This is a genomic window from Gilliamella sp. M0364 (genome assembly GCF_016100565.1).
Taxonomy (GTDB): domain Bacteria; phylum Pseudomonadota; class Gammaproteobacteria; order Enterobacterales; family Orbaceae; genus Gilliamella; species Gilliamella apis.
In genome coordinates this window covers 1-57,671 of the sequence record NZ_JACFSF010000008.1, presented here as the reverse complement: position 1 = coordinate 57,671, position 57,671 = coordinate 1, and the positions used below count along the sequence as shown (strand labels likewise).

The 57,671-nt window shown below is 35.7% G+C and carries 55 protein-coding genes, 1 tRNA gene and 1 pseudogene (1 of these 57 running past the window's edge); 26 read left to right on the top strand and 31 right to left on the bottom strand.

The window, feature by feature from the left end:
- A protein-coding gene (gene asd / locus H3U96_RS09380) for an aspartate-semialdehyde dehydrogenase (protein WP_065652024.1) crosses the window boundary here: on the top strand, nucleotides 1-147 show its 3' portion. The gene continues 957 nt to the left of window position 1, outside the view; only the last 147 of its 1,104 coding nucleotides appear in the window; its start codon lies off the left edge, out of view; its stop codon occupies nucleotides 145-147.
- 56 nt (nucleotides 148-203) lie between these two features.
- On the opposite strand, the gene H3U96_RS09375 is transcribed toward asd, so the two are convergent.
- From H3U96_RS09375 to nagB, 3 genes are read right to left on the bottom strand one after another with little or no spacing between them, the layout of a single operon-like run.
- Nucleotides 204-1,427: an ROK family protein gene (locus H3U96_RS09375; protein ID WP_086353963.1), complete on the bottom strand. Its 1,224-nt coding sequence runs from the start codon at nucleotides 1,425-1,427 to the stop codon at nucleotides 204-206.
- 36 nt (nucleotides 1,428-1,463) lie between these two features.
- Nucleotides 1,464-2,606, bottom strand: coding sequence for an N-acetylglucosamine-6-phosphate deacetylase (gene nagA / locus H3U96_RS09370; protein WP_034903256.1), 1,143 nt, complete (start codon nucleotides 2,604-2,606; stop codon nucleotides 1,464-1,466).
- An 11-nt stretch (nucleotides 2,607-2,617) separates the two neighbouring features.
- Nucleotides 2,618-3,424: a glucosamine-6-phosphate deaminase gene (gene nagB, locus H3U96_RS09365; RefSeq protein WP_065579093.1), complete on the bottom strand. Its 807-nt coding sequence runs from the start codon at nucleotides 3,422-3,424 to the stop codon at nucleotides 2,618-2,620.
- Nucleotides 3,425-3,670: 246 nt separating this feature from the next.
- Here nagB and nagE point away from each other — a divergent pair, with 246 nt between their 5' ends.
- Complete coding sequence (nagE, locus tag H3U96_RS09360) at nucleotides 3,671-5,176, top strand: N-acetylglucosamine-specific PTS transporter subunit IIBC (protein ID WP_086357100.1); 1,506 nt, start codon at nucleotides 3,671-3,673, stop codon at nucleotides 5,174-5,176.
- 170 nt (nucleotides 5,177-5,346) lie between these two features.
- Here nagE and tusC read toward each other — a convergent pair whose 3' ends face one another.
- The 3 genes from tusC to fkpA are packed head-to-tail and all read right to left on the bottom strand — an operon-like array spanning nucleotide 5,347 to nucleotide 7,006.
- The gene (gene tusC / locus H3U96_RS09355; RefSeq protein ID WP_198196412.1) at nucleotides 5,347-5,700 is read right to left on the bottom strand and encodes a sulfurtransferase complex subunit TusC; all 354 of its coding nucleotides are present in this window, start codon (nucleotides 5,698-5,700) and stop codon (nucleotides 5,347-5,349) included.
- Between the two features lie 15 nt (nucleotides 5,701-5,715).
- On the bottom strand, nucleotides 5,716-6,081 hold the full coding sequence (tusD, locus tag H3U96_RS09350) for a sulfurtransferase complex subunit TusD (protein ID WP_065613667.1): 366 nt from the start codon (nucleotides 6,079-6,081) through the stop codon (nucleotides 5,716-5,718).
- Between the two features lie 4 nt (nucleotides 6,082-6,085).
- On the bottom strand, nucleotides 6,086-7,006 hold the full coding sequence (gene fkpA, locus H3U96_RS09345) for an FKBP-type peptidyl-prolyl cis-trans isomerase (RefSeq protein WP_198196410.1): 921 nt from the start codon (nucleotides 7,004-7,006) through the stop codon (nucleotides 6,086-6,088).
- Between the two features lie 231 nt (nucleotides 7,007-7,237).
- Between fkpA and fabZ the strand changes: the two genes are divergently transcribed.
- From fabZ to rnhB, 4 genes are read left to right on the top strand one after another with little or no spacing between them, the layout of a single operon-like run.
- Nucleotides 7,238-7,684 (top strand): 3-hydroxyacyl-ACP dehydratase FabZ, encoded by a 447-nt coding sequence (gene fabZ, locus H3U96_RS09340; RefSeq protein WP_034903732.1) that lies wholly within the window; start codon nucleotides 7,238-7,240, stop codon nucleotides 7,682-7,684.
- Nucleotides 7,685-7,724: 40 nt separating this feature from the next.
- A complete protein-coding gene (gene lpxA / locus H3U96_RS09335; RefSeq protein ID WP_086361473.1) occupies nucleotides 7,725-8,504 on the top strand; it encodes an acyl-ACP--UDP-N-acetylglucosamine O-acyltransferase in 780 nt (259 codons plus the stop codon).
- Nucleotides 8,504-9,658: a lipid-A-disaccharide synthase gene (gene lpxB, locus H3U96_RS09330; protein ID WP_198196408.1), complete on the top strand. Its 1,155-nt coding sequence runs from the start codon at nucleotides 8,504-8,506 to the stop codon at nucleotides 9,656-9,658. Before lpxA ends, lpxB begins: the two co-directional genes overlap by 1 nt.
- Nucleotides 9,649-10,242, top strand: a complete 594-nt coding sequence (gene rnhB / locus H3U96_RS09325) for a ribonuclease HII (RefSeq protein ID WP_034903148.1) — start codon at nucleotides 9,649-9,651, stop codon at nucleotides 10,240-10,242. Before lpxB ends, rnhB begins: the two co-directional genes overlap by 10 nt.
- On the opposite strand, the gene H3U96_RS09320 is transcribed toward rnhB, so the two are convergent.
- Both H3U96_RS09320 and H3U96_RS09315 read right to left on the bottom strand, forming a co-directional pair.
- A complete protein-coding gene (locus H3U96_RS09320; RefSeq protein WP_370545647.1) occupies nucleotides 10,239-10,838 on the bottom strand; it encodes a YiiX family permuted papain-like enzyme in 600 nt (199 codons plus the stop codon). The two genes, rnhB and H3U96_RS09320, sit on opposite strands and share 4 nt — an antisense overlap.
- Before the next feature lie 95 nt (nucleotides 10,839-10,933).
- On the bottom strand, nucleotides 10,934-12,223 hold the full coding sequence (locus H3U96_RS09315; protein ID WP_198196406.1) for an NAD(P)/FAD-dependent oxidoreductase: 1,290 nt from the start codon (nucleotides 12,221-12,223) through the stop codon (nucleotides 10,934-10,936).
- 335 nt (nucleotides 12,224-12,558) lie between these two features.
- Between H3U96_RS09315 and H3U96_RS09310 the strand changes: the two genes are divergently transcribed.
- The 5 genes from H3U96_RS09310 (at nucleotide 12,559) to rraA (ending at nucleotide 17,408) form a co-directional block, all read left to right on the top strand.
- Complete coding sequence (locus tag H3U96_RS09310) at nucleotides 12,559-13,530, top strand: HlyD family secretion protein (protein ID WP_065652035.1); 972 nt, start codon at nucleotides 12,559-12,561, stop codon at nucleotides 13,528-13,530.
- Nucleotides 13,512-14,651: an ABC transporter permease gene (locus tag H3U96_RS09305; protein ID WP_065613679.1), complete on the top strand. Its 1,140-nt coding sequence runs from the start codon at nucleotides 13,512-13,514 to the stop codon at nucleotides 14,649-14,651. Before H3U96_RS09310 ends, H3U96_RS09305 begins: the two co-directional genes overlap by 19 nt.
- A gap of 14 nt (nucleotides 14,652-14,665) precedes the next feature.
- Nucleotides 14,666-15,853, top strand: a complete 1,188-nt coding sequence (locus H3U96_RS09300) for an ABC transporter permease (protein ID WP_086357105.1) — start codon at nucleotides 14,666-14,668, stop codon at nucleotides 15,851-15,853.
- Nucleotides 15,854-15,924: 71 nt separating this feature from the next.
- Nucleotides 15,925-16,827 (top strand): 1,4-dihydroxy-2-naphthoate polyprenyltransferase, encoded by a 903-nt coding sequence (locus H3U96_RS09295; protein WP_198196404.1) that lies wholly within the window; start codon nucleotides 15,925-15,927, stop codon nucleotides 16,825-16,827.
- 89 nt (nucleotides 16,828-16,916) lie between these two features.
- Entirely contained in the window at nucleotides 16,917-17,408 is a 492-nt protein-coding gene (gene rraA / locus H3U96_RS09290; RefSeq protein WP_065579104.1) for a ribonuclease E activity regulator RraA, read from the top strand.
- Between the two features lie 100 nt (nucleotides 17,409-17,508).
- Here rraA and dprA read toward each other — a convergent pair whose 3' ends face one another.
- Nucleotides 17,509-18,609, bottom strand: a complete 1,101-nt coding sequence (gene dprA, locus H3U96_RS09285) for a DNA-processing protein DprA (protein WP_165601699.1) — start codon at nucleotides 18,607-18,609, stop codon at nucleotides 17,509-17,511.
- Between the two features lie 158 nt (nucleotides 18,610-18,767).
- Here dprA and def point away from each other — a divergent pair, with 158 nt between their 5' ends.
- The gene (gene def / locus H3U96_RS09280; RefSeq protein ID WP_034903137.1) at nucleotides 18,768-19,280 is read left to right on the top strand and encodes a peptide deformylase; all 513 of its coding nucleotides are present in this window, start codon (nucleotides 18,768-18,770) and stop codon (nucleotides 19,278-19,280) included.
- Nucleotides 19,281-19,326: 46 nt separating this feature from the next.
- Here the strand turns inward: def and grpE are convergent, their stop codons facing one another.
- Nucleotides 19,327-19,911 (bottom strand): nucleotide exchange factor GrpE, encoded by a 585-nt coding sequence (gene grpE, locus H3U96_RS09275; RefSeq protein WP_086361480.1) that lies wholly within the window; start codon nucleotides 19,909-19,911, stop codon nucleotides 19,327-19,329.
- Nucleotides 19,912-20,065: 154 nt separating this feature from the next.
- Here grpE and nadK point away from each other — a divergent pair, with 154 nt between their 5' ends.
- A complete protein-coding gene (nadK, locus tag H3U96_RS09270) occupies nucleotides 20,066-20,944 on the top strand; it encodes an NAD(+) kinase (RefSeq protein WP_198196402.1) in 879 nt (292 codons plus the stop codon).
- 64 nt (nucleotides 20,945-21,008) lie between these two features.
- Here nadK and H3U96_RS09265 read toward each other — a convergent pair whose 3' ends face one another.
- A complete protein-coding gene (locus H3U96_RS09265; protein ID WP_034903130.1) occupies nucleotides 21,009-21,506 on the bottom strand; it encodes a phosphatidylglycerophosphatase A in 498 nt (165 codons plus the stop codon).
- A gap of 103 nt (nucleotides 21,507-21,609) precedes the next feature.
- Nucleotides 21,610-22,617, bottom strand: a complete 1,008-nt coding sequence (argF, locus tag H3U96_RS09260; RefSeq protein WP_198196400.1) for an ornithine carbamoyltransferase — start codon at nucleotides 22,615-22,617, stop codon at nucleotides 21,610-21,612.
- Nucleotides 22,618-22,886: 269 nt separating this feature from the next.
- Here argF and carA point away from each other — a divergent pair, with 269 nt between their 5' ends.
- A complete protein-coding gene (gene carA / locus H3U96_RS09255; RefSeq protein WP_034903504.1) occupies nucleotides 22,887-24,047 on the top strand; it encodes a glutamine-hydrolyzing carbamoyl-phosphate synthase small subunit in 1,161 nt (386 codons plus the stop codon).
- 1 nt (nucleotide 24,048) lies between these two features.
- Nucleotides 24,049-27,264, top strand: coding sequence for a carbamoyl-phosphate synthase large subunit (carB, locus tag H3U96_RS09250; RefSeq protein ID WP_198196398.1), 3,216 nt, complete (start codon nucleotides 24,049-24,051; stop codon nucleotides 27,262-27,264).
- A gap of 60 nt (nucleotides 27,265-27,324) precedes the next feature.
- On the opposite strand, the gene H3U96_RS09245 is transcribed toward carB, so the two are convergent.
- Entirely contained in the window at nucleotides 27,325-27,744 is a 420-nt protein-coding gene (locus H3U96_RS09245) for a GFA family protein (RefSeq protein WP_065579111.1), read from the bottom strand.
- A 219-nt stretch (nucleotides 27,745-27,963) separates the two neighbouring features.
- Between H3U96_RS09245 and H3U96_RS09240 the strand changes: the two genes are divergently transcribed.
- Nucleotides 27,964-28,040: transfer RNA gene (locus H3U96_RS09240), tRNA-Met, on the top strand.
- Nucleotides 28,041-28,083: 43 nt separating this feature from the next.
- On the opposite strand, the gene metF is transcribed toward H3U96_RS09240, so the two are convergent.
- The 3 genes from metF to H3U96_RS09225 form a co-directional block, all read right to left on the bottom strand.
- The gene (gene metF, locus H3U96_RS09235; protein WP_198196389.1) at nucleotides 28,084-28,959 is read right to left on the bottom strand and encodes a methylenetetrahydrofolate reductase [NAD(P)H]; all 876 of its coding nucleotides are present in this window, start codon (nucleotides 28,957-28,959) and stop codon (nucleotides 28,084-28,086) included.
- A 109-nt stretch (nucleotides 28,960-29,068) separates the two neighbouring features.
- Nucleotides 29,069-31,342 carry a 5-methyltetrahydropteroyltriglutamate--homocysteine S-methyltransferase gene (gene metE / locus H3U96_RS09230; protein ID WP_065652048.1) on the bottom strand — a complete coding sequence of 758 codons (2,274 nt, stop codon included), beginning with the start codon at nucleotides 31,340-31,342 and terminating at the stop codon, nucleotides 29,069-29,071.
- A 646-nt stretch (nucleotides 31,343-31,988) separates the two neighbouring features.
- On the bottom strand, nucleotides 31,989-32,540 hold the full coding sequence (locus H3U96_RS09225; protein ID WP_065579115.1) for a DUF1440 domain-containing protein: 552 nt from the start codon (nucleotides 32,538-32,540) through the stop codon (nucleotides 31,989-31,991).
- A gap of 366 nt (nucleotides 32,541-32,906) precedes the next feature.
- Between H3U96_RS09225 and H3U96_RS09220 the strand changes: the two genes are divergently transcribed.
- From H3U96_RS09220 to H3U96_RS09195, 6 genes are all read left to right on the top strand, one after another.
- The gene (locus H3U96_RS09220) at nucleotides 32,907-34,259 is read left to right on the top strand and encodes an Nramp family divalent metal transporter (RefSeq protein WP_086357116.1); all 1,353 of its coding nucleotides are present in this window, start codon (nucleotides 32,907-32,909) and stop codon (nucleotides 34,257-34,259) included.
- Between the two features lie 294 nt (nucleotides 34,260-34,553).
- Nucleotides 34,554-36,215 carry a DNA repair protein RecN gene (gene recN / locus H3U96_RS09215; RefSeq protein WP_198196387.1) on the top strand — a complete coding sequence of 554 codons (1,662 nt, stop codon included), beginning with the start codon at nucleotides 34,554-34,556 and terminating at the stop codon, nucleotides 36,213-36,215.
- Between the two features lie 50 nt (nucleotides 36,216-36,265).
- A complete protein-coding gene (gene coaBC, locus H3U96_RS09210; RefSeq protein ID WP_370545646.1) occupies nucleotides 36,266-37,495 on the top strand; it encodes a bifunctional phosphopantothenoylcysteine decarboxylase/phosphopantothenate--cysteine ligase CoaBC in 1,230 nt (409 codons plus the stop codon).
- On the top strand, nucleotides 37,479-37,937 hold the full coding sequence (gene dut / locus H3U96_RS09205) for a dUTP diphosphatase (RefSeq protein ID WP_065579119.1): 459 nt from the start codon (nucleotides 37,479-37,481) through the stop codon (nucleotides 37,935-37,937). Before coaBC ends, dut begins: the two co-directional genes overlap by 17 nt.
- A 2-nt stretch (nucleotides 37,938-37,939) precedes the next feature.
- Nucleotides 37,940-38,527: a nucleoid occlusion factor SlmA gene (gene slmA / locus H3U96_RS09200; RefSeq protein ID WP_242650638.1), complete on the top strand. Its 588-nt coding sequence runs from the start codon at nucleotides 37,940-37,942 to the stop codon at nucleotides 38,525-38,527.
- Between the two features lie 60 nt (nucleotides 38,528-38,587).
- Nucleotides 38,588-39,424 (top strand): mechanosensitive ion channel domain-containing protein, encoded by an 837-nt coding sequence (locus H3U96_RS09195; protein WP_198196383.1) that lies wholly within the window; start codon nucleotides 38,588-38,590, stop codon nucleotides 39,422-39,424.
- A gap of 59 nt (nucleotides 39,425-39,483) precedes the next feature.
- On the opposite strand, the gene cysE is transcribed toward H3U96_RS09195, so the two are convergent.
- Both cysE and H3U96_RS09185 read right to left on the bottom strand, forming a co-directional pair.
- Nucleotides 39,484-40,245, bottom strand: a complete 762-nt coding sequence (gene cysE / locus H3U96_RS09190; RefSeq protein ID WP_065579143.1) for a serine O-acetyltransferase — start codon at nucleotides 40,243-40,245, stop codon at nucleotides 39,484-39,486.
- 181 nt (nucleotides 40,246-40,426) lie between these two features.
- A complete protein-coding gene (locus H3U96_RS09185) occupies nucleotides 40,427-41,659 on the bottom strand; it encodes an oligosaccharide MFS transporter (protein WP_165755218.1) in 1,233 nt (410 codons plus the stop codon).
- Between the two features lie 204 nt (nucleotides 41,660-41,863).
- On the opposite strand from H3U96_RS09185, the gene H3U96_RS09180 reads away from it, so the two are divergent.
- On the top strand, nucleotides 41,864-42,868 hold the full coding sequence (locus H3U96_RS09180; RefSeq protein WP_086360769.1) for a LacI family DNA-binding transcriptional regulator: 1,005 nt from the start codon (nucleotides 41,864-41,866) through the stop codon (nucleotides 42,866-42,868).
- A gap of 40 nt (nucleotides 42,869-42,908) precedes the next feature.
- On the opposite strand, the gene H3U96_RS09175 is transcribed toward H3U96_RS09180, so the two are convergent.
- Nucleotides 42,909-44,378, bottom strand: a complete 1,470-nt coding sequence (locus H3U96_RS09175; RefSeq protein ID WP_086361491.1) for a glycoside hydrolase family 32 protein — start codon at nucleotides 44,376-44,378, stop codon at nucleotides 42,909-42,911.
- Between the two features lie 291 nt (nucleotides 44,379-44,669).
- Here H3U96_RS09175 and H3U96_RS09170 point away from each other — a divergent pair, with 291 nt between their 5' ends.
- Together H3U96_RS09170 and H3U96_RS09165 are read left to right on the top strand one after the other, a co-directional pair.
- Complete coding sequence (locus tag H3U96_RS09170; RefSeq protein WP_198196381.1) at nucleotides 44,670-45,629, top strand: aminoimidazole riboside kinase; 960 nt, start codon at nucleotides 44,670-44,672, stop codon at nucleotides 45,627-45,629.
- Nucleotides 45,630-46,193, top strand: a complete 564-nt coding sequence (locus H3U96_RS09165; RefSeq protein ID WP_370545645.1) for a sugar O-acetyltransferase — start codon at nucleotides 45,630-45,632, stop codon at nucleotides 46,191-46,193.
- Between the two features lie 21 nt (nucleotides 46,194-46,214).
- On the opposite strand, the gene ispC is transcribed toward H3U96_RS09165, so the two are convergent.
- The 10 genes from ispC to H3U96_RS09115 form a co-directional block, all read right to left on the bottom strand.
- On the bottom strand, nucleotides 46,215-47,393 hold the full coding sequence (gene ispC / locus H3U96_RS09160; RefSeq protein ID WP_065579127.1) for a 1-deoxy-D-xylulose-5-phosphate reductoisomerase: 1,179 nt from the start codon (nucleotides 47,391-47,393) through the stop codon (nucleotides 46,215-46,217).
- Between the two features lies 1 nt (nucleotide 47,394).
- Complete coding sequence (deoR, locus tag H3U96_RS09155; protein ID WP_198196377.1) at nucleotides 47,395-48,156, bottom strand: DNA-binding transcriptional repressor DeoR; 762 nt, start codon at nucleotides 48,154-48,156, stop codon at nucleotides 47,395-47,397.
- Between the two features lie 59 nt (nucleotides 48,157-48,215).
- The gene (gene deoC / locus H3U96_RS09150; protein ID WP_065579129.1) at nucleotides 48,216-48,881 is read right to left on the bottom strand and encodes a deoxyribose-phosphate aldolase; all 666 of its coding nucleotides are present in this window, start codon (nucleotides 48,879-48,881) and stop codon (nucleotides 48,216-48,218) included.
- Between the two features lie 238 nt (nucleotides 48,882-49,119).
- Complete coding sequence (gene frr / locus H3U96_RS09145; protein WP_065579130.1) at nucleotides 49,120-49,677, bottom strand: ribosome recycling factor; 558 nt, start codon at nucleotides 49,675-49,677, stop codon at nucleotides 49,120-49,122.
- Nucleotides 49,678-49,704: 27 nt separating this feature from the next.
- Entirely contained in the window at nucleotides 49,705-50,439 is a 735-nt protein-coding gene (pyrH, locus tag H3U96_RS09140; protein ID WP_065579131.1) for a UMP kinase, read from the bottom strand.
- 119 nt (nucleotides 50,440-50,558) lie between these two features.
- Nucleotides 50,559-51,419: a translation elongation factor Ts gene (gene tsf, locus H3U96_RS09135; protein ID WP_065579132.1), complete on the bottom strand. Its 861-nt coding sequence runs from the start codon at nucleotides 51,417-51,419 to the stop codon at nucleotides 50,559-50,561.
- 84 nt (nucleotides 51,420-51,503) lie between these two features.
- Nucleotides 51,504-52,241, bottom strand: a complete 738-nt coding sequence (rpsB, locus tag H3U96_RS09130; RefSeq protein ID WP_065579133.1) for a 30S ribosomal protein S2 — start codon at nucleotides 52,239-52,241, stop codon at nucleotides 51,504-51,506.
- 356 nt (nucleotides 52,242-52,597) lie between these two features.
- A complete protein-coding gene (locus H3U96_RS09125; RefSeq protein WP_065579134.1) occupies nucleotides 52,598-52,933 on the bottom strand; it encodes a zinc ribbon domain-containing protein YjdM in 336 nt (111 codons plus the stop codon).
- 95 nt (nucleotides 52,934-53,028) lie between these two features.
- On the bottom strand, nucleotides 53,029-53,799 hold the full coding sequence (locus H3U96_RS09120) for a class I SAM-dependent methyltransferase (protein WP_065613727.1): 771 nt from the start codon (nucleotides 53,797-53,799) through the stop codon (nucleotides 53,029-53,031).
- Nucleotides 53,800-53,813: 14 nt separating this feature from the next.
- Complete coding sequence (locus H3U96_RS09115) at nucleotides 53,814-54,161, bottom strand: cupin domain-containing protein (protein ID WP_065579136.1); 348 nt, start codon at nucleotides 54,159-54,161, stop codon at nucleotides 53,814-53,816.
- 215 nt (nucleotides 54,162-54,376) lie between these two features.
- On the opposite strand from H3U96_RS09115, the gene H3U96_RS09110 reads away from it, so the two are divergent.
- Nucleotides 54,377-55,090, top strand: a complete 714-nt coding sequence (locus tag H3U96_RS09110; RefSeq protein ID WP_086321046.1) for a Crp/Fnr family transcriptional regulator — start codon at nucleotides 54,377-54,379, stop codon at nucleotides 55,088-55,090.
- 39 nt (nucleotides 55,091-55,129) lie between these two features.
- Here the strand turns inward: H3U96_RS09110 and H3U96_RS09105 are convergent, their stop codons facing one another.
- The gene (locus H3U96_RS09105; protein ID WP_198196375.1) at nucleotides 55,130-57,193 is read right to left on the bottom strand and encodes a TonB-dependent receptor domain-containing protein; all 2,064 of its coding nucleotides are present in this window, start codon (nucleotides 57,191-57,193) and stop codon (nucleotides 55,130-55,132) included.
- 380 nt (nucleotides 57,194-57,573) lie between these two features.
- Nucleotides 57,574-57,671, bottom strand: a pseudogene (locus tag H3U96_RS09100) (elongation factor Tu); the annotation flags it as partial.

Here is a 57,671-nt window from a genome sequence, read left to right as displayed (position 1 = left end):
GCGGTTACAGGTACTTTAAGTACGCCTGTTGGACGGTTACGTAAATTGAATATGGGTAAAGAGTATCTATCAGCCTTTACAGTTGGCGATCAGTTATTATGGGGTGCTGCTGAACCATTACGAAGAATGCTACGCATCTTAGCTTAATGATGAATAACAAAAGCCCTATTTATGGGCTTTTATTTTTATTGTAAAGCAACTTATTAGATTGTTTCTAACAAGGTCATTAACAGTGAACCGTTAAATAACGCTTGTTGTACTAAGGCAAATGCACCAATTGCTGAACGGTCATTAAGTGTTGAACAATTGATAGTTAGATTGTTTCTTAACTCTTCTAAACTTTGAGCATTTAACGCACTAGTTACTGCATTTAATAATACATCGGGTGATTTTGTTAATTCGCCAGCTAATACAATCCGTTGTGGGTTAAAAATATTCACCATTATCGCGACAGCTCTACCCAGATTTTCACCGGCATCTTTAACTAACTTAAGTGCTAACTCATCTCCTTGATTGGCATATTTGCAAATATTGCTGATATTCATGTTATCTAAACTTAATTTAGTCGGATAACCTTGCTCTATCATCTGTTTTGCTCGTGCCTCGATGGCCTTGTGAACTACACGATTTTCTAAACAGCCAAAATTTCCACAATGGCAACGTTCACCTAATGCATCAATTTGGATGTGTCCAACTTCACAAGCTGTTTGGTTATGGTTAGTAAGTAATTGTTGATTAATAATTACTCCTGAACCAACACCACGATGTACACGAATTAAAATTGAATCATCAACATCTTGAGTTGAACCGAAATAGCTCTCAGCTAATGCCAAACTTTGAATATCATTACCAATAAAAATCGAAACATTAAACTGATCACGTAATACATCCGCTAAAGGCCATGCCTTAACTTGAATATGTGGCGTATAACGAATAATTCCGCGAACTGAGTCAATTAAGCCCGGTAGTACTACTGAGATGGCAACAAGGTGTTTAACTTTTTTATTATTTTTTTCGATGAACTGTTTAATTAGTGCAATTAAATATTCTTGTGCTAACTGTTCGGTAAAAGTAGTCAATGGATAAACTTCAGATATTAAGCAATTGGCTCCTAGATCATAAAGTTCAATTGTGACATGTGAACGACTCAACTGAATAGCAATTGTCTGGTAATAGCTAAATTTTGCTTGTATTGAAACCGCAGGTCTGCCCCCTGTTGATTGTTGGGCATCAACTTCTTTGATCATATTTTTTTTAAGAAGTTGGCGAGTTATTTTGGTGATACTAGCGGGTGCTAATTGACTAATTTCGGCGAGTTGAATACGTGAAATGGGCGCTTGCTGAACAATCAAACGATAAATCATTGCATAATTTAATTGCTTGATTAGTTCAGCATTGCCGACTAGATGTAGGTAATTAAAGGTCATATTTTATCTCAATATTTTCATTAACTATCCGACATTCTAACGGCTCATCTCTCCATTAACAATAGTTTTCACATTTGAAAAGTCACGATTAAAAATAACTAAGTTGGCAATTTTGCTTTCACTAATTGTACCTAGTTGTTTATCTACACCAATCGCTTTGGCTGGGTAGAGTGTTGCCATTCTTAATGCTTCATCTAAAGCAATACCAACATACTCTACTGCATTTTTTACTGCTTCAATCATGGTTAATGCTGATCCACCTAGCGTGCCATTTTCATCAACACAACGGCCATCTTTATAATAGATAGTTTTGTCAGCAAATACTCCTGAAGTTAAATTAGAACCAGCTAATAACATCGCATCAGTAATCAAAATTAAATGATCTTGTTTAATTTTGTGGCTATTACGGATATTCGCCCAACTTACATGCTGGCCATCAGCAATGATACCGACATACACTTCTGGTTCATCATAAATTGCGCCAACAACACCCGGTTCGCGACCAGTAATATAAGGCATAGCATTAAATAGATGCGTACCTAGGCGGATACCAGCATTGAAACCACGACGGCAATCATCATAGTGGCCGTTAGAATGTCCAACTGAAACATGAATTCCGGCATCACATAATTGTTTAATATGTTTAGCATCAACTTTTTCTGGGGCTAGAGTAATAATTTTAATTACATCGGCGTTTGCACAAAGAAAGTCGATCATCTCCTGTGAAGGTTGACGAATATAATTTATATTATGAATACCTTTCTTCTCAGGATTAATATAAGGTCCTTCAAGATGTAAACCTAATGCTTGGTTAGGGTGCTTAGCTAAATATTCACGCATCACGTTTACTGCTTTAATCATAAATTCGTCAGTTGAGGTGATTAAGGTTGGTAAATAGCTAGTACAACCATACACAAGGTTAGTTGCTTGCATAGCTTCTAAGGTTTCAATACTTAGTGCATCAAGTGTTTCATTAAATTGCACACCACCACAGCCATTGACTTGGATATCAATCAAGCCTGGTGCAACATTAGCACCTTGTAAATCTTTAATGGTGATGTCGGCTGGTAATTGTTCTTGTTTACAAATTTTTGCAATTTTATCACCGTCAATAATAACAGCGTGATTATCAAGAATTTCATAACCAGTGTAAATACGGCAATTGGTTAATGCGTACATTGAGTTATCCTTTATAAAATGGTTACTTGAAGATTATCTGCTTCCATTTGTTTAAAATATTTTAGTGTTTTTACTTTAAGATCATCAGTGCTTGTCTCATCACAAACAATAATTGATTTTGGATGCATTTGTAATGCGGAAACAGTCCATAAATGGTTAACACTTCCTTCTACCGCTGCTTGCAATGCCAAACTTTTGTTGTGTCCACAAACTAATAAAATTACCTCTTCGGCATCCATTAATGTTGCAACACCAATGGTTAATGCATGTTTTGGCACTTGTTTGATATCATTATCAAAAAAGCGTGAATTGGCAATAATGGTATCTTCAGTTAAGGTTTTGATACGAGTTCGTGAACAAAGTGAAGAACCTGGCTCATTAAATGCAATATGTCCATCTTGGCCCACGCCACCAAGGAAAATATTGATTTTGCCATAGGATTTGATTTTTTCTTCATATTCTTGGCATTCTTGTTCTATATCAGCTGCATTACCATTTAATATATGGATGTTGTTTTTATCAATATCAATATGGTTGAAGAAATTTTCATACATAAAAGTGTGATAACTTTGTGGATGATCTTCAGGAATACCGACATACTCGTCCATATTAAATGTCACGACATGTTTAAAACTTACTTTACCCGCTTGGTACTGTTTAATTAGTTGTTGATACATTACTAATGGTGAACTTCCCGTTGGTAAACCTAGTAAAAAAGGACGATCTGCAGTTGGATTAAATTGATTAATTTTGTTTACGATGCGCTGAGCAACCCACGCGCCAACTTCTTGCGCATTTTTTAAAGGAATAAGTCTCATAAAATATAATCTCTTCTGATATAATTGAATAAATCTTTTTTTTTAAAGTAAAAAATGTTGTAGTTATTTTACTATATTAAACTAATTAAGCAAAAAAAAAGCGTGATATAAATCACAAAAAGCAAACATTTAATTTGCGAAGTAAAATAATATAATGTCAAATATATTTGACTTACTTCTTTTACTTAACGATGTGAGATTTTATTATTTTTAAGTAACTCCCTAATGATAATATGAGGCAAAACTATGGGAATTTTAGCTTATTTACAACGAATTGGGCGCTCTTTAATGGTGCCCGTGGCAGTATTACCTGCTGCAGCAATACTTTTAGGTATTGGTTATTGGATTGATTCAGATGGTTGGGGTGCCAACAATATTGCTGCGGCATTTTTGATTAAATCCGGCAGTGCCATTATCGATAATATGCCAATTCTTTTCGCAATCGGTGTTGCGTATGGTATGTCTAAAGATAAAGATGGCGCAGCAGCATTATCTGGATTGGTAGGCTTTTTAATCATTACTACACTATTATCACCAAATACTATTGCCCTATTTGAAGGTGTTGATACCAGTGTAAAAGGTTGGGAGGCACAGATATCTCCCTCTTTTTTCAAGATAAATAACCAATTTATCGGTATTTTAGTTGGGATTATGTCTGCTGAACTATATAACCGCTTTAGTTCTGTTGAACTACATAAAACATTAGCTTTTTTCAGTGGTAAGCGTTTGGTCCCAATCATTGTATCTATTGTGATGTTACTTGTTTCTGTAGTGCTATATTTTATTTGGCCTATGGTCTTTAGCGCATTAGTATCTTTTGGTGAATGGATTAAGAATTTAGGTTCAGTGGGTGCAGGTATTTATGGCTTCTTTAACCGTTTATTAATTCCTGTTGGTCTACACCATGCGTTAAACTCAGTATTTTGGTTTGACGTTGCTGGTGTTAATGATATTCCTAACTTCTTAGGTGGACAAGGTTCTATTGATTCTGGTGAAGCGATTGTTGGTATAACTGGTCGTTATCAAGCAGGTTTCTTCCCTATTATGATGTTTGGTTTACCTGGCGCTGCACTGGCAATTTATCATACTGCTAAAAAAGGTAATAAAGATAAAACAGCTTCAATCATGTTAGCGGCATCTTTTGCGGCCTTCTTTACTGGTATTACTGAACCATTAGAGTTTGCGTTTATGTTTGTTGCGCCTGTGTTATATGTAATCCATGCTGTTTTAACGGGGATCTCTCTATTTATTGCTGCAACAATGCAATGGATATCTGGATTTGCATTCAGTGCAGGTCTAATCGATATGTTGTTACAATCTCGTAACCCATTAGCTGTACATTGGTATATGTTAATTCTACAAGGTATCGTATTCTTCTTTGTTTACTATATCGTATTCCGCTTTGTAATTGTGAAATTCAATCTTAAAACACCAGGTCGTGAAGATGATGTTGCTAATGCAACTGAAATTACTGAAGAAACATCAGCACAAGAAAATGCACCAGTTGGTGGTGATTTATCTAAACTTGCTGAACAATATTTAGTAGTTATTGGTGGTAAAGAAAACTTAACTAATATTGATTCATGTATTACTCGTTTACGTTTGAATGTTCATGATACCGATCTAATTGATGAACAAGCAGCTAAAGCACTAGGTGCAATGGCAGTTATAAAATTAGGTAAAACAGGCGTACAAATCGTAGTTGGTCAACAAGCTGAAAAGATTGCAGATCAAATGAAAAAACTTGTTTAATCGAAATTTTATCTAACAAATTTTAGTAAAATTATCCCTGTGACTTAATCAGTAATGATAAAAGTCATGGGGTTTTTATATTGTTTTAAAAACGATTGATCTATTTTTTGGTAACTAAAATCTTGATAAGATTATATAAAAATTTTGAGGAAACGGTTTTTTAGCAGGCTTTAGAAGCGTAAAATCACATCTTGATTGGCTAATAGTTGAGTTAACTGATTCTTATCAATTAGTTGGTTTGCAATATTGAGGGGAGTCTGGCTTAATTTACGTTCATCTAATGATGCTTTACAGACATAAACATCTTCAATGTCATAAAGTTCCAACATATTAAAAGTGGCAATGTAATCACGCATTAATATCAACTCTGGATGTTGATTAGCTAATAGATGAAATACACCATCGCCGATAAAAAAGACAGATATATGATTGAATGTTGAAAGGGCTAAAGCGGTATCTAATGCTTCTCGACCTTTGGCAGTGCTATGTGGTGCTGAGCTAATAATGATTGCTACTTTTTTCATGTTATCTGCCTATATTTAAAATTGTAGAACTCGATCTGAACTTGCTACTGCTTCACTCAACTCGCCAAGACCGGTTAGTTCAAAATATTCGGCAAGATTATTTTCACTGATACCACGTCTTTGCGCGGCTGCTACGCAAACAGTCAGTTTTAACGAATACTGTTTTGCTAAGCGTTGCCAAGCTTTGACTAGATCAAATTCATCATTGGCTGGATCACTATAACAATTAGCATTATAAACGCCGTCAGCATAGAAAAATATGTTAGCAATTGAATGGTTACTATTTGCAAGCAGTGTTTGAGCAAATTGATAGGCACAATAAGCAGATTGGGTCCCATAAGCGGGACCCATAATAACCAATGTATAACTTAATGGTTTCATCAAATTAGTTAGCTGCTGGTTGATTTTGCTCTTGCGTTTGTTCTGGCTCAGTTGATGATGCTGGATTATTTTCCTTATCATCATCAATACCAAGTAGTTCAACTTCAAAAACTAGCGTTGATGCTGGTGTAATACTTGCTTTGTCACCTTGACTCGGGAAGCTTTGGTCACCATATCCTAATTCAGGTGGCACAACTAATTTAATTTTACCACCAACACCAACTAATTGGATCCCTTCTGTCCAACCTTTAATTACTCCATTAAGTGGGAAAGTTGCAGGTTCGTTACGATCATAAGAACTATCAAATGTACGGCCATCTGTTAATGTACCAACATAATGAACAATAACGGTATCTTCTGCTGACGGATGACGACCGGTTCCTTCATTAAGAATTTTATACATTAAACCAGATTTAGTTTTAATTACACCTTCTTGCTTAGCAAAATCCTCGCGATATTTTTCACCAGCAGCAGTATTTTCAGTTTTTTGTTTTTCAAAACGAGCTTGGCTTTCTTCTTGAATTCGTTTACCAAATGCATCTAATACATTTTTAACTTCATCTTGGCTAAGTTGTGAGGCACCACGCATGGTTTCATTAAAGCCACTGATTAGGTATTCTTGATCGGCAGTTACTTCATTTTGTTCTAAATTTGATTTCATATAGTTAGCAAATGAAGAACCTAATGCGTAAGCTTCTTTTTGCGCATCAGTTGAAATTGTCACTTTATCCGCTGAGTTTTGCGCAGTCGTTGCTTCAGTTTTACTTTTTGTCGCATTGGTATTAGCATTTTCAGTGCTATTTGCCGGTGCAGTGGTTGTTGTTGCTGGTGCTTTGTTTTCTTCAGTGGTTTTTTTGTCATCACAGCCAGCCAATGCTAATACGATAGCACTACTTACTAATGTCATTTTTATAAATGATTTCATTCTACTCTCCAAGTTAAATATCTTTTTAGCTAAATATTGAACATATTATATATGATCTAATATAGTATAAAATAGTATTTACATATCATTTAGATAATTTATTGCATTTATTTGATTTTTTAGTCATTAGGAATTTTAAAATTTGTGGCTTAAATCACTCCTTGAGTGAAAGTGGTATCCTCAGTTATAATACAAATAATTTATAGCAAATAATGTATAAGGATAGCTATTTTGACTACCGAACTTAATACCCTTGATATTGAAGAAATTATTAGTTTACTTCCACACCGTTATCCGTTTTTGATGGTTGATCGTGTACTTAGTTATGAGAAAGGTAAAACATTAAAAGCCATTAAAAATGTAACTGTAAATGAACCATTCTTCCAAGGTCACTTCCCGAATAAACCGATTTTCCCAGGCGTTTTAATTTTAGAAGCGATGGCGCAAGCAACTGGAATTTTAGCCTTTAAAAGTATTGAAGAATTGTCACCAGGACAACTTTATTATTTTGCTTCAATAGATAAAGCTCGTTTTAAACGACCAGTGGTGCCAGGTGATCAAATTATGCTTGATGTTGAATATATTAAAGAGCGTCGAGGCATTGCATTGTTCCATGGTGTTGCAACTGTCGATGGCAAATTAGTTTGCGAAGCTGAAATGATGTGTGCTCGTAAATAAAGTTGATTTTGAAATATCCCAAATGTATTAAGGAATTGCTATGGCAACGGAAATACACCCAAGTTCAGTAATAGAAAAGGGGGCAAAGATTGGTGATAATGTCAAAATTGGGCCTTTTTGTTATATTGGTGAAAATGTTGAAATAGGTGATGGTACCTGTTTAAAATCTCATGTAGTGGTTAATGGACACACCAAAATTGGTCAAAATAATCAAATATATCAATTTGCTTCAATTGGTGAAGTTAACCAAGATCTGAAATATCGTGGTGAACCAACTCGCACCGAAATTGGTGATCGCAATCTGATTCGTGAAAGTGTGACGATTCATCGTGGCACTGTTCAAGGTGGTGAGTTAACCCGTATTGGTAGTGATAATTTATTGATGATTAATGCCCACGTTGCGCATGATTGTATTATTGGTGATCGTTGTATTTTGGCTAATAATGCCACGCTAGGTGGTCATGTTCAGTTAGATGATCATGTGATTATTGGCGGCATGACCGCAGTGCACCAATTTTGTGTAATCGGTTCTCACGTTATGGTTGGCGGTTGTTCTGGCGTTGCTCAAGATGTACCTCCTTATGTTATTGCTCAAGGTAATCACGCAACACCACATGGCGTCAATTATGAAGGCTTGAAACGTCGTGGCTTTAGTAAAGAAGCACTACAAGCCATCCGTAACACGTACAAAATTCTATATCGAAATGGATTAACGCTTGACGATGCAAAAGTTGAAATTGCAATGCTAGCTAAACAGTATCCAGAAGTACAGCTGTTTAACGACTTTTTTGCTCGTTCAACCCGAGGCATTATCCGTTAATGACAGATAAGCAGTTAACCATTGCTCTGGTCGCCGGTGAAACATCTGGCGATATTCTTGGTGCCGGTTTAATTCGCACTCTTAAAAAACACCATCCTAATATTAAATTTGTCGGTATTGCCGGTCCACTAATGCAAGCTGAAGGTTGCCAAGCTTGGTATGAAATGGACGAGCTATCAGTGATGGGGATTGTTGAGGTATTAGGTCGGCTACGGCGTATATTAGCAATTCGTCGAGATATCACTAAACGTCTTATTGATCTAAAACCTGATATTTTTATCGGTATTGATGCCCCGGATTTTAATCTTGCATTAGAAGGAAAACTTAAACAAGCTGGAATTAAAACCATCCATTACGTAAGTCCTTCGGTGTGGGCTTGGAAGCAAAAGCGGGTATTTAAAATTAAACGCAATACAAATTTAATTTTAGCTTTTCTGCCTTTCGAGAAAGCCTTTTATGATAAATTTGATGTACCTTGTCGATTTATTGGTCATAAAATGGCCGATGATATTCCCCTCGAACCCGATCAAACAGCTATGCGTCAACAGTTAGGTATTCCTGTTGATTGCCAATGCTTAGCCTTATTGCCCGGCAGTCGCCATGCCGAAGTGACATTATTATCTGAGCCTTTTTTAAAAGCAGCGCAATTGTTACGTGATAAACTCCCTGATTTACATATTGTAGTTCCATTAGTGAATAGCAAAAGAAGAGTGGAATTTGAACAAATAAAGGCAGAGATTGCACCAGAGCTTAAGCTACAATTATTAGATGGTCATGCTCGGGAAGCGATGATTGCCAGTAATGCAGCAATTTTAGCTTCGGGAACGGTGGCACTTGAGTGTATGTTGGCTAAATGCCCAATGGTTGTTGGCTATAAAATGAAAGCTTTCACCTTTTGGCTGGCGAAAAAACTTATCAAAACCGCTTATGTTTCTCTACCCAATATTCTAGCAGGTAAAGAAATCGTCCCTGAATTATTACAGCACGACTGTACACCAGAAAATATCGCTAATCATGTTCTTCCTTTTTTAGAAGGTGACAACACCGAACTAAAAGCAACATTTTTGGCTTTGCATAAACAAATTCGCTGTAATGCTGATGAACAAGCTGCCCAGGCGGTATTAGATGTATTAGAGGATTCCCCTTGTTATTAGAGTTTACTTACCCGGATGCGACATTAATTGCCGGTGTTGATGAAGTTGGTCGCGGACCACTTTGTGGCGATGTCGTAACTGCTGCGGTGATTTTAGATCCGAATAAACCGATTGAGGGATTAACTGATTCTAAAAAATTATCAGAAAAAAAACGTGAAGCGCTCTTTGATATTATTAAACAAGATGCATTAGCATGGTGTGTCGCTAGAGCATCGGTTGATGAAATTGATGAACTCAATATCCTACATGCTACCATGCTGGCAATGCAACGAGCGGTGGCTGGCTTAAACATTAAACCAAATTATGTGTTAGTTGACGGTAATCGTTGCCCTAATTTTGGTATTCGAACCCAAGCAGTGGTTAAAGGTGATCTGTTAGTGGCTGAAATTAGTGCTGCATCGATCTTAGCCAAAGTGACCCGTGATCGTGAAATGGTTGAGCTTGATAAGTTATACCCTCAATATGGTTTAGCTAAACATAAAGGCTATCCAACCAAAGATCATTTAAACGCCATTGAACAACATGGCGTGAATCATCTATATCGTAAAAGCTTTGCACCAATAAAAAGATTATTACTAATTTAATCCCGCTTATCAACAGTGATAAGTAGTGGTGAATTAAATATCGCAACCGGTGATATCACCGTTTCTTGATATGGAATGTTATTACCATAACGTTCTTTTAGTTTTTGTTTAACCGCTGGCGATGATAAATTAAAATCTTTAATTGTTTGTAATTGACCAATTTTTAATTTAAGCGCTCGATTATAAATTTTCCACACTAATTCTGAACAATAAATATATTTGTCATCCCAACCAAACCAAATATCGTAAGGTTTGTTTTCAAATTTATGGGCAACTTGTTTTAAACTGGTAATTTCTTGCTGAGATAAAGGATGATTTTTTAACCGTTTAATCACATATGTTTTATTTTTACCACGATTTATCCATTTATCTAACGGGGTATAAATAACTTTACTTGCTGCTTCAAAAACATAAGGTTTGCCATTTTTAATAAAAATGATTCCTACATGACTATAAGGTGAATTTGTTGCTTGCTCAATGGCTTTACTTTGATTTGATTGAGAAGATTGGAAAATGACATCGCCATCATGTGGCTGATAATTTGCTATAGCTGTGTAACTAGCGAAAAGTAAACTAAAAATGAAAATAAAACGCATCATCTATTATCTAAAAATTGTAATTAAGATAATAGTATAAGCGAAAACAGCTACTTAACAAAATTTTTCAGTAGCTGTTAAATATTTTTTAGCAATTAATCACGATTACTAAAAATCGAAGTTGATTTGGTTTTATACATAAATTTGCTAGCACTGGCGAAACGAATAGTTTTGAAAATACCAAGTAAGCTTGCTTGATGCATACGATAGAGTAGTTTGTGGATCATTAAAGCGAAAAATCCTTTCACTCCCATTTGACTATTACCAATTAATTTGACTACACCTTCAGCGGTATCATGTAATGAAATCACAGTACCTTTATCAGTGTATTTAAATGTTTTTAATGATTGGTTGTTTAATAATCTAACGATATTTTCATAGCAAATTTTTGCCATTTGATGAGCTGCTTGAGCGGTAGGTGGTGAAGCATGACCATTGTCTTGCATTGCGTATGCACAATCACCAATAACAAAAATACTGTCATCACGAGATGTTTGTAATGTTGGTTTTACCACTAATTGATTTGATCGGCTTGATTCTAGACCAGCGATCTCTTTTAAATAATCAGGCGCTTTAACGCCAGCAGTCCAAATCATCATATCGGCTTTAATGGTTTCGCCTTCTTTCGGATAAAATCCATCACTTTCCGCTTTAGTGATCATGGTATTAGTTAATACATGAATCCCTTGTTTTTTTAGTGTGTTAGTAATACTAGCTGCGGTTTTTTCTGGTAAAGCCGGTAAAATACGATCGGTTGCTTCAATAACTGAAACATCTAACAGATCGGAACACATTTTATTTCGACCGCAAGCACCAAACGTTTCCACCATATGGGGTAGTTCAGAAGCTAATTCAACTCCAGTCGCGCCACCGCCAACGATAGCAATATGAATTTTATCTTCTTTTGTGGTTTGATCGTCATCAATGATCGAACAAAAATCCGTAAATTTATTAATTAAGGTTTCACGTAAGCGAATAGCGGCATTTTGGTCATCTAAGAAGATACAATGTTCTTTCACACCAGGGGTACCAAAGTCATTAGATGTGCTACCAATAGCGATAACCAAAATATCATAATCAACAAGAACAGTTTCATCGTTATGATTGATAATGCTAATTTGCTTTTGGTTGCGATCAAGGTTGGTGAAGGTACCTTGAGTAAATTCGAAATTATGCTGTTGTCCTTGCGATGCATAATAAATATTATCAACTTGCTCATCAAGTACACCAGTTGCTACTTCATGTAATAGTGGTTTCCATAAATGATAACTGTTTTTATCAATTAAGGTAATTTGAGCTTTATCAGTTTTGCCTAATTTATCGCCTAGGTCGGTAGCAAGCTCTAAACCGCCAGCACCACCGCCAATAATAATTATTTTTTGCATATTTTAAGCCTTATTATTTCAATTAAAAAATATCATACTAAATAAGTAGGTTTTTATCTATTTCTTTTGACTGATAACATTTATAAATGAAATCTATTAAAATGATGGTTTACAATTATTGAAATTTATTTAAGGCTAAAATAGAATAATCTGTAATATAGTTGTAAATAATTCCTTCTAATTGTTATTTGAGCATAAAATATAGCTTAGATTGTTTAAATTTAGCACGATATCCCATGATATAATATTTGTAATTGAAGTATGCTAATTCTTTATTACATACAATTATCCTAGTTGTTTAGGTCTTATCTGATACTTATTAATCTAAAAAATATATGAATAAAAAAATTTTTATTGTAATTGCATTGATTGTTATTTTAATTTCAATGACGATTTTAATTCGTGCTCATAGTAGCCAGCTAATTTTGCAAGGTGAAGTGGATGCACCTAATGTTAGCATTTCCTCAAAAGCAAAGGGGCGAGTGCAGACTATTCATGTCAATCGAGGTGATGATGTTAAGCAAAATGATATCTTGATTACACTCGATAGTCCTGAATTGTTAGCGCAAGTTAAAGCCGCTGAAGCAGCCAGAGAGCAAGCGCAAGCACAAGTGCAACTTTCTCAAAATGGTACTCGTGAAGAGAGTATTCGTTATTATGAAGCATTACTTGAACAAGCTAAAGTTGCTTATGATAACGCCTCTAAAGAATACAATCGTAACAAAGCGATTTCGGCCAAAGGCTTCGTCTCTCAATCAATATTAGATAGTGCGCTAAAAACTCGCGATGCGGCTTATCAACAAGTGTTGTCAGCTCAAGCTAATTTAGATCAAGCCAAAAATGGTGATCGGGTTGAACAACGTGAAATCTATAATGCTAAATTAAAAGAAGCCGAAGAACAGCTTAAACAATTGCAGATCCAATACGATGATTTGCAAGTTAAAGCGCCAGTAGATGGGGAAGTAGGTTCAATTCCTGCTGAAGTTGGTGAGCTATTTAATCCTAATAGTCCACTATTAACGGTTATTCGCTTGCCGCAAGCTTATTTTGTGTTTAATCTGCGTGAAAATATTATGCCTAATATTCACAAAGGTGATCATGTTAAGCTGGAAGTTCCTGCGCTTGGTAATAAAGAAATTGAAGCTGAAATTCGTTTTATTGCGCCAATGGGAGATTATGCTACTAAACGGGCAACCCGAGCGACTGGTGATTTTGATTTAAAAACGTTTGAAATTAGACTTTATCCAACTAAACCTGTAGAAGGCTTACGTGCAGGTATGAGTACATTATGGAAAATCGACAACTAATTTTAGACTTCTGGCATCGCTTTAAAGACGCATTTAACGATGAAATCCCAGATATATTTAAGCGCTTTACTTTCCACTGGTTAATGTGGATTTTACCGCTGATTATCTTTGTCATCATCAGTAGTATCTTTTATCGAGGTGTGTTATTTGATCTACCAGTAGGCTATGTCGATCAAGATAAAAGTACTTTATCTCGTGAAATTGTTCGCGATCTTAATGCTGGTGCGCATGCAAATTTATTCAATTATGATAATCAGCTTAAGGCCGCAGAACGAGATTTAGAAAAAGCAAAAATCTACGCTATTTTATATATTCCACCTAATTTTGAAGCTGATGTGTTAGCAGGTCGTCAACCAACGCCGATGCTCTATTATAATGCTTTATACTATAGTGCCGGCCTCTATTCTATAATGGATTATTCAGGTTTGATTGCCTCATTAAATACTCAATATCGTACCACTATGGCGACGAGTATTGGTTTGCCAGTACCAAAACTTGCACAAGTTAATTTCAATTATGATGGGCTATTTAATGCCAGTGGTAACTCAATGTACTTTCAGCAGTTTTCTGCAGTGGTACATCTATTACAATTATTTGTTGTAACGACAACTATTTATATTTTATCAAAATTACCTAAACGAACTCGACCTAATTATCCGTTTGTTTTGGGTAAATTAGCACCTTATACCATTTGGTATACTATGTTATTAATGTTTGAAATTGCAATGCTGGTGTTATTTTCTGATGCTCGAGTATCCGGTTCTCCATTCGCCATGATGTTCGTAGTGTTTTTTTATGTGATTGCAGCACAAAGTATCGGTATTTTACTTTATACGTTTACTAAAAATGTATTAGATGCCTATACCTATATTGGGGTATTAGTTGGATTGGCATTAACTTATTCGGGGGTAGTTGTGCCAGAACTGTCAATGCCGTGGATAGCGAGATTTATTTCGTCACTTGAACCTTTAACCTATGCGCTTAATAAATTATTCGATCTATTTTTACGGCATTCTAGTTATCTATCGGTATTGAAAACCTGCGCTATTTTAATGATCTATCCAATAATTATTACAGTATTAGTAAGAAAACGTTTAGTCAAACGTTTACATTCACAGTAAGAGGCAATGTTGGCATGCTTAAGCTATTTCTATCTTCAGCAGTAAAAATGTTTTTTTATATGCTAATGCGACCAATGTGGCTGTTGCTGTTAGTGTCTGTTTCGTTAATGAGTTTAGTATATGTAAATGGTACCATCACCAATTTGCCGGTTGCGATTGTTGATCAAGATCATACTACCACCAGTCGAAGTCTGATTCGTTCTTTAAATACCAGTTCCAAAATTGATGTGCTTACTTATGAAAATTCATTGCAAGCCTACGATGATATTAACAGCCGTAAGTTATTTGCGGTGTTCACCATTCCACGGGATTTTGAAAAGCGACTATTGAATGGTGAAGATGTGACAATCCCTGCTTATGGCGATGCATCTAGCCGTTTAGCAAATGGTTTGATACAGGTGGATATTAGAGGAATATATCAACAAATATTGACCGAATATAATACGCGGGTGATGCGGAATAGTGGTTTTTCTGATCCACAGATTAATATCATCTTATCACCAATTAAAGGGCAAACAATGCCGCTTTATAATGCTGGTATCAGTTTTGCGGCGATAACGTTCCCTGGTTTGTTAGTTATGTTATTGCAACATACCTTTTTAATAGCTTCAACACGAACTAATCTAACTTTGCATTCACTGCCACAAGGCAAACCGCCAAAAATTGTCATATTTGGTAGCTTATGTGGTCTTATTCCGATATGGTTATTTTTGTCTTTAGTCCTGTTTGGATTATGGCCATGGGTGCTTGGTTATCGGCAATTAGCTAGCATACCAGCGATTTTGGTGATGACATTTCCGCTATTATTAGGCGTATTAGGTTTAAGTAAATTACTGACTGAATGTTTACATCGAACCGAGATGATTTATTTAACTTTAGCTTTTTTGACAACACCGGTATTTTATCTATCCGGTACCATATGGCCACTTGATGCTATGCCGTTATGGGTACAAACGGTATCACGGATGTTACCATCAACCTGGGCAACCAATATGATTGCTGGAGTAAATCAGATGGGATTAGGTTTATCAGATAATTTATTTAATATCTTTATGATTCTATTTCTTGGTGTAATTTATGGTTCGTTAGGCTTTTTTATTGCTGCATTACGAGAGGGTAAAATCAGAGGATACATCAGAAAAATAAAGAAATTTATGCATTCCAATAATCAAAAAATTGATAATAAACCATCAATTAGTTAATGCTAATGGATGAATATACTATCAATTACTGATATGATGAATGATTGATTTTTTCGCAAAAAAACAGTTATATGGCCAATAAATGTTATCCATGGATTATTAGTTTACGTCCGAAAACATTAGCTTTATCGTTTTCTGCTATTTTGTTGGGCAATGCGCTTGCCTATTGGCAACACTCTTTTGATCTAATAATTATGTTGTTAGCAATGATTACTGCAGCGCTGTTACAAATTTTATCAAATTTAGCTAACGATTATGGTGATGCGGTTAAAGGTGGCGATAAACACAATTTAATCGGCCATCAACGTGGTTTACAGCTAGGTCTAATCACTCTTAATCAGTTAAAAATAGCTATCTGGATCACCATTATATTGTGTGTTTGCTCTGGATTGACTCTACTTTGGTTAGCCTGTAATAACGCTTATCAATTATTAATTTTTATCTTATTAGGTTTATCTTCAATCATCGCAGCAATTACTTATACTGTCGGTAAAAAACCTTATGGCTATATTGGCTTAGGTGATCTATCGGTGTTAATCTTCTTTGGCTTAGTTGGTGTGATGGGCAGTTATTATTTACAGACTAAAACTTTATCAGCATCAATCGTTTTTCCTGCAATAGCTAGTGGTTTGTTGGCTGTGGGAGTGCTAAATATTAATAATTTGCGTGATTATGAAAGTGATAAACAACATCATAAACGGACTTTGATTGTGTTGATTGGCAAAACTTATGGTTGTTGTTATCAGTTAGTTTTGTTAATTGTATCATTATCTTTTTTTGGTTTATTTGCTTATCAACAGTTACACACTTATTGCAGTGGTATCTTCCTATTAGCACTGCCGTTGTATATCAAACATATGTACATGGTGTTTAAATTTAATACAAATGAAGACGCTGTGCCACTATTAGTACAAATGGTCAAACTTGCTTTATTGACTAATTTACTTTATTGTTTAGGTATTATTTTGAGCTAGCTCACGTTTATTCCAAATTTATATCGTTTTACTTCATATTAGCGTTATACTAGAACCGAATAGATATTACAGTATAAGGAGACTCGACCATGGAATTTGATACATCAATTCTTTGCGATTACTATCCAGAAGATGTGAACGTTGTCGAACCGATATTTAGTAACTTTGGTGGTGTGGCTTCATTTTCTGGCCAAGCTGTCACCGTGAAATGTTTTGAAGATAACGGCATTTTGTACGAAGTGTTACAATCCAATGGTGCAGGGAAAGTATTGGTTATTGATGGCGGTGGTTCGGTGCGTCGAGCATTGATAGATGCCGAATTAATCGATATAGCCCTGCAAAACCAATGGGAAGGTATCATTGTTTATGGAGCGGTGCGCCAAGTTGATTATATCGCCGATGCTGAAATTGGAGTGCAAGCACTAGCGGCAATTCCTGTCGGCTCTGATGATCAAGGTGTTGGTGAAATAGATATTCGCGTTAACTTTGGTGGCGTGACGTTCTTCTCTGGCGACTTTATCTATGCTGATAATACTGGCATTATCTTATCTGAAATTGCACTTGAAGTAGATGATAAATAACTTGGTTATTCTTTTTAGTTATTCTTTTTAAGGAACCGCAGTATCTTTACAGCGGTTTTTTATGTTGAAAAACCCCGTTCCTCAATTTTTTCTGATAACTTTATATCGTGCGGTTACGAATATAGCCTCCGGTGACGGTGATAATTAAGCCAGCTATTTCCATATCTAATAATTTAATGGTTAACTCAGGAATGGGTAAATCAACTAGCGTAGCGATTGTATCAACAGCAATAGGCTGATGATGAATAACAGCAAAAATTTCTGGATATAAAACGGTATTACACTCTTTGTTTTCATGATTATTCTGTCGATTAAGTGATGATAAAAAGCCACTATAATGTTCTAAAATATCGGTTGGTTTGGTAACCAGATAAGCGCCTTGTTGGATTAAATAATGGCTTCCATGGCTATTTGGATTATCAATATCACCCGGCAAAGCAAAAACATCACGATTTTGTTCAAGCGCATAACGAGCAGTAATAAGTGATCCACTTTTTTCCGATGCCTCAACCACAAATGTCCCTAAACTTAATCCACTAATAATACGATTGCGGCGCGGAAAGTATTCGGATCTTGCTTTTTCAAATGGATAAAATTCTGAAATGATAGCCCCATTTTGTGACAAAATATCATTGGCTAATCTAACATTTGAACGTGGCGAAATTTGCGCTAAACCGCTACCCAAAACAGCAATAGTATTTCCTGATACCTCAAGTGCACCGCGATGGCAAATAGCGTCCAACCCGAGGGCCAGTCCGCTAGTCACTGTTAAACCATTAATGGCTAATTCGCCAGCAAAATATCGTCCCCATTGTGCACCATACTCACTAAATTCACGACTACCTACCATCGCAATTTGTGGTGAATGTAATAGTTGTTTATTGCCCATAACAAATAGCAATAACGGTGGTGAACTGATTTGTTTAAGTAATGTTGGATAATCTGAATCACAATAAGCAATCAAATGTTTAGGCGGGTTAGTGGTAGCTAACCAATCAAGGATGGGTTCAAAATGAAGATAGGAAATCGCAAAAAAATGACTTTGAAGTGTTTTACAAATGCCTATCTTTTCCAATAATAATGGAACATTATTTATTTTATTAGGTAGACCGGAGCTAAAATATAGCCCTATTTTCTCAAAATATCCCATTCTTTTATGGCCAAGCATTGAAATTCGCAATAAAAATTCATATTTACTCATTACAGCCCTTTTATATACATCTTTCGCTTGAACCATATCTAGAATTGATTAGATATATTTTACCAATAGCCAACTAAGGCTATTCATGGGCATAATAAATGTTTACAATGTATACGAAATTGAGAAAACACCAAATTGAGGAGTAGATCGAAGAATTTATGGCTATTTTACCGGTATTACGTTTCCCAGACGAACGACTTCGCAAAGTTGCTAAGCCTGTCTCTAATTTTACACCTGAGCTACAAGAAATTATCGATAATATGGTTGAAACCATGTACGCTGAACATGGCATTGGGCTTGCTGCAACGCAAGTTGATGTGCATGAGCAAATTATTGTGATTGACGTGTCAGAAGATAAAAGCCAACTTTATGTGATTATTAATCCTGAAGTGATTAGTCAAGAGGGTGAAACAGGCATTGAAGAAGGATGCTTATCGATACCTGACTGCCGTGGATTTGTGCCAAGATCAGAAAAAATCAAGATTAAAGCGTTAGATCGTAATGGTAATCCTTACGAAATCGATGCTGATGAACTGTTAGCTATCTGTATTCAGCATGAAATGGATCATTTAAAAGGTAAACTGTTTGTTGATTATCTCTCGCCATTAAAGCGGCAACGTATTGAACAAAAGATGAAAAAACTAGCTCGTGAAGAGCAAAAGAATCGATAGTAAAAACCGCCAGCTATTTTGGCGGTTTTTACTATATAGCCTAACGTTATTTAGCTACAATCACCATTGCTGGTCGAATTAATCGGCCATTAAGTGTATAGCCTTTTTGAATAGTATTAACAATTTGTCCTGATTGATGTTCTGGTGATTCAACCATACTAATTGCTTGATGCAGATCAGGATTTAGCTGTGAATCAGCTGTATTGATAACTTCAATACCAAATTTTTTGACCGTATCTAAAAATGATTTAAGAGTTAACTCTAATCCTTCTACCGTTGCTTTATGTTCAGGATTATTTTTATCGGTAGATTCTAATGCCCGCTCAAGATTATCAATCACCGGTAAAAGTTCATTTGAAAATTTTTCAAGAGCAAATTTACGTGCTTTATCAACATCTTGTTCAACACGTTTGCGTACATTATCAATTTCAGCACGAGCACGAATCATTGCTTCACTCTCGTTTTTCTTAGCAAGTTGCAGTGCTTGTTCAAGTTCGCTAATGCGAGCATCTTTAGCCTTTAACTGATCTTCAACACTTGGTTGTGATGGGGTTTGCTCTTCAGTACTTTGCTCAGCTGGGGTTTCAATGTTTGTTTCATTTTCTGACATTTTGTTCTCTTGTTCTGTCATACGGTACTCCAAATTTAGTCGAAAACTTAGTGAATAACAGTTATTATGGGGACAAATTTTATTATTACAAGTTTAACGATAAGATGATATCGTGTTTTTTAATTGATAACTAAAAAATAATGATACTTAAGTTAAAAATGAACAAGGATATATTATGGGTAGACCATTTAAATGTATTGGTTTGGTTGGGATTCCACGTAAATTAGATGCGATAGAAACTCATCAGGTACTTTATGATTGGCTAGTTAACTTAGGTATTGATGTTTTAGTAGAAGATCGATTAGCGCAATATATTAAATTACCTAGCAATGTCTATGCGTCTCTCGATACTATTGGTGAACAAGCAGATTTAGCCATTGTGGTGGGCGGTGACGGCAATATGTTACGTTCTGCGCGTCACTTATCACACTATAAAATCAAAGTAATTGGGGTGAATCGAGGTAATTTAGGTTTTTTAACCGATATTTCTCATGATCATGTCATCGAACAATTAACCCCAGTTATCAAAGGTGAATATGATGATGATCCTCGATTTTTGCTAGAAGTATCAATCTATAGTGATGGTCAGTTAATTAATTCTGGTTTTGCGGTAAATGAAATAGTGGTTACCCCCAATACGGTTGCTCATATGATCGATTATGATGTCTATATCAATGAGCGTAATGCATTTTCGCAGCGTGCTGATGGTTTAATTATTGCCACACCGACCGGTTCTACCGCGTACTCACTATCGGCCGGTGGTCCAATTCTTGCACCACATTTAGATGCGTTAATTATTACACCAATGTTTCCACACTCTTTGGCAGTTAGACCTTTAGTGATTAAGAGTGATGATCCGATTCATCTTAAATTTCCAACTACCGCTTTGGATCTTAATATTGCTTGTGATAGCCAAATTATTTTACCGGTTAGGCCAACCCAAGATGTGATAATCCGTCGCTCCAATTATGAATTTAATCTAATCCATACTAAAGACTATGATTATTTTAATAATTTATCGAGTAAGTTAGGTTGGTCACAAAAAATGTTTTAAGGGTTGCTATGCAAAGTAACCCTTATTTTCATATTGAAATTATCATTTAAAGATAGATTTATCTTTAAATGATAAAGGTTAACAGATAAACCGATAATGATGAGAAAATTGCCGCGATCACATCATCAACCATAATGCCAAATCCCCCTGGTACGCGTTTATCAAACCAACGGATTGGCCAAGGTTTGGCCATATCAAAGATTCTAAATGCGACAAACGCAATCGTTACCCATAAAATCGAAATCTGTGGAATAAAAAATAAAGTTATCCACATACCGACAAATTCATCCCAGACAATATGGCCTGAATCATGAGTATGGGTATCATCCGACGTTTTTTGACATAAAAAACAACCAAAAATAAAAGCGACAACAATTAACACCCAATATAAATACGGTTGCAAACCATTAAATAGCAACCAAAGTGGTATTGCCATTGCCGATCCCATCGTACCGGGCATAATAGGTGACATACCAGACCCTAAACCCACCGCGAGTAAATGGATAGGATTCGTTAATTGGACATATTTTTTAAAGTCTTTATTTCGCTCTTGTTTTGTCATTATGTTAAAGGTCTTTTAGATAAAATAATGCCGACTTTAAGTCGGCAAAACGTTGCTTAGCCAAGTTAAGCTAAGCAAGCAATGATGATAATCAAATATATTATTAGTCTTTAGCTAACGTTGCAACCATTACTGCTTTAATCGTATGCAAGCGGTTTTCAGCTTCATCAAAAACGATGCTATATTTAGATTCAAAGACTTCATCAGTGACTTCTAAACCATTTTTTAAACCATACTGAGCAGCCATTTGTTTGCCAACAGTGGTATTCATATCATGAAATGCCGGTAAACAGTGCATAAATTTGACTTCTGGATTACCAGTTAAATTGATGACTTCCTGATTTACTTGATATGGAGTTAATAATTTGACTCGTTCGTCCCAAACTTCTTTTGGTTCGCCCATCGATACCCATACATCGGTATATAGAAAATCCACATCTTTAACACCATTAGCAACATCTTCCGTTAAAATGATTTTTGCGCCAGTGGTTTTGGCTATTTCTTGGCATTTTTGTACCAATTCTGCTTCTGGCTGACAAGCTTTAGGAGCCACTAAACGAATTTCCATGCCCATAAGTGCTGCACCTTCCATTAATGAGTTACCCATGTTATTACGAGCATCACCTAAATAAGCAAATTTAACACTGCTTAATGCTCGCTCACCAATATGTTCTTGCATGGTCATAAAATCAGCTAAAATTTGGGTTGGATGAGCTTCAGTGGTTAAACCATTCCAAACCGGAACACCAGAATATTTAGCTAAGGTTTCAACAATTTCTTGCCCATAGCCACGGTATTCAATACCATCATACATTCTGCCTAATACTCGAGCGGTATCGGCGATTGATTCTTTGTGTCCAATCTGGCTACCGCTTGGTCCTAAATAGGTAACTTGTGCTCCTTGATCAAATGCACCGACTTCAAATGCACAGCGAGTACGAGTTGAGTCTTTTTCAAAAATAAGCGCAATATTTTTACCAACTAAATGTTGTTTTTCAGTACCTTGTTTTTTGGCTTTTTTTAATTCAATAGCTAGATTAATTAATTGATTAATTTCTGCTGGAGTAAAGTCAAGTAAACGTAAAAAATGACGTTGATAAAAACCGTGCATACAGAGCTCCTAATAGCCGTAAAAAATTATTAAGATTCTATTTGAATAATTATGCAATTTCAAGTTAAACATTTCATATTTATGTGATATTAGTTTTAAATTATGAAATAGTCTAAAAAATTAGACTTTATTGTTTAATTATTTTTTATAATATCGCTTTTTTTGTTTAAAAAATTATAATAAAATGACTAAATATTGTCTCTTTAGAAAATAATTAATTGAATTTTTATTCATAATTATTGATTATTTAATCAAAAGGTTGTTTAATCATGCAAACTTATGCCCTCCTTATTTTACAAGATGGTTCGCAATTTATTGGTAAATCAATTGGTGCTGATGGTCAAACTGTTGGTGAAGTTGTGTTTAATACTTCTATGACAGGGTATCAAGAAATTCTTACCGATCCTTCATACTGTGAACAAATAGTGACATTAACTTATCCGCATATTGGTAATGTTGGTACCAATAGTGCTGATGATGAATCAACACAAGTTTATGCAAAAGGATTGATTATTCGAGATTTACCATTAATCGCAAGTAATTATCGTAGCGAAATGGATCTTTCAAGTTATTTAAAAAAACATAATGTGATTGCGATTGCTGATATTGATACACGTCGTTTAACACGTATTTTACGTGAAAAAGGGGCACAACATGGCGTGATTATTACCGCAAATGATAAACAGACCTTACTTGATAAAGCAGAAAATGCCAAACAGCAGGCAGTAGAATATAAGGGTTTAAGTGGTTTAGATCTGGCTCAAGATGTGACGTGCAGTAAAAGTTATACATGGACCAGCAGTATATGGACAATTCAACAAGAGCATCCAACTCCAAAAGCAGAAAGTGAATTACCTTATCATGTTGTTGCTTATGACTTTGGTGTTAAACAAAATATTTTACGGATGTTAGTTGCGCGTGGATGTAAGTTAACTGTTGTTCCCGCTAAAACGCCAGCAAATGAAGTGCTGGCACTGAATCCGGATGGTATCTTTTTATCAAATGGTCCAGGAGATCCGGCGCCTTGTACTTATGCCATTGAAGCGATTAAGCAGTTTCTGACTACCGATATTCCAGTTTTTGGTATCTGTTTGGGGCACCAACTGTTAGCACTAGCCTGTGGTGCTAAAACTATCAAAATGAAATTTGGTCACCATGGTGGTAACCATCCAGTTAAAGATCTGGAAAATAATAGGGTAATGATTACAGCGCAAAATCATGGCTTTGCTGTCGACGAAATTACTTTACCGGCTCATTTACGAGCTACACATAAATCGTTATTCGATGGTTCATTACAAGGTATTCATCACAATCAAAAACCAGCATTTAGTTTTCAGGGCCATCCAGAGGCAAGTCCTGGGCCTCATGATGCTGCGCCACTTTTCGATCACTTTATTGAATTAATTAAAATTTATAAGCAGGAGCAATAACATGGCTAAGCGAACAGATATTAAAAGTATTCTAATTATTGGCGCAGGCCCAATCGTTATCGGTCAAGCTTGTGAATTTGATTATTCCGGTGCTCAGGCATGTAAAGCATTACGTGAAGAGGGCTATCGAGTCATTTTAGTTAACTCGAATCCGGCAACCATTATGACCGATTCAGAAATGGCTGATGCTACCTATATTGAGCCTATCCACTGGACATGTGTGCGTAAAATTATTGAGAAAGAGCGACCTGATGCCATTTTACCGACAATGGGGGGGCAAACGGCATTAAATTGTGCATTAGAGCTTGAAAAACAGGGTGTATTAAAAGAGTTTAATGTTGAAATGATCGGTGCTACTGCCGATGCGATTGATAAAGCGGAAGATCGCAAACGCTTTGATCAGGCGATGAAAAAAATTGGTCTTGATACAGCTCGTTCTGGTATTGCTCACTCATTAACAGAAGCTTATGCGGTACTAGAACAAGTCGGATTTCCTTGTATTATTCGTCCTTCTTTTACAATGGGGGGAACCGGCGGTGGCATCGCTTATAATCAAGAAGAGTTTGAAGAAATCTGTACTCGTGGACTTGATTTATCCCCAACCAATGAACTACTGATCGACGAGTCATTGATTGGCTGGAAAGAGTATGAAATGGAGGTCGTGCGGGATAAAAACGATAATTGTATTATTGTTTGTTCGATTGAAAATTTCGATCCTATGGGGATCCATACTGGCGATTCAATCACGGTTGCACCGGCACAAACCTTAACAGATAAAGAGTATCAAATTATGCGTAATGCTTCAATTGCGGTATTACGTGAGATTGGCGTTGAAACTGGTGGTTCAAACGTACAATTTTCGGTTGATCCAAAAACAGGTCGATTAATTGTGATTGAGATGAATCCTCGGGTATCTCGTTCTTCAGCGTTAGCATCTAAAGCAACCGGTTTTCCTATTGCTAAAATCGCGGCTAAATTAGCGGTTGGCTATACACTTGATGAACTCTGCAATGATATTACTGGTGGAAAAACCCCTGCTTCTTTCGAACCTTCTATCGATTATGTCGTTACTAAGATTCCACGGTTTAATTTTGAAAAATTTGCTGGCTGTAATGATCGCTTAACAACTCAAATGAAATCAGTTGGTGAAGTGATGGCCATTGGCCGAACATTCCAAGAATCCATGCAAAAAGCACTACGAGGTTTAGAAGTTGGCGCCAGTGGATTGGACGAAAAAATCGATAATTATAGTGATGAAAAGAATCTAACTAAAATTCGTTATGAATTACAGGAAGCGGGTAGTGAGCGTATTTGGTATCTAGCTGATGCGTTTCGTGCTGGTTTCACGCTGGATGAAATCTTTTTATTAACCCATATTGATCGTTGGTTCTTAGTGCAAATAGAAGAATTAGTGCAAATAGAAAACCGCTTAAAGCAACAAACCATTAATGATCTTGATCAAGAGTCATTATGGCAACTTAAACGTAAAGGCTTTTCGGATCTTCGTATTGCTAAACTACTTAATACTCAAGAACAAGCCGTGCGAGATCTGCGCGTACAATATGATATTCACCCAGTTTATAAACGTGTGGATACCTGTGCAGCCGAGTTTTCAACCGATACAGCCTATCTTTACTCAACATATGAACAAGAGTGTGAGGCCAACCCACAATTTAATCGTAAAAAGATTATGATTTTGGGCGGTGGGCCTAATCGAATTGGTCAAGGCATTGAATTTGATTACTGCTGTGTGCATGCAGCATTGGCTTTACGTGAAGATGGTTTTGAAACCATTATGGTAAATTGTAATCCCGAAACGGTTTCAACCGATTACGATACTTCCGATAGACTCTATTTTGAGCCGGTTACCCTTGAAGATGTGCTTGAAATTGCCCACGTTGAAAAACCTAATGGCGTGATAGTACAGTATGGTGGACAAACTCCGCTGAAATTGGCGCGAGCTCTTGAAGCTGCAGGAATTCCAATTATTGGTACTTCACCTGATGCCATAGACAGAGCCGAAGATCGCAAACGCTTTCAAGAAGTAGTCGATAAATTAAAGTTAAAACAGCCCGTTAATACCACTGTAACCGATATTGATGAAGCGGTAATCAAGGCAGAACAAATCGGTTATCCACTCGTGGTGCGCCCATCTTACGTATTAGGCGGACGAGCAATGGAAATTGTTTACAATGAACAAGATTTACGCCGTTATTTTAAAACTGCGGTGAGTGAGTCAAATAATGCGCCTGTACTACTTGATCACTTTTTAGATGATGCAATCGAGGTGGATATTGATGTGATTGCCGATGGCGAGCAAATCGTTATTGGTGGCATTATGGAACATATTGAACAAGCTGGTATTCACTCTGGCGATTCCGCTTGTTCGCTACCAACGTATACATTAAGTCCTGAAATTCTAGCTGAACTGCGTAAACAAGCTAAACAGTTAGCATTCGAGCTAAACGTAAAAGGTTTAATGAATGGACAGTTTGCAGTCAAAGATAGTCAAGTTTATCTGATTGAAATTAATCCTCGAGCTGCACGAACGGTACCTTTTGTCTCGAAAGCCACAGGGTTACCATTGGCCAAAATTGCAGCTCGGGTGATGACAGGAAAATCGCTGGCACAACAGAATGTGACTAAAGAAGTGCTGCCTCCTTATTACTCAGTTAAAGAAGTGGTATTACCATTTAATAAGTTTAGTGGTGTCGATCCTATTTTAGGCCCTGAAATGCGCTCAACCGGTGAAGTCATGGGAATTGGTAAAACGTTTGCCGAAGCTTTTGCTAAAGCACAACTTGGTAGTTTATCTAACATGAAAAAATCTGGCAAAGCATTACTTTCTATTCGTGAACAAGATAAACCACGTCTATTAGAAGTTGCTAAACGATTAATCGCTCATGGATTTAGCATTGATGCCACACTTGGCACGGCAAAAGCATTGCAACAAGCAGGAATTGCCTGCCAAATTGTCAAAAAGGAGAATGAAGGTCGGCCAAATATTCATGATCATATTAAAAATGGCGAGTACAGTTATATTCTTAACACAACCTCAGGTCGTGCAGCTATTGAAGCATCTAAAATCCTACGCCGTAGTGCTATCCAATATAAAGTCCATTACGATACGACTATGAATGCAGCTTATGCTACGACAGCAGCTCTGGATTACGATCCTGCTGATAGTGTGATACCGTTACAGGCACTTTATCAATAAACAAAAAGACGAGCTATAGCTCGTCTTTTTTTATAAATAGATTAAATTATAATTTATTTTTTAAGCCTTTCCTTCAGCCATTGCTAAAATATCTGCTTCAGTTAATTTGTGAGTCTGATTAGCAAACGCATAGCAAGTTGGTTTTTTATCAATAAAGACTTCAGCCGTGAATTTTAAATCCTTAATATCGTCAAAGATCCAAGCAGCAATATAATAATTTTGCGTACCTTTTAAATGATAATAAAGATGAGAGCCACACTCTTTACAAAATGCTCTTTCCGCCCATTGTGATGAGTTAAAATGGGTAACGTTCTCTTGTCCTTCTATCGTTAAATCACCACTGTGCGCTAAAGTCATTAAAGGTCCAGCACTCCATTTACGACAAGTTTGGCAATGGCATGCACTAAAATCCGTATTAGCAAACGGAACCGCTAATTTTACTTTTCCGCATAAACAAGATCCATGATATTGAGTAGACATATTTTTTCCTTTTTCCAATTAATGATTTTGCTAATTGGTTAAATATTAGCATAATGAATAATCAACTAGAATAAGTTTGGTTGTAAAAAATATTGAGGAGTGTATACCGTCTAGTATATAAATTGTCTTTATTTGTTAAGGAATGTGTAAAAAAAGGACAGTTAGACTAGTAAGGTATTGCTTTATTATTTTATTGATATAATATAGCCACCTCTTTGACGCGGGGTGGAGCAGCTTGGTAGCTCGTCGGGCTCATAACCCGAAGGTCGTTGGTTCAAATCCAGCCCCCGCAACCAATTCTACCAAACCTTTCTCATATTCTTACAAACAACTAAATAATTACGCTGATTTTGGCACAGCAAGTAATGTTGATACCGCTTCGCTAATACGTCTAGCAATGTAACTATTGTTCATTGTGTATAAATGGATACCATCAACATTTTGTGAGACTAAATCAACAATCTGATCGATAGCATAAGCAATACCTGCATCACGAAATGCATCCGGATGATGTTCATATTTTTCCATCATTTGCTTAAATTTCTTAGGTAGATTAACACCACACATTGAAACCATACGTTCAATTTGATTTTTATTCGTTACTGGCATAATTCCCGCTTCAATCGGGACGTTAATGCCCATATCATGTGCTTTATCTAAAAAAGCATAAAAATAATCATTATCAAAAAATAGTTGTGAAATTAGCTGATCGGTACCGGCATTTACTTTCTCTTTTAGATGGATTAAATCTTGTTTAAGCGTCGTTGCTTCAAGATGTCCTTCCGGATAACAGGCACCAATTACGTTAAAATCGCCGTTTTCTTTAATAAAGGTGACTAATTCGCTAGCAAAACGAAAATCATCTTTTGGTGGTACATTGGGGCTGATATCACCACGTAATGCTAATACATTATCAATTCCGGCACATTTGAGGTCGTGAAGAATTTTTAGCATTTCGGCTTTGTCGAAGTTGATCCCCGGTAAATGTGCGACACTTTCAATACCATAAGTATGTTTAACCGAATGTGCAATATCAATTGTAGTTTGGCCATTCAAACTTCCACCGGCACCATAAGTGACACTAATAAAGTCAGGTTTAAAATAACCTAATTCGCGTAATGTGCTATAAATTGTCTCTAATGGTGACGTTTTTTTAGGTGGAAAAACCTCAAAGGAAAATACTGTTTTTTGGTTAAATAATAAATTTGTTTTCATTGGAACCATCCATTCTTGCTATCTTTTTTACTCTACTGACATTACCGCCGCCTATAAAGGCGGCGGTAATTAAGACAGACAAAGCTAATTAACTTTATAAAAAACAGTGTTAATTAAGAGTCTTTCTCACTTCTAAGGTTGCTTGAACTAGGTGTTCTAAGCTTTCAACTACTTCTTTTTCACCGCGAGTTTTTAAACCACAATCTGGATTAATCCACAATTTTTGCTTATCAATTTTAGCCACTAATTTTTCAATAGTTGCTTTGATTTCCGCAACTGGTGGTACACGTGGTGAGTGGATGTCATATACGCCAGGTCCAACTTCTGTTTTAAAGTTATTTGCTTTAAGCACATCAATTAATTGTAGATTTGAGCGTGATGCTTCAAATGAAATAACATCGGCATCCATCGCATCAATATCTTTGATGATGTCAGCAAATTCGCTATAACACATATGAGTATGAATTTGGGTATCAGCTTGTACTTTGCTGTGAACCAATCTAAATGCTGGAATTGCCCAATCTAGATATTCACTATTCCAATCCGCTTTACGTAATGGTAATTTTTCTTTTAATGCCGCTTCGTCAATTTGGATGACTTTAATGCCAGCAGCTTCAAGATCTAATACTTCATCACTGATCGCTAACCCAATTTGGAATACCGATTCTTTTTGTGAGATATCTTCACGTGGGAATGACCAGTTTAAGATAGTCACAGGGCCGGTTAACATGCCTTTAACTGGTTTATCAGTTAAACTTTGCGCATATTTTGAATATTCAACCGTAATTGGTTTAGAACGGGAAATATCACCCCAAACAATTGGTGGCTTAACGCAACGTGTACCATAAGATTGTACCCAGGCTTTTTCAGTAAATACGAATCCGTTTAAGCTTTCACCGAAGTATTCCACCATGTCATTACGTTCAAATTCACCGTGAACTAATACATCAATACCGATCTCTTCTTGCAGTTTGATACATTCAGCAATTTTTTGTTTATTAAATTCGGTATATTCATTTAAACAAATTTCACCCTTTTTAAATTTAGCTCGATTTAAACGAACATCTGGGGTTTGTGGGAATGAACCAATTGTTGTAGTCGGTAATAATGGCAGATTAAAGGCTTTTTTCTGCTCAGCTTCACGTACTGAAAACTCAGGTAAACGAGTAAAATCAGACTCTTTCAGTGCTGCTACTTTTTGACGAACTGTTTGGTTAGCTCCTTCACGCTCACGGGTAAAGAGTGTTTGGTTCGCTTTATAAGCGGCATTATTATCTGGATTTGCTTCATTAAGTAATTGGCCTAATTCAGCAAGCTCTTGTAGTTTTTCTTGAGCGAAAGCAAAATAAGCACGTTGTTGAATAGTTAATTTAGTCTCATTTTGTAATGTATAAGGTACATGCAATAATGAGCATGAAGTATTCACCACAACGTTTGCCGCTTTTTGTTTAATTTTAGCTAATAAAGTTAAGGTTTTTTTGTAATCATTTTTCCAAATATTTTTACCATTAACGACACCTGCAAATAATACTTTTTCAGCAGGGAAGCCATTATTTTCAAGTAAGGCTAAAGTTTGTTTACCTTCAACAAAATCAAGACCAACACCATCAAAAGGTAATGCAACCAGTTCTTTATAACAGTCACGTACATCACCAAAATAAGTTTGTAATACGACTTTCGTTTTACCTTTAACAGATAAAATAGCTTGATAAATTTCGTTAAATAACTCGATATCTTGTTGACTAAGATCAGTCACTAAAATTGGCTCGTCAATTTGAATCCAATTAGCGCCAAGAGCAGTGAATTTTTGAATGATTTCTTGATAAGCTTTAATAATATCAGCTTTAAAATCAACTAATTGCTTTCTACCTAAGTATTGAGCTAATTTGAAAAAGGTTAAAGCACCAATGATAACCGGTTTCGTTTGAATGCCGAGTTCTTTGGCTTCTTGGTATTCATCAAATGGTTTGCTACTGGCAATTTTTATTTCTAGTGAATCTTCGATTTCAGGAACAAGATAGTGATAATTGGTATTGAACCATTTTTTCATAGCTAATGCACGAACATCACCTTTATCGCCTTGATAACCACGCGCCATAGCAAAATAACGATCGAGTTCAGGTAAACCTAAATCTTGATAACGTTTTGGTACAACATTTAGTAAACATGCTGTGTCTAGAACTGCATCATAAAATGAGAAGTCATTTGATGATATAAATGCTATTTTTTGAGCAGCTTGTTGATTTAAATGTTCTGCACGTAGCGCTTTTGCTTCACTTAATAGCTCCGCTTGAGTTTTATTTCCTTTAAAATAAGCTTCGGTAGCAAATTTTAATTCACGTAGCTTACCAACACGTGGATATCCAATAACAGCAGTATTCATTTTATTTTCCTTTCATTTCATCGCAATTCTTTAGTAGCTAAAAAGATAACAAAAAAAATTGCTATTAAATAATTCCAGTTTTTTATCGATTGATATAGCTTTTAACTATATCAAAATAATCTAGCATTTTCAGTTAACCCAAAATTAAGTATATTTATTTACTAAATGGATATAGGATAAGAAGAAATTCTAGATCATGATCAGTAATAGTTACTATGTGTATTATTCTTTATTTAATTTACTTTCTTGAACTTTCATTGATCTGTCCATCATTAGGTAATGACCATAGCGGTGTTATGACGGTTCAGTCGATTTTGAACTTTTTTATTATGGTTTTTTTCTTGTTTAACTGTATTGTCAATATTCTCTATTGCCTATTTAAGTCACGTAAACATTGGTTTGATTATACTGCGGTTGGACTATTGTTTGCGGTTATAATTTTTATTCCGGTAAATAATTTCATGGTGGAAAAGACAAAGGAAGCTCGTCGATCGCACCGGGTTGAGCGACAACTTAATGATATAAATGCGGAGAGAGTAGAGAAGATTAATCTAAATATTTTACAAAAATGATTAATAATTAATTTTTATAGTTAAGATTCAAAACCCTCCTACCTTGATTGGGATAGAAGGGGAGTAAACAATATTTATTTTCGCCATTCGCCTCGGATTGGTCTGGAAAAGTGCGCTAGTACTGCAATCATACAGATCTCGATAGAAACACCCCAATAAATATGGCCTAAAATTTCACTCCATAATTCATAGCCATTTAAATTCCACAACCAACCAATTGTTCCTTCTGGTGCGTAAGCAGGATGGCGGAAACCTAATAAAGGAATAAAAAATCCGTGCATGACAACGGTAATAATTAATCCATAAAATGCCCCATACCAAAGTCGGATTTTATTCCAAAAATAAGCAATAAATACATAAACAAAAGCAAAAGCGAAACTGAATAACCAATGATAAAGCGTGACTGCACCCAAAACATTGGTTCCTTGATAAATATAATCAAGAGAATGAGAATTAATGCCTAACCAACCAAGCCAAGCATCAATATGTGCCGCTGGTGGCGAAATTTCACCGGGAACTCGAGGAGGCATATTAACTTCAGATCCCCATTTGACTAATGAACTGATAAAACCACCAATAATTGTTGTCCAGATGATAATTTGACGATTTGTTTTATTTCCAAACATTGAAGTTATTCCTTACTATATTTAATAGAATTGAAATTAAATAGCCAATAATATAAATAAATTGTGTTCTATCTAAGTTCTACCTAAATTGGGTAGGACGTTTTATTGTATATTCGTTTAAAACAAAATTTGTTTGCTCAGCATTACTTTTGGGGTGGACTAATATAGCTTTAATCAGTCATAATGGATAGATGCCGACATACCGATTTATAGACTAATTACGGTTAAATAATATACGCTTTTAAATCTAAATAATACACATTATCCCGATCATAATTTTTAAAAACACCTAAAATGATTATTTTAATTGATAATGATTCTCATTATCATGTATAATGGCAATATATCAATTTTGAGGTTTTGATTATGTTGAAAATATCCACAGTAAGTTTAGAAGAGATCAATAATACTGTTCATATTCCCGATCCGAATGCGAGTTTTTTTCGAAAACTGTGGGCTTTTTCTGGTCCGGGGGCTTTAGTAGCGGTTGGTTATATGGATCCCGGTAATTGGATCACCTCAATTCAAGGCGGTGCGCTTTATAGTTATTTGTTGCTATCAGTGATATTAATTTCTAGCTTGATAGCCATGTTATTACAGGCCATGTGTGTCAAGATTGGCGTAGTCACCGGCATGGATCTTGCACAAGCAACTAAATCAATGGTGGGTAGAAAGGTAGCATTTTGCTTATGGATATCAACTGAATTAGCGATTATTGCCACAGAAATTGCCGAGGTGATTGGTAGTGCCGTTGCCTTGAATCTTTTGTTTGATATTCCATTATTAATTGGGGTTTTATTAACGGTATTTGATGTAGTTATTTTGTTAATTCTAATGCGTTTTGGTTTTAGAAAAATAGAAGCTATCGTTTTTTGTTTAATTGCGACAATATTTATTATCTTCACTTATGAAGTGTTAAGGGCATCTCCAGAATTCAGTGACATTATTAATGGCTTTATTCCTCGAACAGATATTTTTACTGCCTCAATTAAAGGGCATGATTCAGCATTAGTTATAGCATTAGGTATTGTTGGTGCGACTGTTATGCCACATAATTTATATCTACACTCTTCAATCGTTCAAACCAGAAAATATGACAGAAAGAATCGAACCAGCCTAAAAGATGCAATTAAATATGCCACCATTGATTCCAATATACAGTTATCCTTTTCGTTCATCATCAATTGTCTATTATTGATTCTTGGTGCCGCCCTTTTTTACGGCAATAATCCCGATGATCTTGGTCGATTTACACAGCTATATGATGCTTTGAAAGATCCACATATGGTTGGCCCGGTAGCCAGTTCGATTATGGCAACATTATTTGCTGTGGCATTACTGGCATCCGGTCAAAATGCAACAATTACTGGTACATTGACGGGGCAAATCGTTATGGAGGGATTTATCAATTTATCAATTCCTCTTTGGGCAAGACGAATAATTAGTCGTGGATTGGCGGTGACTCCGGTTATTTTATGTATTTATATTTGGGGAGATAAAGAAAATATTGTCGAAAATTTATTAATTTATACTCAAGTATTTTTGAGCATCGCTTTACCGATATCCATGGTGCCTTTAATTTGGGTCACTTCAAATAAAAAAATTATGCAGGAGTTTGTTAACAGTAAGTTAACTATTATTCTAGGCTGGATAGCAACTATTTCGTTAGTGATATTAAATTTACAACTAATTTATGAAGTGATTAGTTCATTATATTAACTAACTATATATCAACTTATGTATCAACTAATGATTGATCAAAACCATTGATTCAGTTGTTATCAATGGTTCAGATTTTTCTTTTCAATTGATGACACACCTTTATTGATTTGCTCAGTTATTAAGCAAAAGGATCCGTTTTAAAAGCTAGGTAAAATCTAGATAGCAACGTAATTCTAGTTAAAATAATAAAATTAAATCGTAATTTTATTTAAAAAGCTGTATTTATTTACAGTGTTTTTGTTGATATACTCGTACTAATTTTAATCAGCTACATGTGTTTATTTAATTATTATGATAACTCAACTTACTATTAATAATTTTGCTATTGTCGATCAGTTGTTAGTTGATTTTACAACAGGGATGACCGCAATTACAGGGGAAACTGGGGCCGGTAAATCGATTGCGATTGATGCCTTAGGATTATGTTTAGGTAATCGTTCAGATGCCTCTGCTATTCGTAATGGTGCGGAACGAGTAGATATTTCAGCTAGTTTTGTCCTTGATGACACACCAGCGGCATATGCATGGTTAACTGAAAATCAACTTGATGAAGGTAATGACTGTATTTTACGACGAGTCATCAATCAAGATGGGCGTTCTAAAGCATTTATTAATGGTCGAGCTGTACCGATTTCACAATTAAAAGATTTAGGACAGATGCTAATTCAAATTCATGGCCAACATGAACATCAGCGTTTGTTAAAAAGTGATTATCAACAAATATTACTTAATCACTATATGCATGAACCGAACTTATTATCGCAAATGCAACAGGCCTATAAGCAATGGAAAACGGCTAGCCAAGCTTATCAACAATATCAATCCTCAAAACAAGAGCGCGATGCACATATTCAATTATTGCAATATCAGTTAAAAGAGTTAAATGAATTTTCGCCGATTGAAGGGGAATATCAACAAATTGATGAAGAATATAAAAAGTTAGCCAATAGTGAACAGCTAATTAGTCTTAGCCAACAATCGATAATGTTACTCGACGAAGCTGATGAGTACAATGTGAGTAATATGCTTAATAGTGTTAAACATATTATTAATGATTTAGCCGGATTAGATCCATCTTTAAATAATGTTTCAGCAATGCTAGAAGAAGCTACTATTCAAATTAAAGAAGCTTGCTATGAATTACGTCATTATAGTGAAAGTTTAGAGTTGGATCCGGCAAGAGTGATGCAACTTGAACAACGCATATCAAAACAGATCGCTTTAGCTCGTAAGCACCATGTGTCACCAGAAGCATTACCTGAATTACATCAGAGTTTACTTAATGAATTTAAACAGATTAATCAGCAAGATGAACAGGGTGAACAGTTAAAAGAGCAGATCAAAAAATATCAACAAATTGCCGTAGAATTAGCAACTAAATTACACCAAAAACGCTTAGCAGCTAGCAAAACATTAGCTAAAAAAGTATCGGCTACTATGCATGAATTATCTATGCCAAATGGTGATTTCAGTATTGATATAACATTCGATGAAAACCGCTTGAGTGAAGATGGTGCAGATCAGGTATCTTTTTTAGTTAGTACCAATGCTGGGCAAATTGCACAACCTTTAGCTAAAGTCGCATCTGGTGGTGAATTATCTCGTATAGCGTTAGCTATACAAGTTTTAACTGCACAAAAAATGGACACGCCGGCACTGATTTTTGATGAAATTGATGTTGGTATTAGCGGGCCTACTGCCGCTAAGGTGGGACAGTTATTAAGACAACTTGGTGAATCAACTCAAGTTATTACTGTGACACATTTGCCACAAGTTGCTGGTCAAGCTAATCAACACTATTTTGTAAGTAAACAAACCAATGGCAAACAGACCGCTACTGATATGCAAAGATTAGATAAAAATGGTCGTTTAAATGAACTAGCTAGGTTATTGGGCGGTGATAAAATCACAGATGCAACATTAGCCAATGCGAAAGAGTTACTTATTATCTAATTTAATTATGGTAAAATAACGACTTTAATTTTGGACTGAGGATAGCTAGAATCATGAGCTTATCTGGTAAAAATATTTTATTAGGCATAACGGGTGGCATTGCTGCTTATAAATGTCCAGATCTTGTCCGCCATTTAAAAAAGGCTGGTGCGCAAGTACGAGTTGTATTGACCGAGTCCGCTAGTCATTTTGTCGCACCGATGACGTTACAAGCGGTATCTGGTAATGCAGTATCAAAAGAGTTATTCGATCCTACAGCTGAACTCTCAATGAGCCATATTGAATTAGCTAAATGGGCTGATTTAGTATTAATTGCCCCGGCTACAGCGAATATTATTGCTAAGATGGCAAATGGTATTGCCGATGATCTGTTATCGACGATGTGCCTTGCGACGCCAGCCAAAATTGTTATCGCACCAGCAATGAATCAACAGATGTATAAAGCTGCCGCAACGCAGCAAAATTTAGCGACATTAGAATCACGCAATACGTTAATTTTAGGTCCAGATGAGGGTTTTCAAGCGTGTGGTGATATTGGTCCTGGTCGCATGGTTGAACCGACAACTATCGTTGAAAGTATTAATAACTATTTTCAAGCTAATTCCGAACTTGCTGGAACCACCATTACTATCAGTGCAGGCCCTACCATTGAAGAGCTTGATCCAGTCCGTTATATCAGTAATTATAGTTCTGGTAAAATGGGCTTTGCCATTGCAAAAGCGGCGGCCGAAATGGGAGCAACAGTGAACTTAATTAGCGGTCCAGTTAATTTAACAACACCTGATAATGTTAATCGCATTAATGTAAAAAGTGCTAAACAGATGTATGATGAGGCATTGGTTTTGGCGAAGAAATCTACGATTTTTATCTCTTGTGCCGCTGTTGCTGATTATCGGGCTGAGACTATTGCTAAGAATAAAATTAAAAAAACTGATGATAGCAATGAGCTTGTGATTAAATTAGTTAAAAATCCGGATATTGTTGCCAGTATTGCTGGATTAAAAGAATACCGTCCATTTGTCGTTGGTTTTGCCGCTGAAACGAATGATGTAAAGGCCTATGCCCTTAAAAAATTGACCACAAAAAATTTAGATTTAATTTGTGCTAACGATGTGTCAGACCAGAATATAGGTTTTAACTCTGATCAAAATGCATTAACCCTTTATTGGCAAAATGGCGAACAAACGTTACCATTAAGCAGTAAACAACAATTAGCAAAACAGTTACTTCAAGCAGTTATAACACGATATAAAGCGAGTCATGATGAAAAGAAAAATTGATATTAAAGTATTAGATAAACGTTTAGGTAATGAGTTTCCACTACCAACTTATGCAACCGAAGGTTCAGCTGGTATCGATTTAAGAGCAATGTTTGATAAAACTACCGAAATTAAACCTGGTGAAACGATTTTAACTCCAACTGGTTTATCTATGCATATTGCTGATCCTAGCTTAGCTGCATTAGTGTTACCTCGTTCAGGACTTGGTTCAAAAAATGGTATTGTTCTTGGTAATTTAGTTGGTTTAATTGATTCTGATTATCAAGGTCAATTATTTGTGCCAGTTTGGAATCGAAGCCAAACCCCATTTGTTATTGAACCGGGCGATAGAATTGCGCAATTAATTATTGTGCCAGTCGTGCAAGCTGAATTTAATATTGTTGATGATTTTGTTGAATCAACACGCGGTGAAGGTGGATTTGGGCATTCAGGTAAGAAATAATCGTGAGTAGCAAAAATAAAAATCGTAAAGAAGATATACTCCAAGCATTGGCAACTATGCTTGAATCTAATGAAGGTACGCAACGAATCACAACGGCTAAATTAGCTGCAACAGTTGGTGTTTCTGAAGCTGCATTGTATCGACATTTTCCCAGTAAGACGAAAATGTTTGAGAGCTTAATTGTTTATATTGAAGATATTTTGCTTTCTCGTATTAATGTTATTATGCAAGATGAACCGAATACCTTTGTTCGACTGCAACTTATTTTAGCCTTAATACTTGGTTTTTCTGAAAAGAACCCAGGTCTGACTCGTATCATGACTGGGCATGCCTTAATGTTTGAGCAAGAGCAATTGCAAGATCGAATTAGTCAATTATTTGAACGAATCGAAACCCAGATAAAGCAAGTCATACGAGAAAGAAAAATTCGTGAAGGTATCGCTTTTACCACTGATGAACGTATTTTGGCTGGTCAGTTACTTGCATTTTGTGAAGGAATGATGGCACGTTATTCTCGTTCAGGTTTTAAGTATTTACCCACAACAAACTTTGAAACCCGTTGGGCTTTATTAGCAAAACAGTTAGTTTAATTCGACTCACTAACAATTATCGTTCTAACTATTTCTGTTATTGTTACAGAGGATAATTTCATGAATTTTGAAAATATAACTAATCAAATTCTATTCTTTATAGAAAAATATGATGGGGTAGTATTGAGTTATGTAGCTCATTTTTGTTTTGCCATTGTTATTTTTCTTATTGGCCGAACCATTGCTAAATTTGTTGCTCGCCAATTAAGAAGAATATTAACCAATCGTCATGTTGATCCAACCGTAGTTAAATTTGTTAGTTCGTTATCTTATTACGCCATTATAGTTATGACATTAGTTGCGGTGCTAGGGCAACTTGGTGTGCAAACCGCTTCAATTGTTGCGGTAATCGGTGCGGCAGGCTTGGCGGTAGGTTTAGCTTTGCAAGGGTCGTTGTCGAATTTTGCTGCTGGTGTAATCTTAATTATTTTTCGTCCTTTTAAAGTTGGGGAAACCGTGGTTATTAATAACCAAAAAGGGGATATTGATTCAATTCAAATCTTTTCAACCACTATTGTCACCCCAACAAATGAAGTAGTCGTTATTCCAAATGGCCAAGTAGTTAGTGCCAATATTATTAACTATACCCGTTTGCCGGAAAGACGTTTAGATTTAGTCGTTAATGTTGGCTATAATTCAGATATTCAAAAGGTTTATCAAGTTTTAAATCAAGCAGTGAATAAAACAAATAATATCTTAACCAGTAAAGATACAATTATCCGTTTGGATTTATTGGATGCTTCATCGATGAATTTTAATGTTTTAGTTTGGACTCTCAATGCCAATTATGGACCAGTTAAAGCTGAATTGCTTGAAAATATTAAAAATGGCTTAACTGAAAATGGTATTAACATTCCATATCCAACTATGGATGTAAATGTAAACTCTCAATCATAATATTCAATTATTGTATTCTGTTGCTGGTTAGCAACGGAATACAACACTTCTTTTTGCAGTTAGATATCTTGATCCATATTTAATGCTGGTTTGTCGCAATCAGGGCAACCAACGATTTTAGCTGGCACACCTGCCACAGTAGTATGTTCCGGTACTGGCTCTAAAACTACTGAACCGGCACCAATTTTAGCGCCTTTACCAATTTCAATATTCCCTAAAATTGTCGAATGGGCACCAATCATAACGCCTTCACGAATTTTTGGATGACGATCGCCATTTTCTTTACCGGTGCCCCCTAAAGTGACTGATTGTAGGATAGAGACATCATTTTCAATGACTACCGTTTCACCAATGACAATACCTGTTGCATGGTCAAACATAACACCACAACCAATTTGGGCTGCTGGATGAATATCAACACCAAAAACAATGGCAATTTGGCTCTGTAAGAAGGTTGCTAAAGATTTACGATCTTGTTTCCAAAGCCAGTGTGCAATTCGATAAGCTTGTAATGAAAGGAATCCTTTATAATAGAGCAATGGCGTTGAATAGTAATTAGTGGCTGGGTCACGAACGTACACTGCAAGAATATCAGTAATGGCGGCATGGATAATATTATCATCAGCCTGATAAGCTTGTCTGGCTATCTCGCGGATTTCAATTGCAGGTACAACTTGGGTGGCAAGTTTATTGGCTAAAATGTAACTTAAGGCACTACCTAGATTTTCATGATTAAGTAACGTTGCATGGAAATAACTCGCTAACATTGGTTCACTTTCAACCAGCTTCGATGCTTCTTGTCGAATTGTTTGCCACAACATAGCTGGTTTAACAAATTTTTTGCTTGTATTCACGCCAAATACCTATATAGATTTAAACATTAGTCATAATATTTAGTATTGTTTCGCAAACAATGGATAGACGCAAGCTTTAATAGACAAACAGATGATAATTTGTGAAATGGGAACCCGCAGTTCCCATTTCTATTCAATTATTGAATTATTATTGATTATTTGCTTGTTTATTATCACTTAAAGTAAATATTGCGATGCATGAAATGATTAGCACGATACTAGCTAGTATATAAAAAGTGGTTGAATAACCATGATTATCAAATAATTTACCCACAGGTTTTGACAACACAATAACCCCTAAATTTGATGAAATATTAAAACCAACCAAATAAAGTGTTGCTGAAAGTCTGGCATCGAAATTAGCTACAATATATTTGAACATTGCCAAAATAAATAGTGGAATTTCAATTGCATGAAATAGTTTGACCAAAGAGATTAGATAGACATTATCTAAGCTTGCTGATAAACCTATTCGACAAATCATAACTAATGCCGCCACTAATAGTGATTTTTTAGCTCCCAATTTATTAATAAAATAAGGTGCAATAATCATACAACTTGCTTCAAGAAAAACTTGGAATGAATTTAAATAACCATAAATTTTATAACCGGTTTCCTCTTTTTCGAAAAAACTGGTGTAAAAATTCGGAAATAGCTGTTGATCATAAATGGTATAAAAACTGAAAGTACCAATAATAAAGACAACAAATAGCCAAAATTTACGAAGAGCAAAAAGTGATAATATTTCACTGATTGTAGGAATATTTGGCTTCGGTACTATTATTTGCGGTGTGTTATTGCTTACCGATAATTTTTGTGTAGGTTTAAAAAATAAATTGATGATGAAATAGATAGCTGCGACGCCAGAAGCGAGCCAAAAGTTAATATGTGGATCAATGCCAAATGAAAGACCAGCAACAAGAGTCGCAGCAGCATAGCCAAATGAGCCCCAAAATCTTGCTGGGCCAAATTCAAAGTTACATAAGCGACTTATCCGCTCGATAAATGAGTCAATTAAGGCACTGCCAGATATAAAGCCTGCACTTAATACCGGTGCTCCGATACAAACACCTAATATAAAATCCTGCCTTAATAGAGGTTCATAAACATAAATCAAAAAAGGGCCAATCAGTATCATCATGATACTTTGAAAAGTAACAACCGCTTTTCCTATCTGTAATTTATCTTGAATGAAACCGTAAAAGATCATAAAAAACATGGCTGCAGCCGAATTAGCTGCATACACAACCCCTAGTTGTTCTCCGGATAATCCAATTTTGCTTTTAAGCCAAATCGCATAAAAAGACCACCAAAGCGACCATGCAGCATAAAAGGTAATAAGATAGCCTGATGAGAACCAATAATTTTTATTTTTTATCATATCTATATTCATTTTTTAGTCTCTTCTATTGGTTAGTTTAACGTTAACATGTTAATGTTAACATTATGGTCATAATTGAAATAAAATAGATACAATCAGATCTCATAAATGTTACTTTCCTCACACTTTTTATCATTTTTATTTGTGGTATCATCACACTAACTAAATATTAATTATTTTTATGCTGAGTAAAAGGATCCAACTATGGCTTCACTAAAGGATGTGGCTAAACTGGCATCTGTTTCATTGATGACAGTGTCTAGAGCGATTAATAATCCTGAAAAATTAAATAAACAAACTTATAAAAAAGTGAAGAAAGCTATTGAAGAATTGAATTATGTGCCCGATTTATCGGCACGTAAAATTCGAGGTGATAATTCAGGACCACATGCTATTGGTGTGCTGGCATTAGAAACGGCAACGACACCATTTTCAGTTGAATTACTTCAGGCAATAGAAAAAACGGCACAGCAACATGGTTGGAATACATTTATTGTCAATTTATTTGATGATAAAGATGCTGATCATGCGATTAATACGCTTTTATCTTATCGGCCTAATGGTATTATTTATACCACAATGGGATTAAGAAAAGTTGAACTACCTGAAAAACTATTAGGTAAGAATCTAGTATTAGCCAATTGTATTAGTGATTCAGAACAACTTGCTTGTTACATTCCTGATGATTATTCTGGTCAGTATCAAGCCATGCAAAACGTGATCAACAAAGGCTATAAAAAACCACTCTGCATCTATTTATCAGAAAATACCTTAGCTGGTAAAATTAGACGTAAAGCGGTTGAACAAGCATGGCTAGATGCAGGTAATGATTTAGCGGATATCACAAGCTATCATACGTCTATATCCCCTGATAATCTTGCGTTAGAGTATATGATGACGGTAGAGATCTTAGCAAAACATTGTATTAAAAAACCTGATTTTGACGTATTGATCTGCGGTAATGACCGCATAGCTTTTGTTGCATATCAATTTTTACTTAGCAAAGGGTTTCATATACCGAAGGATATCGCCGTTCTTGGGTATGATAATATGGTTGGCACTGGTGAGCTTTTTTATCCTGCACTAACTACCGTGCAATTACCTCATTACGAAATAGGACAAGCCGCTGCATTACATATCATTAATGGCCTAAGCGAAAAAAATGTCACGCATATCCCATCGCCTTATTTAGCACGAGAATCTGTCTAGAGTAAAAAAACCACCATAATATGGTGGTTTTTATTATCAATTATTGATAAATAGATTTTAATTGCCAGCTTTCTAATTTGCTAATTCTTGCTTGTCCATTTTCAGCAAATAAATTAATTAAACGTGTAGCTGGTAATTTTGGATAAATACGGCTTGAAAGACTATATAAATCTTTGTTGACGAAAACCTCGACTGATGATGCATCCACAAAAATATGCAATGTTACTTTTTTGTTTCTTGGTAATGGCACGCTGCGATAACCTTTTAAATCGAGTCCAGAAAGGCTTCGATCAAGAACCAGTCGATTAGATTGCAAGTCAATATACAATAATGTAGCTTGTTTACCATCTGAGGTGGCAGCGAGTTGTAAGCCAAAACGTTCGGCATTACTATTGGCTAAATCAATTTCAACATTAAGTTCACAACTAATTGACTCGATATCGGTATTTTTTAATTCATTATTTAATGTGATATTGGTTAATAATTGCGGTTTTTCTCGCAAAGCTTCAAGTTCTTTTACTGGTCGGTTACGAACTTTGTTTTGGCGGTCTAGAATTAATTCACGTGGTAGAGTAAATGCCCCCATCCATTTATCGTGTTTACTTGGCATTTTTGACTCCCACATATCCATCCATGCAAATACAATTCGGCGACCATCAGCGGCAAGAAATGATTGTGGTGCATAAAAATCATGACCAAAATCCATCTCTTGGAATGATTTAATGACAGTAAATGGTTTACCAGGTTGCCAATCGCCAACAATATACCCCGATTGGAATCGATTCCGGTATTGATAACCTTTAGCGTGCATGCCTTGCGGTGAAAACATCAAGATCCATTTATCACCCAATGGGAAAAAGTCAGGACATTCAAGCATATAAACATTAGGATCAATATCACTGATAAGTACTTGATCAAATATCCAATCTTTTAAGTCAGTTGAGCGATAAAGCAATACTTGCCCGATGTCATTGGCTTCTCGTTGCCCAACCACCATCCACCATTTTCCTTGTTGTTGCCAAACTTTAGGATCACGAAAATGCATAATCCCTTCTTTGGGTGTCAGCACAGTACCATGTTTTTCAAAATGAACACCATCTTTACTGGTAGCAAGACATTGGGTTTCACGAATATGTTCATCATTGCCTTGACCATTTAGCCAGATATGACCAGTGTAAATTAAACACAGTTCACCATTATTATCTACGGCAGAGCCAGAGAAACAGCCGCTTTGGTCATAATCATGATCGGGTGCAATAGCAATGGGTAATCTTCGCCATGTAATCAGATCATCACTTACCGCATGACCCCAATGCATCGGTCCCCAATTTTCATCATAAGGATGATGTTGGTAAAAGGCATGATATTGCCCTTTATAATAAACTAAACCATTGGGATCGTTCATCCAGCCAGCTTGCGGTGCTAAATGAAAATGAGGGAAATACTGTTTATTTATTTGTTGTTCTAGTTTTTCTACAGCTTGGTTTGCTTTATCAATTGCAGTATTCATAACATTACCTTCGTTCAAATTGAGTTAAGTTAATATAGTTACATACTACCTTAAAACATTTGTTAACGTTAACTTATAATAATATAAACGTTAATTTATGTGATACTAGTCACATATTTTTAACGTTAACAATGATTTTTTTTATAAATGATTTAGTTTATTATTAATATTGATTATCAGCATATCAATTAATTAGTCATTAATTAACTAATTTAATCGAAAAGTATAGTGCAATAACATTAGTCGTGTTACATAGATTCAATCTCTTTTAACAATAATATGAGTGACAAAATGAAAAATACAAAAGTATGGTCTCTTGGTGATGCCGTTATTGACTTACTGCCATTTGGTGAAATGAACTATCGAGCCTGTGCAGGTGGAGCCCCAGCAAATGTTGCTATCGGTATTGCTAAGTTAGGACTTCCTTCAGGTTTTATTGGTAGAGTGGGTAATGACCCATTTGGTCACTTTATGGAGAAGACTTTTTGTGAACATCATGTGGATTGCCAAAGTCTGGAAAAGGACGATGAGCATAGAACGAGTACAGTGGTAGTTGATTTAGGAGACAATGGTGAACGTAGTTTCACTTTTCTTGTTTCGCCTTCAGCTGATCAATTTTTATCTGAACAAGCATTGCCGGATTTTAATCAGGACATTTTACATTTTTGTTCTTTGGCGTTAGTTGGCACAACCTGTCGACAAACATTAAAAACAGCTATTGAAAAACTGACTGCTAAAAATGGTTTGATTAGTTTTGATATCAATTTGCGTGAACAAATGTGGCAAGATAAAACTGAAATGCGCTCCGTTATCACCCAATTCTGCCATGATGCTGACATTCTTAAACTTTCTGATGAAGAGCTATTTTGGTTAACGGAAAGTCAAGAGTGGCATGTAGCACTTAATAAACTACAACAACATTATAATGCACCGCTTAAATTAATCACTAAAGGTAAAGACGGTAGTATTGTGTTATGGCAAGGTAAAACGTTTAGTTTTGACTCTTTCCACGTTAATAGTATTGATACAACAGGAGCAGGCGATGCATTTGTTGCTGGATTACTTAGTAGTATTGCTTCATCGGGAATGCCGGAAGATAAATTAATGTTAGAAAGTATGATGACGATAGCTAGCGCTTGTGGGGCATTGGCTACTACTAAAAAAGGCGCATTAACAGCATTACCGGATAGTGCATTTTTACAATCCTTTATTAGTGATAACCCAGCGCTAATTGCTAAACAAATGGTGTAAATAATGACAGAAAAACAAAAAATGCTAACAGGACTACTTTATGATCCTAGTATCGATAAACTTGAAAATGAACGGCTTTATGCCCAAGATATCTGTTTTCAGTTAAATCAATTATCGCCAAGTGCTATTGATAAACGGCAACAATTATTCAAGACATTATTAGGAAAAACGAAACGGAAATTTACCATAATGCCAGGTTTTCAGTGTGATTACGGCTATAATATTGAAATCGGCGAGGATTTTTTTGCTAATTTTAATTGTATTATATTAGACGCAGCTAAAGTAACATTTGGTGATAATGTGCTTGTCGCGCCTAATTGCGGTTTTTATACTTCAGGTCATCCACTTGATAGCCAAACAAGGAGTAGTGGTTTAGAGTTTGCCAAACCAATAACAATCGGTAATAACGTTTGGATTGGCGGTAATGTTATTGTATTACCGGGTGTAACAATTGGTGATAATAGTGTTATTGCTGCCGGAAGCATTGTTGATCGTGATATACCTAGCAATGTTATTGCTATGGGGTGTCCCTGCCGAGTTCATAAAAAGTTAGCAGGGGAATGATCTTAACTTTTTGGCCGATTGCTATAAGCTTGCGCAGGTTTGTCTTGCCCACAGATCGATAGCAAATACGTCTTCAATCGTGGTTGGTTCAGGAAAATCAAGTGTTTCTAAAACCGTTGCTACCTGTTTAGCAATATCCATAAAGCCGATTTTGTTTTGTAAAAATGCTGCTACCGCCATTTCATTAGCCGCATTAAGTGCCGTTGTTGCCGCTTGTCCTTGATTAAATGCATCAATCGCTAATTTTAAACAAGGATAACGGTTAAAATCGGGTTGAGAAAAAGTCAGTGAGGAAATTTGCGTAAAATCTAATGCCGGCACGCTTGATGAAATTCTAGCAGGGTAAGACATTGCATAAGCAATTGGTGTACACATATCAGGCATTCCGAGCTCGGCAATTACGCTACCATCTTGGTAACGAACCATTGAATGTATTATTGATTGTGGATGAATTATAATTTCCATCTCGTCAGCACTAGCATTAAATAGCCAACGGGCTTCAATATATTCTAGTCCTTTATTCATCATGGTGGCCGAATCGATAGAGATTTTCTTACCCATTGACCAATTAGGATGAGCAACCGCTTGTTCAGGCGTAACTGTGGTTAATTGATTTAACGGTAAATCTCGAAATGGTCCTCCTGAACCGGTTAGGACAATTTTGGTGATGCCATAATCGGCTAAATTAGCAAATCCTAAATTTTGTTGAACTTCTGATGGGAGGCTCTGAAAGATTGCATTGTGCTCACTATCAACTGGTAATAACTGTGCTCCATATTGTTTAACTGCCTGCATAAATAAATGGCCACAAGTTACCAAAGATTCTTTATTGGCTAACAAAATCCGTTTGCCTTTTTTAATGGCGGCAAGGGTAGGTTTTAATCCTGCAGCCCCGACTATAGCTGCCATTACCATATCTACTTCAGTAAGCTCTGCTAAATCGCATATAGCTTGTTGACCATGAAATACTTCAATATTTAATTTTAGGTCTACGAGATTTTTTCTAAGTTGCTGTGCTGCTTCTTCATCAGCCATTGCGACATAATTTGGCCTAAATTCCAAACATTGTTCAGTCATTTTGCCAACATTCTGCCCACCAGTTAAAGCAAATGCTTTAAATAAATCTGGATTTTGTCGAATAACGGCCAAAGTGCTGCAACCTATTGAACCAGTTGAGCCTAAAATTGTGATATTTTTCATATTAGTAAATTAAACTTATGTTGTTTTCATTAAAAAAAGAGACAAATTTTTCATCGGGCAGTTTATCAGTAATTATCTGATCGAACAAAGTCAATTCACTAATAAATGCCGGCTTTATTTGATTAAATTTAGTATGATCGGCAATCAATATTTTTTGCGCTGATTTTTTCATTGCTTGTTGCTTCATATCTAATTCTTCAAAATGATAACAAGTTACCCCTTGTTGCAAATCGATACCAGCAGCTGAAATAAATGCTTTATTCGGACATATAGAATCTAATTGATTGTGCTGATTTACACTTGTGAAGATAGCATTATTGAGTTGATAATGACCGCCACATAAAATAATTTTACATTTCGGTTTATGTTGTAGTGCCAATAAACTATTTAATGAATAACAGATAGCAGTAAATGCAATATCATTATCTATTGCATTAATGATAAAAGGCATGGTGGTGCCACAATCAAAAAATATTGTATCGTTTTCATTGATAAATTGACTAACAAGTTTTGCAATATAAGCTTTTTCTTCAACTTGCTTATCCTGCTGATCTGAAACGAAATACTTTGCGATTGAATGACGGTCTTCATTGACAATATAGCCACCTAAGACAATTAATGAGGAGGGGTAATTGTTAAGATCACGCCTGATAGTCATTTCTGACACGGCTAATTGTTCAGCCGCTGCTTTTAGGTGGATCTTGTCAGTGTTTTTTAGGATTTCAAGGAGTTCATTTATTCTTTTTTGTGGTTGAGTTTCCATTGTTTTTCCTAAATAACAATAAGCTACATAATATATATGTAACTTATTGTTATGATTGATTAGTAATTGCTAGATGATGTACTGTTACCTGAAACGATTGCAATACCAGCACTTGCGCCTAAACGATTTGCACCAGCTTGAACCATTTTTTCGGCAGTCATACGATCACGAATACCACCAGACGCTTTTACGCCCATATTTTCACCGACTGTTTCACGCATTAATTTTACATCTTCAACTGTTGCCCCAGAAGTACTAAAGCCGGTAGATGTTTTGACAAAAGCAACTCCAATATCTTTACAAATTGTACAAACTTTAACAATTTCTTCTTTGGTTAATAAGCAAGTTTCTAAAATAACTTTTAATGGTACTGAACCGCAGGCTTTGAATACCGCTTCGATATCATTTTTAACTGCATCCCAATTATTGCTTTTTAGCCAACCGACATTGATTACCATGTCAATTTCTTCTGCACCAGCTTTAACAGCCATTTCTGTTTCATAAGCTTTAGCTGACGTAAGCATAGCACCAAGTGGAAAACCGACTACTGAACATACTTTTACATCACTACCTTTTAATAACTCTGCCACTAAAGGTACATAGCCAGAATTAACGCACACAGAATAAAAATGATATTCTTTTGCTTCATCACAGAGTTTTCGAATCTGATCTTCAGTCGCATTCATCGCTAATAAAGTATGATCAATATACTTTGCATAATCCATAAGGGGTTCCTTAAATTTTTTATTAATGTTAAATCTAGTTAATTTTGTTAATCTGTAAATAGTAATGTTATAAAAATAACAAATATAACCAAATAATGTTACTTTTATAACATTATATCGCTAATTTGTGAGAATTTGAAATATAACAACTGCTATTAATATGTTAAAGAAATAAATAAAAACGCCCAATTTAATAAAATTGGGCGTCAAAATGGTATTTATGAATTTGTGAAATAGATTAGAATTCCATTAATTCTTTCTCTTTCTCAGCAAGTACTGCATCTAATTTTTTAATAGCAGCATCAGTAGCTTTTTGAATTAAATCTTGTGATTTACGTTCATCATCTTCAGAAATTTCTTTATCTTTCAATAATGCTTTGATTTGATCATTGGCATCACGACGGATATTACGGATCGATACACGGCCTTGCTCTGCCTCACCACGAACAATTTTAGTTAAATCACGACGGCGCTCTTCAGTAAGCGGTGGCAGAGGAACTCGAATAACGGTCCCCGCTGATGCCGGATTTAATCCTAAATCTGAAGTTAAAATTGCTTTTTCAATTAATGGTGTTAATGATTTATCAAATACTGTAATTGCAAGGGTTCTTGCATCTTCAGCAACGATATTGGCTAATTGACGAAGTGGTGTTGGGCTACCATAATACTCAACCATAATGCCATCTAATAAACTTGGCGATGCACGACCAGTTCTAATTTTAGAAATATGATTCTGAAACGCATCAATACTTTTTTCCATGCGCTCTTGCGCTTCTTTTTGAATCTCATTTAGCATAATAAAAACCTTTTTAAATAAATAAGACTAGCAGCTAACTGTAGCCTGATTATTGATTAATGTTCCTTCTGATTCGCCTAGAATGACGCGACGTAATGCACCCGGTTTATTCATATTAAACACACAAATTGGTAGATTATGATCACGAGCCAATGTAAATGCGGCTAAATCCATCACTTTTAATTCATCATCTAACACTTTCTCGTAATTAAGTGTTTTATAAAGTGTTGCATTAGGATCTTTTACCGGATCGGCTGAATAAACACCATCAACTTTGGTTGCTTTTAAAACCACATCAGCTTCAATTTCAATACCTCTTAAACAGGCTGCTGAGTCAGTTGTGAAAAATGGGTTACCGGTTCCAGCCGAAAGGATAACGACCTTACCATGTTTAAGCAAGCTGATTGCTTCAGTCCAGCGATAATCATCACAAACGCCGTTTAATGGAATTGCCGACATCAAACGGGCATTAACTTCAATTCGGTGCAATGCATCACGCATAGCAAGACCGTTCATTACTGTGGCAAGCATACCCATATGGTCACCAACAACACGATTCATGCCTGCTTTAGCAAGTCCTGCACCACGAAATAGATTACCACCCCCAATAACAACAGCAACCTGAACTCCCATGTCGATAAGTTCTTTAATTTCTTGAGCCATACGATCAAGAACGGTTGGATCAATACCAAAACCTTCATCACCTTGCAGCGCTTCACCACTAAGTTTGAGAAGGATACGTTTATAGAAAGGGGTTACCATATGAAGTCTCACTATTTCGTTATTTAATTACTTAAAAAGCTAGCATAACTAGCCGGCAATCATTTTAAAATATTTTGTGGATAAACAAAACCGCCATGAAGGCGGTTTTGATAAAACAATTAAGATTGTTTCGACATCGCAGCCACTTCTGCTGCAAAATCAACTTCGACTTTTTCGATACCTTCACCCACTTCAAAGCGGATAAATGATGCAACAGTCGCTTTTTTCTCAGTAAGTAAATCACCAACTGTTTTGCTTGGATCCATTACAAATGGTTGACCAGTAAGTGATACTTCACCAGTGAATTTACGCATACGGCCTTCAACCATTTTTTCTGCGATTTCACGAGGTTTACCAGATTGCATTGCAATATCAATTTGAATATTACGTTCATGCTCAACCACATCTGCAGGTACATCGCTAGGGTCAACATATTCTGGTTTGCTTGCTGCAATGTGCATTGCAATGTGTTTAACTAATTCTTCATCACAACCACTGTTAGCTGCAACTAAAACACCAATACGTGCACCGTGTTGATAACTACCAACTACATCGCCAGTAATTTGTTGAACACGACGGATGCCGATGTTTTCACCAATTTTAGCAACTAATGCAGTACGTTCTTCTTCAAATTTTGCTTGTAAAGCTGCAATATCAGTGATTTTATCATTTAAAGCAGCTGTTGCTACTTTATCACTGAATTCTAAGAAACCAGCATCTTTAGCAACAAAGTCAGTTTCACAGTTAATTTCTAAAATAACACCAACTTTTTTATCTGCTGAAATTTTAGAAATAATTACACCTTCAGCTGCCACACGACCTGCTTTTTTAGCTGCTTTGGCTTGACCAGATTTACGCATGTTGTCGATAGCAAGATCGATATCACCATTTGCTTCAACTAATGCTTTTTTACATTCCATCATACCTGCGCCAGTTCTTTCGCGCAGTTCTTTTACCATAGAAGCGGTAACTTCAGCCATTTTAAAATCCTCTATTTAACCATTATGATGATTTTCATTAGAATGGGTCGACGATATTATCGACCCTGAAAATATTTGAGTTTATTATTCTGCTGCTGGAGCTTCTTCAACAAAGCTTTCTTCAGATACTGGAGATTGGTTTTGTTCACGACCTGAACGTACTGCTTCAGCAACTGCATTTGCATATAATTGAATTGCACGGATTGCGTCATCATTACCAGGAACAATGTAATCAATACCATCTGGATCTGAGTTAGTATCAACAACAGCAATGACTGGAATACCTAAATTGTTAGCTTCTTTGATTGCGATATGTTCATGGTCTGCACCAATAACAAAAATCACATCGGGTAAGCCACCCATATTTTTAATTCCACCCAAGCTATTTTCTAATTTAGCCATTTCACGAGCACGCATAAGTGCTTCTTTCTTGGTTAATTTATCAAATGTACCATCATTAGCTTGTGTTTCTAAATCTTTTAAACGTTTGATTGATTGACGTACTGTTTTCCAGTTAGTCAACATACCACCTAACCAACGGTGATTAACGTAGTATTGTCCACAGCTTTCTGCTGCTTGTTTAATTGCTTCACTTGCAGCACGTTTTGTACCAACAAATAGAATTTTACCTTTACGCGCAGCAACTTTGTTTAATTCAGCTAATGCTTCATTGAACATTGGTACTGTTTTTTCAAGATTGATGATGTGAACTTTGTTACGAGCACCAAAAATAAATGGTTTCATTTTTGGGTTCCAATAACGAGTTTGGTGTCCAAAGTGTACACCTGCTTGTAACATATCGCGCATTGATACTGTAGTCATGATTTCCTCATTTTTACGTTGGGGTTATGCCTCCACATATCCGCTTTATCCGACCTTATTACTTTAAGTAAAAGGCACCCCGGCAAAGAGTAATGATATGTGTGTGTTATAACGTTAATTAATTATTAAATTTTATGCTGATGTTTCATTATTATTTTCAATAAAAATAATCTGAAATATAGCGCGCGTTTTATACCACATTTAAATTAAGATTACCAGAAGTATTTATTTTTATAGGTGATGAAATATTAGTTTTTTATTAAAGGTTGTGGATTTGGTCTGGAAAAATAACGATATAAGCTAACAAAGTCAATTTATTAGCTTATATTAAAAAAGTTGCATGTTGCTTTAAATCATTAAGCCTTTTTAACAAAACAAGCTTTAAGCATTACTTTCATGCCATCAATTTTACAATCAATTTCGTGGTCACCGTCTACTAGACGAATGCCTTTAGCTTTAGCCCCTTTTTTGAGGACGGTTGATGAGCCTTTTAATTTTAAATCTTTAATCAAAATAATATCATCGCCATCAACTAACAAATTACCATTGCTATCTTTAACTTGTAATTCATCGGTTGTCGAAGTTTCTTGATTTGGATCCCATTCGTGTGCACATTCCGGACAAACATAAAAAGTACCATCGTGGTAAGTGTGTTCAGATTGGCAAGCCGGGCAATTAGGTATAGATTCCATAGTTTTTCATTAATCCAAATTAAATAAAATGATGTCCACTATAGCAAAAAAAGACTATTTAGTCATGATATTCAGCTATACCTAATAGTTTTTTATTATTTCGGTTTGACACTACAGATAGCAATGTAATTAAGGTATTTTTTATTTTTTCTAAATGTTTTAAACATTTTGATAAATTGTGGTCGATTTTGTTTATGTAATGCATTACCAACAATTTTGATTGCACCAAAAAATCCTTCATCGGTAATCATACCTCGTGGTGACATTAACGTCATAGCGGCATGTTCTGATTTTATATTGATAAATCCTATAGTTGAAAAAAGATTAATCCATTCATCATGACTCATAGGCTGTGCATTAACATTGATCGCATTATGAATCTGTGCCGTGACGTCTTGAGAGTTTTCTGGATTTACTAACATAATGTCATGCGTTAATAATTTTCCACCTGGTTTTAATACTCGAAAATACTCGCTGAGTAAGCGAGCTTTCGCTTTGTCTGCATACATGGTTAACATCGCTTCATTAATTACAATATCAAAGCTGTTATCAGGGAAAGGTAATTTGGAAGCGTCGGCTTGTTGTATATCGACTAACTGACTAACATTATTTTTAATAACATTTTGTTTGGCTTTCTCTAATGCCATTTTATCCATGTCGATACCAATAATATGGCATTTAAATCGCTTAGCTATTTCGATAGAGGTCGTGCCCATATTGCATGCGATCTCTAACACTTGGCTTTGTGGCGTAAATTCTGCTTGTTTAAATAACCATTCCGTAGCTTTCTTTCCCCCTGGGCGTAACCTTGTTTTCCCTAAACGAGCAAGAAATTTATGGCCAGCTTCTTTTTTAATTTGTTCCATTGTCTATCCTTAGTTTAATTAGTCTTTAATGTGATTTCTCTCAACATAATTAATAGCATTTTTGCTGGTATTGGTGCTTCAACAGCATGAGGGATATTAGCTGGCATTTTTACTATCGTTCCTGGTTCAGCTTTAACTGGTTTGCCATCAATAATTAAATTTAATTGCCCTTCTATGACCATAACGATCGCATCAAATGGTGCACTATGTTCAGAGAGCCCTTGTCCTTTATCAAAAGCAAATAAGGTTAAGTTACCACCAGATGTTTTAGCTAATACTCGACTAGCAATACCTTGCTCCGTTTGTTTAATTAATGAAGCTAAATTTAGTTCTTGTGCTGGAGGAATAGTATTATTTGGCATAAGATGCTCCTGTTTTTCAGTAAGTGCAAAACAAAATATAATTGTTATTTTGGTCAATGCTTATGATATAGGTTATAAGTGGTTAAATTATTATTGTTAAAAAACATTATATTTCATATGGTTATTGATAATTAATAATAGGGCTTTATTTATTGAAATAAGAATTATTATCAATTATATTGAAGTCATTCTAAAGTTATTATTAGGCAATCCCTATGACATTTGTCAAAAATATACCAACTCAAGATGAGATTTTAACTTGGTTAAATAATGTAAAAATGTTTGATGGGTTAACCACTGATGCATTAATACCAATCCTTGAAAATGCTAGTTATATGGAATTTAGTACCGGTGAGCTAATTAGTTATGAAGGTATGCCTTTTTCTGGTTGTTCTTTGGTTCTTGCTGGTAAAGTTGAGGTATTTAGAAATACTTATTTAGGTGAAGAAAAAGTTTTTGGGATTTTTTCGCCTTATGAATTAGTTGCCATTGCTGCAGTGTTTATGCCTCATAATCGCTTTCCCATGACAATTCGAGCAAAAACTAATTGCTCATTATTATTACTTGAAAAAAATAGCGTATTACAAGTTTGTATGAATAATCCTATTGTTATGCAACGCTTGTTAGTGCAATTTAGTACTAAACTATACGAACAAATTAATAACATCGATTGGTTAACATCCAGTTCGGCAGAACAGCGTTTAGCTGCTTATATTTTATCGTTATCTTCGAAACAAGATACAAGTTTTGTGTTACCAATATCACGCAGTCAATTGGCAACTAAGCTCGGTATCCGTTATGAAACGTTAAGCCGACTAATTTCTAGTTGGCGTAAACAAAAAATAATTGAAATTAAATTGAATCAGGTAACAATTTTAAAGAGAACCTATCTTCACCAGCTTACGCTTCCTTCACAACGTTCATTTTAAGTAGCTGTATCTGACAGCATTACTGTCAGATACACTTTTTTAGAAGTGATAAACAAGCCCACTATTGAGATTGAATCCCATAGCTGGGAATAAAGTATTTTCTTGTTTTGATTTTACTACATTATTAGCAACCGAGGCGGTAGCATAATGTTTGTTGGTTAGGTTATCTGCAGTTAAATAAGCCGACCAACCATTAGGATTTTGATAATTAATTTTAAAGCCTAAAGCTACATATTTATCTCGGTATTGAACATTCATATTATTGGCATGATCAACCGGCGTATTAGTTGGGGACCAGTGAATATTGGGGCCAAGTGTCCAGTTATCATATTTATATAAAATTTCTGCAGTAATCGTATTTCTTGGGATGCCGGCAATATAATTACGATTATATTCGCCACCCATAAAACGAAAATCGTTATACGTCCAAGCTAGACGATATTCAATATCGCCAGAAATAAAAACTGAAGGTATTAGTCCTTTTAGGCCTGCTTCTATCCCTTGATGACGTGTTTTGGCACCATAATTAAATACCCCTATTGCCGTTCCACCTGTGTCGTAAGTGGTAATATATTCATCTTTAATGATGCTTCTATATAAAGCAATATCCCAGTTTAATTCTTGGGTTATCTTACCATTACCACCAATTTCAGCAGTAATGCCTTTTTGACGATTTAATTTGTTAATTTTGGCTTTCATGCCATCGCTAGTAATAATTTCACGAAAGGATGCGGGTTCGTTACTGGTGCTTAAATTGGCATAAAATCGCGTATCATTTGTTTGATTCCAAATTACCCCTAATTTAGGTGACCAAAATGTCCATGCTTGATCAAGGGCGTTTTTATTGTGCCGCGCATCAACCTCTCGTTTGGCATGCGTAATTTTAGTATCTAAATTGAGTTGCCATTCATTGTTGATTTGCCATGAGGAACCAATGGATCCATATACGTTTTCTGCGGTAGCATCATATTTTCCCAGTGAACGTTTATTCATTTTGGTATGACGTCGATTCATCAATAATTGACGATCAAGATTGGTTTTATCCCATGCGAGAGCTGATCGATAGCTAAAATTATCAAAGGTCATATTATAAGTTAATTGACTACCAATAGTGTTACTATCACTTAAAACATAATCGGTTGGTGTAACAAAATTATCATGTGTACGCTGATACCATAAACCTAGCTCAATCGCTTGGTTGTCTAAAGTCCAATTTGCGCGGTTAGCAATACGCCCCTGTTGAACATTACGATGCGGATCTCGCATTTGCACAACTTTAAAAATACTCGTTGGATCACTTTTGCTTTTACGTTGCGATAAAGGTCCTGGAATATCAAAACGTAAATCTGTCCAACTTAACCATGTTCTATTTTCAAAGTTTTCATTACTATAACCAAAGTTAGATCGAACTGTTTTCCGTTGCGAGGTTGAATGATCTCGATAACCATCAAAATGGTCATAAGATAGGCTAATGCGACCATCCATATCATAACCGCTATGACCTAATGCGATTTGCGCGGCTTCTCGACCAAATGCTCCATATTCATAACGAGCACTACCAAGTTCATCTTTTCCTGTGTAGGAGATGAAATTCAATTCTCCCCCTAAACTATTAGCTTGAGGATGGGTATTATTGGCTCCACGGTAAACTGAAATTAACCGAGCTTCACGCATATCTAAGGTACTAATATGGAAATCACCATCAGCATCCGTGATAGGTAGCCCATCTTGTAATAGTAAGACACCTCGTGATAGCGGGGCACTTTGCACTCCGGAACCACGAATGTTTAATCTTGGTTGATCTGTACCGCCAAAAAAGTTTTGAATAATAATTCCAGGTTGATAATCAAGCGCATCTTGTAGTGTGGATAATCTATTTTCCTGTTCTGGAATGATTAAGTTAGTTGCCCCAGCAGTTTGTTTCTGTTTAACTTGTTCCTGCTGAAAAGTCGGAGACAATGAATTTTTTCTATTATCACTATCATTAGGGGTAACAATAATTGTATCATGACTTGTCTCGGCTAATGCATAACCGCTAAACATCATAGGCGAATAGAATAGGGTTAATATACTTATTTGAATAACTTTATTTTTTCTGCACATAACATCTCACTTCTCATTCGATTTAATGATAATGATTATTATTTACACAAAAACAAGAAACACTATGACATTTGTCAAATATAACAAAAAATAAACAATAAAAGTTTAAGGAATAGATTATCTCAGGCTTTTGTCAATCAAGAATAATAGTATAAATTATTTTTCTTAGTTGCTTTTTCTTAGTTTTGGTAATGCCTTTAGCAGCTATATATAGCTGCATCTTCACTGATATCGCCTTTAGCTTGATACCTAGGTCTAAATAGGTTAATTAACCTGTTTAATTCGTTTAGTTAAATATTGAGGACAATAAAAAAGGTGCACAGAGTGCACCTTTTTGGAACTGATAAGAGCATTTAACATGCTCTTTAGTTACGCTTAAATTATTTGATAACTTTAGCAACAACACCAGCACCAACAGTACGACCACCTTCACGGATAGCGAAACGTAAACCGTCTGCCATTGCGATTGGGTGAATTA

Bases quoted from the DNA above. Each gene is read 5' to 3' on its own strand.
- rpsB (WP_065579133.1), bottom strand. From the start codon at position 52,241: ATGACTACAGTATCAATGCGCGATATGTTACAAGCAGGTGTACACTTT.
- deoC (WP_065579129.1), bottom strand. From the start codon at position 48,881: ATGGATTATGCAAAGTATATTGATCATACTTTATTAGCGATGAATGCG.
- H3U96_RS09170 (WP_198196381.1), top strand. From the start codon at position 44,670: ATGAAAAATACAAAAGTATGGTCTCTTGGTGATGCCGTTATTGACTTA.
- nagB (WP_065579093.1), bottom strand. From the start codon at position 3,424: ATGAGACTTATTCCTTTAAAAAATGCGCAAGAAGTTGGCGCGTGGGTT.
- H3U96_RS09185 (WP_165755218.1), bottom strand. From the start codon at position 41,659: ATGATAAAAAATAAAAATTATTGGTTCTCATCAGGCTATCTTATTACC.
- metE (WP_065652048.1), bottom strand. From the start codon at position 31,342: ATGAATACTGCTGTTATTGGATATCCACGTGTTGGTAAGCTACGTGAA.
- tusD (WP_065613667.1), bottom strand. From the start codon at position 6,081: ATGAAACCATTAAGTTATACATTGGTTATTATGGGTCCCGCTTATGGG.
- frr (WP_065579130.1), bottom strand. From the start codon at position 49,677: ATGCTAAATGAGATTCAAAAAGAAGCGCAAGAGCGCATGGAAAAAAGT.
- nagE (WP_086357100.1), top strand. From the start codon at position 3,671: ATGGGAATTTTAGCTTATTTACAACGAATTGGGCGCTCTTTAATGGTG.
- H3U96_RS09105 (WP_198196375.1), bottom strand. From the start codon at position 57,193: ATGTGCAGAAAAAATAAAGTTATTCAAATAAGTATATTAACCCTATTC.
- ispC (WP_065579127.1), bottom strand. From the start codon at position 47,393: ATGAAAAATATCACAATTTTAGGCTCAACTGGTTCAATAGGTTGCAGC.
- nagA (WP_034903256.1), bottom strand. From the start codon at position 2,606: ATGTACGCATTAACCAATTGCCGTATTTACACTGGTTATGAAATTCTT.
- carA (WP_034903504.1), top strand. From the start codon at position 22,887: ATGCAAACTTATGCCCTCCTTATTTTACAAGATGGTTCGCAATTTATT.
- H3U96_RS09220 (WP_086357116.1), top strand. From the start codon at position 32,907: ATGTTGAAAATATCCACAGTAAGTTTAGAAGAGATCAATAATACTGTT.
- recN (WP_198196387.1), top strand. From the start codon at position 34,554: ATGATAACTCAACTTACTATTAATAATTTTGCTATTGTCGATCAGTTG.
- H3U96_RS09120 (WP_065613727.1), bottom strand. From the start codon at position 53,799: ATGGAACAAATTAAAAAAGAAGCTGGCCATAAATTTCTTGCTCGTTTA.
- H3U96_RS09295 (WP_198196404.1), top strand. From the start codon at position 15,925: ATGGCCAATAAATGTTATCCATGGATTATTAGTTTACGTCCGAAAACA.
- H3U96_RS09265 (WP_034903130.1), bottom strand. From the start codon at position 21,506: ATGACAAAACAAGAGCGAAATAAAGACTTTAAAAAATATGTCCAATTA.
- H3U96_RS09245 (WP_065579111.1), bottom strand. From the start codon at position 27,744: ATGTCTACTCAATATCATGGATCTTGTTTATGCGGAAAAGTAAAATTA.
- def (WP_034903137.1), top strand. From the start codon at position 18,768: ATGGCTATTTTACCGGTATTACGTTTCCCAGACGAACGACTTCGCAAA.
- H3U96_RS09110 (WP_086321046.1), top strand. From the start codon at position 54,377: ATGACATTTGTCAAAAATATACCAACTCAAGATGAGATTTTAACTTGG.
- carB (WP_198196398.1), top strand. From the start codon at position 24,049: ATGGCTAAGCGAACAGATATTAAAAGTATTCTAATTATTGGCGCAGGC.
- dprA (WP_165601699.1), bottom strand. From the start codon at position 18,609: ATGAGTAAATATGAATTTTTATTGCGAATTTCAATGCTTGGCCATAAA.
- rraA (WP_065579104.1), top strand. From the start codon at position 16,917: ATGGAATTTGATACATCAATTCTTTGCGATTACTATCCAGAAGATGTG.
- pyrH (WP_065579131.1), bottom strand. From the start codon at position 50,439: ATGGTAACCCCTTTCTATAAACGTATCCTTCTCAAACTTAGTGGTGAA.
- fkpA (WP_198196410.1), bottom strand. From the start codon at position 7,006: ATGAAATCATTTATAAAAATGACATTAGTAAGTAGTGCTATCGTATTA.
- H3U96_RS09315 (WP_198196406.1), bottom strand. From the start codon at position 12,223: ATGCAAAAAATAATTATTATTGGCGGTGGTGCTGGCGGTTTAGAGCTT.
- argF (WP_198196400.1), bottom strand. From the start codon at position 22,617: ATGCACGGTTTTTATCAACGTCATTTTTTACGTTTACTTGACTTTACT.
- lpxB (WP_198196408.1), top strand. From the start codon at position 8,504: ATGACAGATAAGCAGTTAACCATTGCTCTGGTCGCCGGTGAAACATCT.
- H3U96_RS09175 (WP_086361491.1), bottom strand. From the start codon at position 44,378: ATGAATACTGCAATTGATAAAGCAAACCAAGCTGTAGAAAAACTAGAA.
- H3U96_RS09320 (WP_370545647.1), bottom strand. From the start codon at position 10,838: ATGCGTTTTATTTTCATTTTTAGTTTACTTTTCGCTAGTTACACAGCT.
- tsf (WP_065579132.1), bottom strand. From the start codon at position 51,419: ATGGCTGAAGTTACCGCTTCTATGGTAAAAGAACTGCGCGAAAGAACT.
- H3U96_RS09225 (WP_065579115.1), bottom strand. From the start codon at position 32,540: ATGTTTGGAAATAAAACAAATCGTCAAATTATCATCTGGACAACAATT.
- cysE (WP_065579143.1), bottom strand. From the start codon at position 40,245: ATGTTGTGGCAAACAATTCGACAAGAAGCATCGAAGCTGGTTGAAAGT.
- H3U96_RS09300 (WP_086357105.1), top strand. From the start codon at position 14,666: ATGCTTAAGCTATTTCTATCTTCAGCAGTAAAAATGTTTTTTTATATG.
- metF (WP_198196389.1), bottom strand. From the start codon at position 28,959: ATGAAAACAAATTTATTATTTAACCAAAAAACAGTATTTTCCTTTGAG.
- H3U96_RS09310 (WP_065652035.1), top strand. From the start codon at position 12,559: ATGAATAAAAAAATTTTTATTGTAATTGCATTGATTGTTATTTTAATT.
- H3U96_RS09195 (WP_198196383.1), top strand. From the start codon at position 38,588: ATGAATTTTGAAAATATAACTAATCAAATTCTATTCTTTATAGAAAAA.
- grpE (WP_086361480.1), bottom strand. From the start codon at position 19,911: ATGACAGAACAAGAGAACAAAATGTCAGAAAATGAAACAAACATTGAA.
- H3U96_RS09125 (WP_065579134.1), bottom strand. From the start codon at position 52,933: ATGGAATCTATACCTAATTGCCCGGCTTGCCAATCTGAACACACTTAC.
- H3U96_RS09375 (WP_086353963.1), bottom strand. From the start codon at position 1,427: ATGACCTTTAATTACCTACATCTAGTCGGCAATGCTGAACTAATCAAG.
- H3U96_RS09180 (WP_086360769.1), top strand. From the start codon at position 41,864: ATGGCTTCACTAAAGGATGTGGCTAAACTGGCATCTGTTTCATTGATG.
- dut (WP_065579119.1), top strand. From the start codon at position 37,479: ATGAAAAGAAAAATTGATATTAAAGTATTAGATAAACGTTTAGGTAAT.
- deoR (WP_198196377.1), bottom strand. From the start codon at position 48,156: ATGGAAACTCAACCACAAAAAAGAATAAATGAACTCCTTGAAATCCTA.
- H3U96_RS09305 (WP_065613679.1), top strand. From the start codon at position 13,512: ATGGAAAATCGACAACTAATTTTAGACTTCTGGCATCGCTTTAAAGAC.
- tusC (WP_198196412.1), bottom strand. From the start codon at position 5,700: ATGAAAAAAGTAGCAATCATTATTAGCTCAGCACCACATAGCACTGCC.
- lpxA (WP_086361473.1), top strand. From the start codon at position 7,725: ATGGCAACGGAAATACACCCAAGTTCAGTAATAGAAAAGGGGGCAAAG.
- nadK (WP_198196402.1), top strand. From the start codon at position 20,066: ATGGGTAGACCATTTAAATGTATTGGTTTGGTTGGGATTCCACGTAAA.
- H3U96_RS09115 (WP_065579136.1), bottom strand. From the start codon at position 54,161: ATGCCAAATAATACTATTCCTCCAGCACAAGAACTAAATTTAGCTTCA.